Origin of the sequence: Neobacillus massiliamazoniensis (assembly GCF_001048695.1) — a bacterium.
GTDB lineage: Bacteria > Bacillota > Bacilli > Bacillales > Cytobacillaceae > Neobacillus > Neobacillus massiliamazoniensis.
Window position 1 is genome coordinate 919,788 of the sequence record NZ_CVRB01000003.1, and the last position, 57,671, is coordinate 977,458.

Annotated in this window: 47 protein-coding genes and 1 riboswitch (2 of these 48 cut by a window edge); of the genes, 22 read left to right on the forward strand and 25 right to left on the reverse strand. The window is 37.9% G+C overall.

All coding sequences use genetic code 11. The annotated features are described in order from the left end of the window. Positions 1 to 440 carry the 3' portion of an NAD(P)-dependent oxidoreductase gene (locus BN1082_RS17280; protein ID WP_090636245.1) on the forward strand. 181 nt of this gene lie to the left of the window's left edge, so 440 of the gene's 621 nt are visible here — the last part of the coding sequence; the start codon falls outside the window, past its left edge; the stop codon is at positions 438 to 440. A 452-nt stretch (positions 441 to 892) separates the two neighbouring features. On the opposite strand, the gene BN1082_RS17285 is transcribed toward BN1082_RS17280, so the two are convergent. The 11 genes from BN1082_RS17285 to thiT form a co-directional block, all read right to left on the reverse strand. Then, entirely contained in the window at positions 893 to 2,908 is a 2,016-nt protein-coding gene (locus tag BN1082_RS17285; protein ID WP_090636248.1) for an ABC transporter ATP-binding protein, read from the reverse strand. Beyond that, positions 2,905 to 4,662, reverse strand: a complete 1,758-nt coding sequence (locus BN1082_RS17290) for an ABC transporter ATP-binding protein (RefSeq protein WP_090636251.1) — start codon at positions 4,660 to 4,662, stop codon at positions 2,905 to 2,907. Before BN1082_RS17290 ends, BN1082_RS17285 begins: the two co-directional genes overlap by 4 nt. Positions 4,663 to 5,023: 361 nt before the next feature. Continuing rightward, complete coding sequence (locus BN1082_RS17295) at positions 5,024 to 5,236, reverse strand: sigma-Y antisigma factor component (RefSeq protein WP_090636254.1); 213 nt, start codon at positions 5,234 to 5,236, stop codon at positions 5,024 to 5,026. Beyond that, positions 5,233 to 5,580: a YxlC family protein gene (locus BN1082_RS17300; protein WP_090636256.1), complete on the reverse strand. Its 348-nt coding sequence runs from the start codon at positions 5,578 to 5,580 to the stop codon at positions 5,233 to 5,235. The genes BN1082_RS17295 and BN1082_RS17300 overlap by 4 nt, the downstream gene beginning before the upstream one ends. Continuing rightward, positions 5,534 to 6,088, reverse strand: a complete 555-nt coding sequence (gene sigY, locus BN1082_RS17305) for an RNA polymerase sigma factor SigY (RefSeq protein ID WP_090636576.1) — start codon at positions 6,086 to 6,088, stop codon at positions 5,534 to 5,536. The genes BN1082_RS17300 and sigY overlap by 47 nt, the downstream gene beginning before the upstream one ends. 342 nt (positions 6,089 to 6,430) lie before the next feature. Further along, a complete protein-coding gene (locus BN1082_RS17315) occupies positions 6,431 to 8,518 on the reverse strand; it encodes a transglycosylase domain-containing protein (protein WP_090636259.1) in 2,088 nt (695 codons plus the stop codon). Positions 8,519 to 8,889: 371 nt separating this feature from the next. Further along, entirely contained in the window at positions 8,890 to 9,348 is a 459-nt protein-coding gene (locus BN1082_RS17320) for a helix-turn-helix transcriptional regulator (RefSeq protein WP_090636261.1), read from the reverse strand. Positions 9,349 to 9,721: 373 nt separating this feature from the next. Then, positions 9,722 to 9,877 carry a FeoB-associated Cys-rich membrane protein gene (locus BN1082_RS17325; RefSeq protein WP_090636264.1) on the reverse strand — a complete coding sequence of 52 codons (156 nt, stop codon included), beginning with the start codon at positions 9,875 to 9,877 and terminating at the stop codon, positions 9,722 to 9,724. A 23-nt stretch (positions 9,878 to 9,900) separates the two neighbouring features. Then, entirely contained in the window at positions 9,901 to 11,904 is a 2,004-nt protein-coding gene (feoB, locus tag BN1082_RS17330; protein ID WP_090636266.1) for a ferrous iron transport protein B, read from the reverse strand. Beyond that, on the reverse strand, positions 11,904 to 12,128 hold the full coding sequence (locus tag BN1082_RS17335; protein ID WP_090636269.1) for a FeoA family protein: 225 nt from the start codon (positions 12,126 to 12,128) through the stop codon (positions 11,904 to 11,906). The genes feoB and BN1082_RS17335 overlap by 1 nt, the downstream gene beginning before the upstream one ends. Positions 12,129 to 12,677: 549 nt before the next feature. Next, complete coding sequence (thiT, locus tag BN1082_RS17340; RefSeq protein WP_090636272.1) at positions 12,678 to 13,253, reverse strand: energy-coupled thiamine transporter ThiT; 576 nt, start codon at positions 13,251 to 13,253, stop codon at positions 12,678 to 12,680. Positions 13,254 to 13,372: 119 nt separating this feature from the next. Beyond that, positions 13,373 to 13,480, reverse strand: a riboswitch (TPP riboswitch). A 144-nt stretch (positions 13,481 to 13,624) separates the two neighbouring features. Here thiT and BN1082_RS17345 point away from each other — a divergent pair. From BN1082_RS17345 to BN1082_RS17355, 3 genes are all read left to right on the forward strand, one after another. Continuing rightward, positions 13,625 to 14,179 (forward strand): GNAT family N-acetyltransferase, encoded by a 555-nt coding sequence (locus tag BN1082_RS17345; RefSeq protein WP_090636274.1) that lies wholly within the window; start codon positions 13,625 to 13,627, stop codon positions 14,177 to 14,179. Between the two features lie 193 nt (positions 14,180 to 14,372). Beyond that, positions 14,373 to 15,680 (forward strand): hemolysin family protein, encoded by a 1,308-nt coding sequence (locus tag BN1082_RS17350; protein ID WP_090636277.1) that lies wholly within the window; start codon positions 14,373 to 14,375, stop codon positions 15,678 to 15,680. Between the two features lie 388 nt (positions 15,681 to 16,068). Next, entirely contained in the window at positions 16,069 to 17,421 is a 1,353-nt protein-coding gene (locus BN1082_RS17355) for a hemolysin family protein (protein WP_090636280.1), read from the forward strand. 161 nt (positions 17,422 to 17,582) lie between these two features. Here the strand turns inward: BN1082_RS17355 and BN1082_RS17360 are convergent, their stop codons facing one another. From BN1082_RS17360 to BN1082_RS17370, 3 genes are all read right to left on the reverse strand, one after another. Continuing rightward, positions 17,583 to 17,879 (reverse strand): hypothetical protein, encoded by a 297-nt coding sequence (locus tag BN1082_RS17360; RefSeq protein WP_090636283.1) that lies wholly within the window; start codon positions 17,877 to 17,879, stop codon positions 17,583 to 17,585. A gap of 322 nt (positions 17,880 to 18,201) precedes the next feature. Then, positions 18,202 to 18,903, reverse strand: coding sequence for a response regulator transcription factor (locus BN1082_RS17365; RefSeq protein WP_090636285.1), 702 nt, complete (start codon positions 18,901 to 18,903; stop codon positions 18,202 to 18,204). Between the two features lie 169 nt (positions 18,904 to 19,072). After that, positions 19,073 to 19,606 (reverse strand): hypothetical protein, encoded by a 534-nt coding sequence (locus tag BN1082_RS17370; protein WP_090636288.1) that lies wholly within the window; start codon positions 19,604 to 19,606, stop codon positions 19,073 to 19,075. Between the two features lie 338 nt (positions 19,607 to 19,944). Here BN1082_RS17370 and atpB point away from each other — a divergent pair, with 338 nt between their 5' ends. From atpB to BN1082_RS17385, 3 genes are read left to right on the forward strand one after another with little or no spacing between them, the layout of a single operon-like run. Then, positions 19,945 to 20,667 carry a F0F1 ATP synthase subunit A gene (gene atpB, locus BN1082_RS17375; RefSeq protein ID WP_090636289.1) on the forward strand — a complete coding sequence of 241 codons (723 nt, stop codon included), beginning with the start codon at positions 19,945 to 19,947 and terminating at the stop codon, positions 20,665 to 20,667. Positions 20,668 to 20,684: 17 nt separating this feature from the next. Next, the gene (locus tag BN1082_RS17380) at positions 20,685 to 21,080 is read left to right on the forward strand and encodes a F0F1 ATP synthase subunit B (protein WP_176699846.1); all 396 of its coding nucleotides are present in this window, start codon (positions 20,685 to 20,687) and stop codon (positions 21,078 to 21,080) included. A 4-nt stretch (positions 21,081 to 21,084) separates the two neighbouring features. Beyond that, entirely contained in the window at positions 21,085 to 22,056 is a 972-nt protein-coding gene (locus tag BN1082_RS17385; RefSeq protein ID WP_090636293.1) for an AtpZ/AtpI family protein, read from the forward strand. 227 nt (positions 22,057 to 22,283) lie between these two features. Here the strand turns inward: BN1082_RS17385 and BN1082_RS17390 are convergent, their stop codons facing one another. Then, positions 22,284 to 29,891, reverse strand: a complete 7,608-nt coding sequence (locus BN1082_RS17390; protein WP_090636296.1) for an Ig-like domain-containing protein — start codon at positions 29,889 to 29,891, stop codon at positions 22,284 to 22,286. 350 nt (positions 29,892 to 30,241) lie between these two features. On the opposite strand from BN1082_RS17390, the gene BN1082_RS17395 reads away from it, so the two are divergent. From BN1082_RS17395 to BN1082_RS17425, 6 genes are all read left to right on the forward strand, one after another. Further along, positions 30,242 to 31,474 carry a HupE/UreJ family protein gene (locus BN1082_RS17395; protein WP_176699847.1) on the forward strand — a complete coding sequence of 411 codons (1,233 nt, stop codon included), beginning with the start codon at positions 30,242 to 30,244 and terminating at the stop codon, positions 31,472 to 31,474. 23 nt (positions 31,475 to 31,497) lie between these two features. Then, positions 31,498 to 32,541 (forward strand): permease, encoded by a 1,044-nt coding sequence (locus BN1082_RS17400; protein ID WP_245640471.1) that lies wholly within the window; start codon positions 31,498 to 31,500, stop codon positions 32,539 to 32,541. A 229-nt stretch (positions 32,542 to 32,770) separates the two neighbouring features. Then, positions 32,771 to 33,709, forward strand: coding sequence for a TIGR03943 family putative permease subunit (locus BN1082_RS17405; RefSeq protein ID WP_090636301.1), 939 nt, complete (start codon positions 32,771 to 32,773; stop codon positions 33,707 to 33,709). Positions 33,710 to 33,739: 30 nt separating this feature from the next. Beyond that, positions 33,740 to 34,603: a hypothetical protein gene (locus tag BN1082_RS17410; protein WP_090636303.1), complete on the forward strand. Its 864-nt coding sequence runs from the start codon at positions 33,740 to 33,742 to the stop codon at positions 34,601 to 34,603. A gap of 162 nt (positions 34,604 to 34,765) precedes the next feature. Further along, entirely contained in the window at positions 34,766 to 36,022 is a 1,257-nt protein-coding gene (locus tag BN1082_RS17415) for a DUF445 domain-containing protein (protein WP_090636306.1), read from the forward strand. A gap of 189 nt (positions 36,023 to 36,211) precedes the next feature. Further along, entirely contained in the window at positions 36,212 to 36,577 is a 366-nt protein-coding gene (locus BN1082_RS17425; protein ID WP_090636311.1) for a cytochrome-c oxidase, read from the forward strand. A gap of 167 nt (positions 36,578 to 36,744) precedes the next feature. Here the strand turns inward: BN1082_RS17425 and BN1082_RS17430 are convergent, their stop codons facing one another. The 3 genes from BN1082_RS17430 to BN1082_RS17440 form a co-directional block, all read right to left on the reverse strand. Then, entirely contained in the window at positions 36,745 to 37,587 is an 843-nt protein-coding gene (locus tag BN1082_RS17430; RefSeq protein ID WP_090636315.1) for a TIGR03943 family putative permease subunit, read from the reverse strand. 12 nt (positions 37,588 to 37,599) lie between these two features. Further along, positions 37,600 to 38,490, reverse strand: coding sequence for a permease (locus BN1082_RS17435; RefSeq protein WP_090636317.1), 891 nt, complete (start codon positions 38,488 to 38,490; stop codon positions 37,600 to 37,602). 410 nt (positions 38,491 to 38,900) lie between these two features. After that, positions 38,901 to 39,644, reverse strand: coding sequence for a 5'-nucleotidase, lipoprotein e(P4) family (locus BN1082_RS17440; RefSeq protein WP_425412175.1), 744 nt, complete (start codon positions 39,642 to 39,644; stop codon positions 38,901 to 38,903). A gap of 237 nt (positions 39,645 to 39,881) precedes the next feature. Here BN1082_RS17440 and BN1082_RS17445 point away from each other — a divergent pair, with 237 nt between their 5' ends. The 4 genes from BN1082_RS17445 to BN1082_RS17460 all read left to right on the forward strand — a co-directional run bounded on the left by BN1082_RS17445 (position 39,882) and on the right by BN1082_RS17460 (position 43,835). After that, positions 39,882 to 41,120 (forward strand): PucR family transcriptional regulator, encoded by a 1,239-nt coding sequence (locus BN1082_RS17445; RefSeq protein WP_090636322.1) that lies wholly within the window; start codon positions 39,882 to 39,884, stop codon positions 41,118 to 41,120. Between the two features lie 123 nt (positions 41,121 to 41,243). Beyond that, positions 41,244 to 42,377 (forward strand): alanine dehydrogenase, encoded by a 1,134-nt coding sequence (gene ald / locus BN1082_RS17450; RefSeq protein ID WP_090636325.1) that lies wholly within the window; start codon positions 41,244 to 41,246, stop codon positions 42,375 to 42,377. A 248-nt stretch (positions 42,378 to 42,625) separates the two neighbouring features. Further along, positions 42,626 to 43,204 (forward strand): undecaprenyl-diphosphatase, encoded by a 579-nt coding sequence (locus BN1082_RS17455; RefSeq protein WP_090636327.1) that lies wholly within the window; start codon positions 42,626 to 42,628, stop codon positions 43,202 to 43,204. A 160-nt stretch (positions 43,205 to 43,364) separates the two neighbouring features. After that, positions 43,365 to 43,835 carry a DinB family protein gene (locus BN1082_RS17460; RefSeq protein WP_090636329.1) on the forward strand — a complete coding sequence of 157 codons (471 nt, stop codon included), beginning with the start codon at positions 43,365 to 43,367 and terminating at the stop codon, positions 43,833 to 43,835. 164 nt (positions 43,836 to 43,999) lie between these two features. Here the strand turns inward: BN1082_RS17460 and BN1082_RS17465 are convergent, their stop codons facing one another. The 6 genes from BN1082_RS17465 to BN1082_RS17490 form a co-directional block, all read right to left on the reverse strand. Beyond that, positions 44,000 to 45,415, reverse strand: coding sequence for an APC family permease (locus BN1082_RS17465; RefSeq protein ID WP_090636332.1), 1,416 nt, complete (start codon positions 45,413 to 45,415; stop codon positions 44,000 to 44,002). 183 nt (positions 45,416 to 45,598) lie between these two features. Further along, positions 45,599 to 46,357: a gamma-glutamyl-gamma-aminobutyrate hydrolase family protein gene (locus BN1082_RS17470; RefSeq protein ID WP_176699848.1), complete on the reverse strand. Its 759-nt coding sequence runs from the start codon at positions 46,355 to 46,357 to the stop codon at positions 45,599 to 45,601. Beyond that, positions 46,341 to 47,717 (reverse strand): glutamine synthetase family protein, encoded by a 1,377-nt coding sequence (locus tag BN1082_RS17475; protein ID WP_090636335.1) that lies wholly within the window; start codon positions 47,715 to 47,717, stop codon positions 46,341 to 46,343. The genes BN1082_RS17470 and BN1082_RS17475 overlap by 17 nt, the downstream gene beginning before the upstream one ends. Before the next feature lie 115 nt (positions 47,718 to 47,832). Continuing rightward, positions 47,833 to 48,708: a DODA-type extradiol aromatic ring-opening family dioxygenase gene (locus BN1082_RS17480; protein WP_090636338.1), complete on the reverse strand. Its 876-nt coding sequence runs from the start codon at positions 48,706 to 48,708 to the stop codon at positions 47,833 to 47,835. 35 nt (positions 48,709 to 48,743) lie between these two features. After that, the gene (locus BN1082_RS17485) at positions 48,744 to 50,201 is read right to left on the reverse strand and encodes an aldehyde dehydrogenase (protein WP_090636579.1); all 1,458 of its coding nucleotides are present in this window, start codon (positions 50,199 to 50,201) and stop codon (positions 48,744 to 48,746) included. A 15-nt stretch (positions 50,202 to 50,216) separates the two neighbouring features. After that, complete coding sequence (locus tag BN1082_RS17490; RefSeq protein ID WP_090636341.1) at positions 50,217 to 51,692, reverse strand: 4-hydroxyphenylacetate 3-hydroxylase family protein; 1,476 nt, start codon at positions 51,690 to 51,692, stop codon at positions 50,217 to 50,219. 537 nt (positions 51,693 to 52,229) lie between these two features. Here BN1082_RS17490 and BN1082_RS17495 point away from each other — a divergent pair. The 5 genes from BN1082_RS17495 to BN1082_RS17515 all read left to right on the forward strand — a co-directional run bounded on the left by BN1082_RS17495 (position 52,230) and on the right by BN1082_RS17515 (position 56,576). Next, the gene (locus BN1082_RS17495) at positions 52,230 to 53,075 is read left to right on the forward strand and encodes a hypothetical protein (protein WP_090636344.1); all 846 of its coding nucleotides are present in this window, start codon (positions 52,230 to 52,232) and stop codon (positions 53,073 to 53,075) included. Between the two features lie 125 nt (positions 53,076 to 53,200). Further along, complete coding sequence (locus BN1082_RS17500; RefSeq protein WP_090636347.1) at positions 53,201 to 53,698, forward strand: MarR family transcriptional regulator; 498 nt, start codon at positions 53,201 to 53,203, stop codon at positions 53,696 to 53,698. A gap of 632 nt (positions 53,699 to 54,330) precedes the next feature. Then, complete coding sequence (locus BN1082_RS17505; RefSeq protein WP_090636349.1) at positions 54,331 to 55,149, forward strand: acetoacetate decarboxylase family protein; 819 nt, start codon at positions 54,331 to 54,333, stop codon at positions 55,147 to 55,149. 2 nt (positions 55,150 to 55,151) lie between these two features. Beyond that, a complete protein-coding gene (locus BN1082_RS17510) occupies positions 55,152 to 55,964 on the forward strand; it encodes a fumarylacetoacetate hydrolase family protein (protein WP_141650878.1) in 813 nt (270 codons plus the stop codon). A 48-nt stretch (positions 55,965 to 56,012) separates the two neighbouring features. Then, positions 56,013 to 56,576, forward strand: a complete 564-nt coding sequence (locus tag BN1082_RS17515; RefSeq protein ID WP_090636351.1) for an NADPH-dependent FMN reductase — start codon at positions 56,013 to 56,015, stop codon at positions 56,574 to 56,576. Between the two features lie 163 nt (positions 56,577 to 56,739). Here BN1082_RS17515 and BN1082_RS17520 read toward each other — a convergent pair whose 3' ends face one another. Continuing rightward, positions 56,740 to 57,671 carry the 3' portion of a SpoVR family protein gene (locus tag BN1082_RS17520; RefSeq protein WP_090636353.1) on the reverse strand. It continues 481 nt past the right edge of the window, so only the last 932 of its 1,413 coding nucleotides appear in the window; its start codon lies beyond the right edge, outside the window; its stop codon occupies positions 56,740 to 56,742.

A 57,671-nucleotide genomic window follows, 5' to 3' on the forward strand; every position in this document is an offset into this window, starting at 1 on the left:
TGAAAAACTGCGATGTGGTCATCAGTGCATTAAATACTGACGGAACAAGCACACTTACTGAATCAATGCCGATTATCATTAACAGTATGAAAGAGAAAAAAATTACACGGATTATTACAATAGGGACAGCCGGAATCTTACAGGCCAGGTCAGAACCACTTCTATATCGCTTTCAATCCTCTGAATCAAAACGAAAGAGCACGCGTGATGCTGAAGAACATTTAAAGGCGTATTTAACGTTGAAGGAGTCTGGCCTCGAGTGGACGATTGTTTGTCCAACCTATTTGCCACTGGGGGAAAGAATAGGAGTCTATCGTTTTGAAAAAGATTTCCTTCCAGACAATCCCTCTTCTATTTCCTGCTATGATACCGCCGATTTCGCCTATCAGCAGCTTTTTAAGAATGAATTTATTGGCTATCGAGTGGGACTTACATATTAAAAGGTCGTTGATTTGCTTTCTCAACGACCGTTTGACCTCTTTTCTAGCCAAAACGGGCTTTGACCACCTCTCTCAATGACCTTTGGGACTCTTTTTTAATCAAAACGGGCTTTGATCAGCTTTCTCAACGACCTTTTGACCTCTTTTTTATTCAAAACGGGCTTTGACCACCTCTCTCAATGACCTTTGGGACTCTTTTTTAGGCAAAATGGGCTTTGATCAGCTTTCTCAACGACCGTTTGACCTCTTTTTTATTCAAAACGGGCTTTGACCAGCTTTCTCAATGACCTTTAGGACTCTTTTTTAGGCAAAATGGGCTTTGATCTACTTTCTCAACGACCGTCCGACCTCTTTTTTATCCAAAACGGGCGTTGACCACTTTGGAAATAAGAAAAACCCCAGACGAATAATAATCATCTTGGGGTTTAAGTATGAAATATGTGAATTTCTAATTATCCAGCTAAGTCAGTGCTTCCTTGCTGGAGTTGATACATTTGGTAGTATTTACCTTTCAATACCATTAATTCATCGTGCGTTCCCCGCTCGACAATCCTTCCTCTGTCTAACACAAGGATTTGGTCGGCATTTCGAATTGTTGATAAACGATGGGCAATAATAAACGTTGTTCTCCCTTTTTTCAATACGTCCATTGCTTCTTGAATAAGAGCTTCCGTTTCGGTATCGATACTTGATGTTGCTTCGTCAAGGATTAATATCGCCGGATTAAAGGCGAGAGCTCTAGCGAATGATATAATCTGCCGCTGTCCGCTTGAAAGCGTACTGCCTTTTTCAATAACCGGTTCATCATAGCCGTTCTCTAAATTGCGAAAAACTTTCTCTGCCCCAACATCCTTTAATGCCTTCTCCACTTTTTCCCTTGATATGGAAGGATCGTCCAAGCTTACATTGGAAGCTATTGTCCCAGTAAATAAATAGGGATCCTGCAAGACAATCCCCATATGATTTCGAATCGTTTGCCGTGGAATCGTTTCGATATCTCTCCCATCAATCGTTATTTTCCCTTTTCCACTGTCATAAAACCTAAATAGCAAGTTCATAATGGAGCTCTTTCCTGAACCTGTGTGCCCAACAAGGGCTACCGTTTCGCCATGTTTCGCCTCAAAATCGAGATTTTTCAGGATATATTCTCCCTCTTTATATGCAAACGACACATTTTCAAATTTAACATTCCCTTTGAAACGAGTAATTCTTTCGGTGCTGACATTTTCCCCAGGTTCATTCAAAAGCTTAAATACCCTTTCTCCAGCCACGAGAGCCTGCTCCAAATTCGCCAATTGATTGACAATTCCCTGTACTGGCTGGAAAAGTCGGTTGATATAATCAACAAACGCATAGAGCATACCGAGTGAAATGACAGACAAAGGTTGAAGGGATTGACCTCCGAAATACCAAATAAAAGTGACGAAAATGAGATTCCTTAGTACACCAACGAGATTGTGCGAAGTTAACGAATTTAAGCTTAGCAATTTATTTTGGTACGTAAAATATTCATGATTAAGCTTTTCAAAATCCTTCAGAGTATCCTTTTCTTTTTCAAAAGCTTGGATAATGTTCATACCTTGAATGGATTCATTAATCATGGCATTAATATCACTATTGCGAGATCGAATGACTCGGTTGAATTTAGATGCATATTTTCGATAAATAAGAATCCATGCGTAAATCGCAGGCAATAAAAACAAGCAAATGGCAGCCAGCTTTACATTCAAGATGAACAGGGCAATATAAATTCCTATAATATAGATGACACTCGTGAAAAAGGTGGCAAGGACTGTTACATATAACTCGCGAATTGCCTCCGTATCATTGGTAATACGTGCCACCACTTTTCCAGCCGGGAGATTATCAAAATATTGAATGGGCAGCCTCTGAATATGTCCAAAAACATCTTCGCGCATCTTTTGAATAATGCGGTTGGCTGATTTCTGTAAATAAAAACGTTCACCATACTGAAAAAAGGATGATACGACTAATAAACCAAAGTAGATGAATAATAATTGAACAATCCCGGGAATTTCTGGCTGATAAAACCGTAGTAATTCCGCCCCCGTCAAAACTTTTACTTTATATTCAGCTTTGCTCGTGCCATTGGTAACCGTTAAAATCCCGTCATGATAGCTACGTTTCCCATCAAAATCAAGCTTTTTGTCAAGAAAAACAAATTTTGACCCCACTTGAAGGATTCTAACCTGTTTGCCTTTTTGATCCTTTTCAGAAAAATATTTTTCCTGTTGATAATACTTCCCATCATATTCAACCGCCTTTTTTCCGCTTGTTGTTTCATACCAAACGGACTCAATCCCCAAAATATGATGATCAATGATATTTTTGGCAATAAAGGGACCTGCTAAATCAGCCGCAACGGAGATAGCCAGCATGACCAATGCAGCAATGATAATCTTTTTATAAGCTAATGCATACCTTATTAACCGTCTTCCAGTTGTCATGCTGATACCTCCTCTTCCAATGGATTTTCGACCTGCTGACGAAGAAATTGTTCTTTATACCAGCCGTCAATTGCTAAAAGCTGTTCATGCGTACCTTCCTCAACCACTTTTCCTTCATCAAGAACGATGATATGGTCGGCATGCTGAACGGCTGACATTCGGTGTGTGGTAATAATTGTCGTTTTGTCCTGCCTTACTTCACGGATATTTTCAAGAATTCTTTTTTCTGTTTTAGCGTCGACTGCCGACAAAGAATCATCCAGAATAAGAATTTCCGGATCCTTAATGAGAGCACGAGCGATGGAGATCCTCTGCTTTTGTCCCCCGGATAGGGCAACACCCTTTTCCCCGACAAGAGTTCCCAAACCGTCAGGAAGCATTTCCAAATCTTTACGAAACGCCGCTAAATTAATCGCTTCTGCTAACTCTTTGTCTGAAGCATCCATTTTCCCAAATAATATATTTTCCTTTACCGTTCGCGAAAAGAGAACATGATCCTGTGGCACATAACCAATCCAGCCGCGAACCTGCCCCAAGCTTTGCTCATCAATTGGTACGTCTGAAATCGTCAGTACACCAGTTCCTAGCGGGTATTGCCTTAATAGCTGCTTAATCAAGGTTGTTTTCCCGCTCCCCGTTTTACCAACAATCCCTAGTGTTTGCCCCTGTAATAATTGGAAGGTAATATTTTGCAAATTGTTCACTCGCGATGAAGGATAATTAAAAGTGACCTCATTGTAAATAATTTTATTTGCTGCAGGAACCTGAACAGGCTGAAGTGGATTTCCCACTTCCTCAACATATGCAAGCGTTTCATTAACCCGATCAAGCGAAGCATTTCCCCTCTGCATAACATTGATTAATTCGCCAATTGCAAACATTGGCCAAATCAGCATCCCTAAATATACATTAAAAGAAACAAGGCCTCCCAATGTGATTGCTTGATGGAAAACTAAATAGGCACCATAACCAATCCCAATTAGATAACTAATCCCAACAAAAATTTTTATTGTTGGATCAAATAAAGAATCTATTTTTGCTACCTTAATGTTTTTTTGATAGACATCTTCTGTTAATTGGTGAAATCTTGCCATATCGGCTTTTTCTTGAACATAGGCACGAATGACCCTGACACCAGCTATGGACTCGAGGACCCGATCATTTAATTCTCCGAACGCATCCTGTGCTTCCATAAAGCGTTTGTGGATTCTTTTCCCATAAACTTTCATCAAAAAAGCCATGATCGGCAATGGAATGATGGCCGCTAATGTTAATTTCCAACTAATCATAATTCCCATCGTTAATAGAAGTGTCAGCATCCAGACACTAGAATCGACAAGCGTTAAGATTCCAAACCCGGCTGTAATAGAGACCGCCTTTAAATCATTGGTAGCCCGTGCCATTAAGTCACCGGTTCGATTTTTTTCGTAAAAGGCTGGGGTCATTTTTAATAAATGGCTTAAAAAGTTCGATCTAATCTTTCTTTCAATTAAATAAGCTCCTCCAAATAATTGATATTGCCATACATATGATATCCCATAAGATGAGACCATGATTAAAAGTAGGAATCCTACATAACGGAAAATTTTTGTTCCCGTCATCGATCCGAAATGAATATCATCTATTGCCATTCCAATTAATTTAGGTGGCATAACATCTAGTAAACCTACAAGTATTAATAAACTAATTGCGAGTACATATCTTTTCCAGTTTTCTTTAAAAAACCAACTCAACTTTCTTAACACCGCAAACATGGTTGCAATCCCCCTTTTGTATTTACTATCCGCCCTCTAGCTCCCCTTTTTTGAGGGTTAATGCAATTTTCATCAATTGTCTCATGTCCATTTCCTCCTCTATAAAAAATATAAAGAGGGATACTGCGAGTGCAGTATCCCTCCAAAAAAAGAGACAAAAAAACACACGTCACGTAAATAACGTAACCTGTGTTTATTGATCACAAATACATTTAAGAAATAATTACAATAAAACCTTTTTTGGGCTGGTTACGTTTAGATATTCAGTTTTAACGTTTACTTTCATCACAACAATCATTTCGTAACCCTCCTCTTCCTATTTTTTCTTACTTTGTTAGATTATCACCAGATATATTGATTGTCAATTCCCATTTTTCAGATTAATACGTTTGAAAATTTTTCGAACAAAAATCAAGTAAAAAAGCGTTGGCATCGGTGCTTGAATTAACCCAACGATCCCCCATAACCAATAATTATGATTATTCTTTCTTGCATCCAAAAATAAAAAAATACTTTGAGTCATTAATATTAAAACAACGATTACTATTACCATTATAGGTATCTCTTTACTCATTCATTGCTCACCTGCTTAATAAAGCGTACACCCGTATATAATGCCATGAACAACGTTGTGCTAATTTGTAGAATGATAAAAATAACAGGCATATGGTATAGAGAAACAATGATTCCACTTAAAATGACTACGGCCACTAAAGCAAAAATAGCTACATCTCTGATTAATTTTTTCCTGGCATTCTCCTGTTCTGCCAAAACGATTTGTTCAAACCATTGAAGGTCAGGAGTATAGACAGGGAATTGGTCAACCTTGTTCAATCCCTCTTGTAGTTCGCAAATGGCATCTGAGTCTTGTTTACTTAGTTGTTCGCTGTCGAGTAGAATGACTTTCCGTTTCTTCACTTAGTTTCAGCTCCCTTCTAATCGCCATGATTCCATTATGAACTCTTGATTTAACTGTTCCTGATGATATTTTTAGCCAGTCTCCAATCTCCTCATAGGAATATCCATAGTAATGCTTCAAAATGATTAGTATTCTGATATCTTCATGTAATTTTCCAAGTGCACTTAGCATATCGTTCCACTCTTCATTTCTGCTCTCAAAATGCCATTTTAGCTTTCGATAAACCTCTTCGCCTTGCCAATCTTTCTCTCTTTTTTTCTTTCTGCATTGATCTATATAGGTATTGGTCGCAATCGAGATCAACCATGTAGAAAATTTGCTTTGCCCGTTATAAAGCTGAATTTTTTGAACACATTTCGCCATTGTCTCCTGAGCTAAATCCTCTGCTGTATCAGGATTCATTGTAATTTTGATTAAATATTTTACAAGGAATGGATAATGTTCTTTAAACAGCTTCGCAAATGCAATATGGTCCCCCGCTTTGGCACTTTTTATCAAAGCATCCATTCGGCCTTTGTCCTCACTTTCCCCCATCATCCGATTATTTTCTATCTATTTTTAGACGAATAAAAGTGAATTTCGTTCATTAAATTTTTTCAAAAGGCTGTGTTAAACTTGCCTGTTGATTTGCGTTCCAGGCGCTTCGCTTTCCGCGGGCGTTCCGGGGAGCCTCCTCGGCGCTTAGGCGCCTGTGGGGTCTCCCCTGCCCCGTACTCCCGCAGGAGTCTCGCGCCTTCCACTCCAATCAACATAGTTTTAAAAATCAACAATGACCTTTAACACAGCCTTTCAAAAAAGGATGACCCTAGGCAAAGTGTTAGAGCCTTTGTTAAGGGACATCCTCTCTGATCAATCTCCGTTTCCGTCTCCGTTTCCGTCTCCGTTTCCGTTTTCGTCTCCTTTTCCTTTTCCGTTTCCTTTTCCGTTTGACTTCTTCTTCCATTTTTCCAAATCTTTATTCCATTTTTCTTCCCACTTATTTACTTGATTATTAAAGTTACCGAGAATATCATTTTGATTTCCCTGATTCTCATCAATGTTTCTTTGATCAATCAAGCTAGAAATATGAGGAACATGAAAACTTTCAGCAGGGGTGTTTTTTAAGGCACCCTTCATGACATCACGAAAAACATACGCTGCTCCCTCACCACTTGTTGTGGTTAAATAATGAGTCGAATCGGTCTTGTCATAACCAACCCAAATTGCCCCTACTAATTGCGGAGTGTACCCGACAAACCATTGGTCTTTTACTCCATCTACTCCTTGAATTGGAACCTGGGTTGTCCCTGTTTTACCTGCAATCTCCCTGCCAGGTATTTGGGCACCTTTACCAGATCCTTGTTCAACTACCCCAAGCAGCATCGTATTAATATCATCAGTAACTGCCTTCGTTGTAACCCGTATTTTTTTATCCTTCCATTCAGCGACTACCTTTCCATCTGAATCAACAATCTTGCGAATGACATGCGTTTCTGTCCTGTATCCTTTGTTCGGAAAAACCGTATAGGCTTCCGCCATTGTCATCGGGGAAACACCTTTATGCAATCCGCCAAGGGCAATCGCTAAATTATTGTCAGCTTTATCTAACGGAATCCCAAACCTTTTGGCTGCATCAAGACCTTTATTAATCCCAATTTGATTTAAAAGCCATACGGCAGGAACGTTTTTCGAGTCTTTGACAGCATCATACATAGGAACTTCTCCATCATAGCGATGATCGTAATTACTAGGCTGATAGTCTCCGAATTTCATAGGCTCGTCCTTCAACATATCTGTTATTTTCCAGCCATCCTCGAGTGCTGGCGTATAGACAACAATCGGTTTAATGGAAGACCCCGGCTGTGCCTGTAATTGCGAAGCCCGGTTGTATCCTCTAAAGACATGTTCTCCTCTTCCTCCAACAAGTGCCCTCACTCCTCCTGTCTTTGGATCAACTAAAACACCGCCACTTTGGACCAATTGATCTTGTCCTTTAGGGAATAGCGTATCGTTTTGGTACGTTTTTTCCATCGAAGATTGCATGTTCGGATCAAGTTCAGTATAGATTTTATAGCCACCGGTTAATAATTCATCCTGCGATAGGCCGTATTTATTGATGGCTTCATCAATTACTTGATCCACATAATATGGATATTTCCCACGGAACGGATCGTCCCCTTTATCATTAAGACTCACCTTCTCATTTTTGGCCTGATCATATTGCTCCTTTGTAATAAAGCCTTGCTCATTCATATTTTTTAAAACAAGATTACGCCGCTCTACAGCTTTTCCCATATGCTCATATGGATTTAATGCAGATGGTGCTTGGATTAGACCAGCAAGCAAAGCAGATTCACTAATGGTTAAATCCTTCACATCTTTGCCAAAGTACTTGCTGGCCGCTTGTTTAATCCCCCAAGCTCCATCCCCAAAATAAATTTGGTTTAAATACATTTGCAGAATCTCTTGTTTCGAATATTCTCTTTCTATTTTCATCGCTAAAAACATTTCATTTATCTTTCGTTTTAACGTTTTATCAGATGTAAGGAGCGCATTTTTTGCCAGCTGCTGGGTAATCGTACTCCCGCCTTCAGCCTTCCCGCCAGCTTTTAAATCATAGAAAAGCGCTCTTGACGTGCCAATAATATCTACGCCATGATGCTGATAAAACCTGTGATCCTCAATAGCTACGACAGCGTTTTTCATCGAGTTTGGAATCTCCTTGATGGACACACCTTCATTTTTACTCGCAGAAATTTTACTAGCTTCTTTGCCATGCATATCATAAAACACAGTAGCTTGCGGCAAATCGGTCTTTAGTTTTGATATATCAGCATTTTGAAAAAAAACAAGGAATACCCCAAATAATCCAAAAACGATCAGGGCTAATGACAAAGCAATTATTTTTAGCCTTTTTTTCCTATTTTTCAAAACTCTACTGAAAGCTTGTCTTTCCATAGTACCTCCCAAAAAATGACACATATCTTGATGTTCATGCATATAAACTTCGAAAGTACGTCCGAATTTATGTCGGGTGTTTTTCAAACTAAAGGCTGTGTTAAACTTGCCTGTTGATTTGCGCTCAAGTAGCGAGCATCCGCGGGCGTTCCGGAGAGCCTCCTCGGCGCTTAAGCGCCTGTGGGGTATCCCCTACCCCGTACTCTCGCAGGACGTTGAATAAGCTTCCATGAATCCTCACCGCACGAAGGAAATGCGATAGCATTTTCGAGGATCTCGTGCCTTCCGCTCCAATCAACATAGTTTAAAAAATCAACAATGACCTTTAACACAGCCAAAATAAAAAGACGGAAACCCGTCATTTTTATTACTTAGAGATTAGTTTTTGTTAATTCTTTAAACCGTAGCTTCGCAAGCTTTTCATCAAAGCTGCTAAAGATGCGATAATGTTTTTCATCCAGGATGCGAAAATGCTTACTTAAAATATTTTGCTGAAGAATAAAGCCGTTTTTTGTATGAATAGCCTTCCACCAAACACGCCCGCCAAGCGTTTTCATTTTACGATAATCGATTCCTTCACGAGCGACCGTTTCCAATACTTCAAGCGGTTCATTTCCAAATAAAAATTGGACTGTTTCTGTTTCACGAAAAAGTGCAACAATCGATACAACGGTTGCCCAATTGGCAAGAACTCTCCCTTTCTCTATTTGCACAAGGGTTTTCTTTGACACACCAATGATATCTGCCATTTTATCTTGAGTATAACCCGCCTCTGTTCTTATCAACCGAAGCTTGTCAGAAACGATAATGATAATTTCATCTCTGTTCACTTAAATAAGCACTTCCTTCAAATAGCATCTAGTGTAATTTTACACAAGTTTCCCCTAATTTAAAAGCAATAGGTTTTTTATTTAAAGACTCTGTTAAAATTGCCTGTTGATTTCCGCTCCAGTGGCGGTCCGGGGAGCCTCCTCGGCGCTACCTGCGACTGCGGGGCCACCCCTGCCCCGTACTCCCGCAGGACATTGTAATTACATCCTTGAATCCGCCCACGCACGAAGGAAATGCGATAGAATTTCGAGGAGTCGAGCTCCTTCCGCTCCAATCAACATAATGGTTAAATCAACAATGAGCTTTAACATAGCCCTATTTTAAAAAAAGAAAAACTGCTAATCTCTTAGAAATAGCAGTTTTACATTTTACTTACTCGCTTTTGGTGGGAAAACCGCACCCACTATCACATGACTTCTTAAGTTCACAGGCAGCGCATTTTCCTTTTTTTGATTTATTAATAAACCTTACGAGAGCCCAGGTTGCATATCCAAAAATAGCTACACCAATCACAATACTGGCAATCATAATGTTCCACCTCTTTTAAGTAATTAGGAAAGCCCGATAAGCTTGCCTCCTTGGAAGATAATAAATGATAAGATATAGGCGATGGCTAGTGCATAAACAATCGAAAAAGCCGTCCACTTTTTAGAGCCTGTTTCTTTGTAAATAGTTGCAGTTGTTGCTAAGCATGGAATATACAATAGTATGAAAACCATGAAGCTATATGCTGCAAGCGGTGTATAATAATGGGCCAATATGCCTTGAAGACTGGCAGATTGGGGAACAAAATAGATGATATTCATTGTCGAGATAATCGACTCTTTTGCTAAGAAACCAGTAATGAGTGATGCTACCGCTTGCCAAGTACCAAAACCAATTGGTGCAAACAGCGGTGCGATGACATTTCCGATTGCCGCTAAATAGCTGTGATCCATATCTACCTTCAAACCACCTGGTCCCGCATACGATAACAGCCAAATAAACACGGAACCGGCGAAGATGAAGGTACCAGCTTTTCTAACGAAGCCTTTCCCCTTATCCCAAGTGCTCCGCCATAGGGACTGGAATTGCGGAATACGATATGGCGGGAGTTCAATCACGAATAGCGATGTTTCTGATTTTAGTAAGGTTGAAGAAAAAATCTTTGCCAAGATTAAAGCAACAACAATTCCAAGAACATACAAACTAAGTACGATCGGAGCCTTATGACCGGCAAAAAACGCTCCAACAAACAATGCATATACTGGCAGACGCGCTGAACAGGACATTAACGGCGTCAGTAAAATGGTTACAAGGCGTTCTCTTGGTGTTTCAATTGTTCTGGCTGCCATAATACCAGGTACATTGCAACCAAAACCAATCATCATTGGAATAAAGGCTTTCCCGTTTAAACCAACCGATTCCATAATCCGGTCCATTACCAAAGCAACTCGAGCCATATATCCCGAATCCTCTAATAATGAAATAAAGAAGAAAAGAATAAAGATTTGCGGTACAAAAACTAGCACACCGCCAACCCCTGCTACTAAACCATTTATAATTAACGCATGAATAAATTCCGAGGCATGGATTGCCGTTAAAATATTTTCAAAGAGAGCTGTAACAGGGCCTGTTAAAAATGCGTCCAAGGCATCTGATATTGGGGTCCCAAGCCAATCAAATGTCAGTTTAAACATAAAAAACATCAATAACAGGAAAATCGGCATTCCTAGAACTCGATTGGTAACAATGGCGTCAATTTTTTCAGTTAGCGGAATAACCGCATCATTTTTTAGTAAGACATCCGAAATGATTTTTTCAATTACTTCTTTTCGTTTTAAATAAATAAAGCTTGCTAAAGATTTTATGTTGTACTCCTGCTTTAATGTTAATTCAAGATGTGCACAGATATCATTTAGCTTTTCAGAATCAGCCATCTGAGCTAAATAATTTTTCACATATTCGTTTCCTTCTATATATTGAATCGCAAGAAAACGTGTAGATTGTTCCGTAATACCGGCTATTATTTCGGTAATTTCCGAAATAGCCGCCTCCACTTCTTGCCCATAATAAACAAGATTCTTTTTGCTTGGCTGAAGGGATTTTGTCGATATCACATCAACAAGCATATCACAGCCTTTACCACTTCTTGCCACAACAGGAACAACCGGAACTCCAAGTGTTTCAGAAAACTTTTTCACATCTATTTGGATACCACGTTTATTTGCCACATCAATCATATTTAAACCAATAAGTACTGGCTTTTCATATTCTAGCAATTGAAGAGTTAAATGCAAATTGCGTTCCAATTGTGAAGCATCCAATATATTAAGTAAACGATCAACCGATTCATTTAAAAAGAATGAAGTAACAACTCCTTCATCCTTTGAGAGAGGGTTAAGGGTATAAATTCCCGGCAAATCAATTAATCTACCAATATTATTTTTGAAAACTCCTACTTTCTTTTCAACTGTTACACCGCTCCAGTTACCAACATACTCATAGGAACCTGTTAGATTATTGAACAATGAAGTCTTTCCAGTATTCGGATTACCGATAAGAGCGATTTCCATTATATTTTTTCCACCTCAATCTGAACTGCTTCTTTACGGCGAATACCAACACACTGTCCACAGGATTCGATCATGACGGGACCACCAAATGGCATCACGCATTTTACACATACTTCAGAGCCTTCTGTAATCCCTAAATCAAGCAACCTTCTTTGCACAAGGTGACCAACATGAGAAATGTCAATTATTTTTCCTTTTCCTCCCGCTTTCAACAAACCTTGCATGAATATCACCCTTTTGTTTATGTTAATTGAGAATGATTCTCTTTCTATATTAGTATTCTAACATTAAATCATTGAAAATGTAGTATAAATTTTGACAAAACTACGAATTTAAGAAGAATAGTGTCAGTAATGAGGAAATTATACAAGTTGAAGGTCAATAAGTGCACGATAAGGGTATGGAAAGAGGAATCTGAACACATAAAAGTGGCCTAGGTGCATAGAAGATGCCTTCTACGTTCAAGAAAAACGGTCGAAAACAGGAAATCATTCACGTAGACATCTTCTACGTTCACGGGAAGCGGTCGAAAACAGGAAATCGTCCACGTAGACACCTTCTAAGTTCACGAATAGAGGTAAAAAACAGGAGATCGTCCACCTAAGAGAACAGAATAATTCTAAATATGTGATTTCTATTAACAAAACTATAAATAAAATAGAGGATGTCCCTAAATGATTTGACCTCTAGCGTTTCATTCAATATATACAAAGATCAGCTATACATTGTAGATTGAGGTCTTACACTTAGTTTTTGGACATCCTCTTAGGAGATTAAATCATTTTTTTCGGTGCAGCACTAATCACAAGAATGACAACAATGGTACTGAGTATAAAACTTGGAAGCATAAACGTTCCATTATAAAGAAGGGAGTAAACCGCTACTGGCTGGCCCTTTGGAGCATAGGAACCAAAAAATGCAACTCCTGAAATAAAGTGGCTTATATATCGTAGCGCACTTCCTAAAAAAGTACCGAGAACAACATATGACATCCATTTGCCTTTTTTATTTTCATTTACAGCGTTTTTCACTTTAGCAGCAAAGACGCCTGCCAGACCAACTGCAGTAAATGCGAAAAAATAGTCGATAATCCCTTGAACAATGGTATAAATTTGTGAAAATCCAAGAATAAATTGCAATAATCCTAATAAAAAGCCAGATAATACTCCACCTTTAACTCCCCAACGAAAGGCCATGATAAAAATTGGCACCATTGCAATGGAAATGGACCCTCCCTGCGGCCAAATTTTGAATGATAAAATATTGGCGAGGTAATCCAATAAAAACGCTAAAGCTGTAAAGATGGCGACCTCAACGATAAACAAGGTGTTACTTTTCTTTTGGTTCAAAACCGTTTCCCCCTATTTGTTTCTTCTCTAGAAATCGACGAATGCTTCCATGTGAAGCAACATAAGCCGAAAAACAAAAAAGCAATACAGAACGCTATAAGGCTGTCTGCATTGCTTATCTATCCGGCAAACCACATCCCTACGTTAGCGTTAACTAACAGGTTCAAAGGGTCAGAACTTATCATCGTTCACTCTCAGCCTTAAAAGCGGCTCCCCTTGTGGAAGTATTCTTTTTGATATCCAAGACCAATATACTATTGTTTGATTTCTAATACAAGAAGAAGCAACCTCATATTGGGTACATTTTTCGTTTCCCATCTATACAGAGCCTGCATATGCTGTATAAAAAAATGTTTCAGGAGAAGCGATCTATGTTTACTTTAAAGGTTGATGAAGAAATTAAGCTATACTTATTCCAGCCCCACCATGCTATTGAGCTCTTTCAGCTTGTTGAAAAGAATCGTGAGCATTTACGCAGCTGGCTGCCATGGGTAGATGACATGAACTCCCCCAGTCAATTTGAGGCTGTCATTCCTTTGTGGCTGAGACAATTTGCAGAAAATAATGGAATAACAACCGGCATCCTTTATAAAGGTGAACTTGTTGGTTCTATTGCAATTCAGCAGATAGATTGGCATAACAAATCAACAAGCATCGGTTACTATCTCGCAAGAAAAGCCGAAGGTCATGGGGTAATGACACGCTCCGTTAGTGCATTGATAAATTATGCATTTTTCCAATTAGGTTTAAATCGAGTTGAAATTCGCTGCGGCGAGTATAACAAAAAAAGCCGTGCAATTCCGGAGAGATTAAGATTTGTAAAAGAAGGAAAAATTAGAGATGGTGAGGAATTATATGGGCGTTTCCATGACATCATCATTTATGGCATACTGGCTCGCGATTGGAAAGGAATGTATTTCAGGTAGAGCATTTTATCTCCTGGCCTTATACAATCACGTTCACTGCCTTTTGGCAGTTTTTTTTGTTATGATGAAATGGTTAAAAAAATTTTTACAAAATTTCAATGTATCCTTAAAGTAGAATAGGAAATTAGAGGTTATAATGTTAAGAAGAGATTTTTAGTAAGTGAGGTGGCGCCTTACAATTGTAAGGCCAGACATGCTTTGGATGAACGTATTCAGTATTATTATTTTAATTGCCTTTACCGCATTTTTTGTTGCATCTGAATTTGCCATGGTAAAGGTTCGTACAACAAGGATTGATCAATTAATTTTAGAAGGGAACAAGAAAGCAGAAGCAGCGAAAAAGATGTTGGCTAATTTAGATGGCTACCTGTCCGCTACTCAGGTTGGGATTACAATTACATCCTTAATTCTCGGATGGAAGGGAGAGCCGACCATTCGGCAGATGCTAGACCCTATTTTTGCAAGACTGCACTTGCCGATATCGCTTGAACAAATTCTTTCCTTTATTATTGCTTTCCTTATCATTACTTTTTTTAATGTAGTAATTGGAGAATTAGCTCCAAAAACAATTGCCATTCAAAAGGCGGAGGAAATCCTGTTAAATTTTGCACCCGCCCTCCATTTGTTTTATACAGTGATGTACCCGTTCATTTGGGCTCTGAATCGTTCAGCACGTTTTGTAACCGGCCTTTTCGGTTATAAGCCCGTTTCAGATAATGAGATGGTTATGTCTGAGGAGGAACTGAGGATGATTCTTTCCCAAAGCTATGAGAGTGGCGAAATAAATCAATCAGAGTATAGCTATGTCAATCGAATTTTTGAATTTGATAACCGTGTAGCTAAGGAAATTATGGTACCACGTACAGAAGTTATCACGCTTTCAAAAGAGGCAACGATGGACGAGATCATCGAAACCGTGCAAGAAGAAAAATATACCCGCTATCCAGTAATTGATGGTGACAAAGACAATATTTTAGGGATTGTCAATATTAAAGAAGTTTTAACGGATTGTATTCAACAGAAATGCAGTGGAGAAAATCTGCTTAAATCTTATATTAAACCAGTGATCCATGTCATTGAAACCATTCCAATCCAAGAATTATTGGTAAAGCTCCAAAAAAATCGGTCCCATATGGCAATATTATCGGACGAATACGGTGGAACGGCAGGAATTGTAACCGTGGAGGATATTCTAGAAGAAATTGTTGGTGAAATTCGTGATGAATTTGATCTTGATGAATTGCCACTTATTCAGAAAAAAGCCGAAGGTCATTATATCTTAGATGGAAAGGTCCTGATTGGGGAAGTAAATGATCTTTTAGGAACATCTCTTGAATTGGAAGACGTAGATACAATTGCCGGATGGTTTTTAACACAAAAATTTGATGTACATACAGGAGATACAATTGAACAAGAAGGGTATATTTTTAAAATAAATGAAATCGAAGGACATCATATCCTCTACATTGATGTCCAAAAAAAGGAAAAGGATGTCCTATAACAATGTGTCAGATTTCTCAACCTCAATATATTGCTGAACTTTCATAATTAGCGACAATATATCGAATGTTGAATGAGAGATCAGACCCTTTTGGGCATCCTCTTCATATTGTCTAATTTTACGAATATTCCACCTTTTTATCATATAAACCATTCATCTTCCATAAAATGTAGTGTGAAAATGGATACGTTTGACTGCAGAGTTTTAATTCTCTATAATTATTGTTAATATTTATAAATTGTTGAGGTGGTTTAGTGGGGCTACCAGACTGGTAATGAATTAGAAATAAAGTCATTTAAATTACAAGAATTCTATTTTATAAGTAAATTTTTTTATCATACCGGGAGGTGACACCTTACTCGTCTAATAACGAGATAAGGAAACTTATTTGGACATATTTAACGTGGTGACTATAGCCATTTTGATTGCTTTAACTGGTTTTTTTGTTGCTTCAGAATTTGCGATTGTCAAAATTCGCAGTTCAAGAATTGATCAGTTAATCGAAGAAGGAAGTTCGAGTGCTATTTCAGTCAAAAAGGTTATTTCGAATCTGGATGAATATTTATCTGCCTGTCAGCTGGGAATTACCATTACAGCCCTTGGTTTAGGTTGGTTAGGGGAATCGACATTTGAAAGGCTGCTTCGTCCACTTTTCATCGGATTGCACATCCCTGAAAGTATTACCCAGATATTATCTATTGGTTGTGCATTTGCTGCCATTACCTTTTTACACGTTGTAGTTGGAGAGCTTGCACCAAAAACACTTGCTATCCAGAAAGCGGAAGCCATTGCCCTTGTGATGTCCCGACCGCTAATCCTTTTTTATAAGATTATGTACCCTATTATTTGGGTTCTTAATGGGTCAGCGCGTGTTACAGCAAGATTCTTTGGGGTAAAACCGGTTTTGGAAAATGAAATAGCCCATACTGAGGATGAACTTCGAATTATCCTATCTGAAAGCTATAGAAGTGGTGAAATTAACCAATCTGAGTTTAAGTATGTAAATAAAATTTTTGAGTTTGATAATCGAATTGCAAAAGAAGTCATGGTACCAAGAACCGAAATGGTGTCCTTGTCCAAGGATGATACATTAGAAACCTTTCTACAAGTTTTACGTGAAGAAAAGTTCACAAGGTACCCTATTATAGATGGTGACAAAGACCATATCATTGGTCTCGTTAATATAAAAGAAGTGATGACCGATTTAATCGGCAATGAAAACCTTTCAACTAAGACTCTAGAAAACTATACTAGACCCATTATAAGAGTTATAGAAACGATTCCCATCCATGATTTGCTTGTAAAAATGCAAAAAGATCAGGTTCACATGGCGTTACTTATGGATGAATATGGTGGGACATCCGGCCTTGTTACTGCTGAAGATATTCTAGAGGAAATTGTTGGGGAAATTCGTGATGAATTTGATATGGATGAAATCCCGATGATTCGTAAAATTAAGGATAACCACTACATTATTGATGCCAAAGTTTTAGTCAGTGAAGTCAACGATTTGCTTGACATTGTAATTAATGATGAAGATGTTGATACTATTGGCGGATGGTTCCTAACTGAAAACTATGAGGCGAAGGAAGGCGACCTTCTTCATTACGAAAACTTCACCTTTAAAATCCTTGACATGGAAGAGCATCATATTAAATATATCGAAGTAACGAAAAATGCTACGAATGGCGAGGCCATTATTCAGCAGATTGCCATAACAAAATCAGAAGTTCTATCATAAACTAAGAAAAGCTCAAGGCCCCTAGCGACAAATGGACTTCGCTAGGGGCCTTGAGCTTGACAATTCTCGAAGTTGAATTTACTTTCTTTTTATAAAAGCAGACCCTAACCGGTCTGTTTTTTTTCCATCATAAAAAAAATTTATTGTATTTTCGTCCCCTTTCATTTCGTTCTTAATAACATTATTTCCTCTTCGGCTTTTGCTAGCTTAACTAAGTGGGTATCAAGACGACGGTTGATATGTTGAATTTCATTTCTTTGTGTTTCTTCAATACGCTCAAGGGCGTCTTTAATATCAGACAAATCAATTTGATTGACAGCAACCCTATGTTCAATGCTATCTACTTTGACTAATCCCGAAAGTCTTCCTTCAATATTTTCTAAAGTTTTATTTAATTCTTGAATTAGAGTTTTGATATCATTAACATTTTCGGATAATTTCTCAAGTTTTTGTTCCATCGTCAAAACACCCTTTCGTTTTTCTCTTTATTTTAGATTTTAGCATTACTAGCACATTAAATATGTTACAAAATAAGCAACAACGGGGAATTGATCTTATAAATATATGAGAATTTTTTAGCAATAATATAAGCATTTTTTTATTCAATTATAATTGACCGTTATCAGATAACATGTTCATAGGAAATTCCTCTTAAATGTTATACCTTTGATATAAACTTTCTATTCTTAAGTTAATAAAAAATTATACCATTATTTGAAAAGTCTAAAATGATGAAAAAGGTATCCTTCAATTTTTTCAAGGATACCTTTCTTTCATATATCAATAGCTTTCAACCTTTGGATTGGTTTCATCAAATTTATAACCAATACCCCAGATAGTATGTATAAATGGCTGCTCCAACGATCCAATTTTTTTCCTTAACCGCTTTACATGCACATCGACTGTCCGCTCATCGCCATAAAACTGATATCCCCAAACCTTATCAAGCAATTGCTCCCGAGAAAATACCTGTCGATGATTTTGAATAAAGAAGTATAATAAATCAAACTCCTTTGGGGTTAAATTATAAACCTTCTCTCCATTAAAGAAAACCTCTCTAGTTTCCTTGCTAATCTTGAAATGCTCTGTTTCGAGGAAATGTCCTTCGTGACTTTTTAGGTCCTGGTGAAATCTTCTTGAAACAGCTTTAATCCTTGCCATTAATGTAAGCGGACTAAAAGGCTTTGTCACATAATCATCCGCTCCCATTTCTAGCCCTAAAACCTGATCGGATTCACTATCCTTTGCCGTTAATAGGATGATGGGAACATTGCTTATCTCTCTAATTTTCTTACACAAACTTACCCCGTCCATTCCTGGTAGCATCCAATCAATGATGAGCACATCCCATTCCCCACTGCGATAGCGGTCATAGCCCTCCAATCCATTATGGACAAATTCTCCCTTATAACCTTCCTTTATAAAAAACATTTCCAGCATCGAGCAGACACTTTCATTATCCTCTATCACTAAAATATTCATTCTTTCACCGGCCCCTATATTATTCTTAAGACCAATTTACTCAATTTTGCTACAAAAGGCTATATTTTTTTTATTTTGTAATTCCTTTTTAAAAGTTTGTAAAAAAAGAACAAGCCCAGTAAGTTTAAATGGCTTGTTCTTTAATTTATAAAGTGTCATTCTTAAAACTTTAATTCACTTGCTTAGATAAGTCTGGTTTTAATAGTTTCACACTTTCAAATACTTTTCCAAGCTCATCTTGCCCTTTTGTGAAGCTGGCATTAGCCGCATCCATAGAAGGAGAATCCTTTTTCAATTCGTCCGCTTTCATTTGATAGGAAGCTGCAATATCCTTAACTGCCGCTTCTAAGTCAGACTTTTGATCCTTTAATTCTGCAGGAATTTGAATTTTATTCAATTCAGCAGCAACTGCTGCTGAAGCTGTACTAGCTTTTGTCTTCATCTCAGGAGTAATTTTAACCGTTGGATCTGCAGCTGCTTTGGCTGCTTTTGTTTCATATGTATTTAGATCAACATCTCGATCGTTGATTTCCTGACCAAGGTCCATGTAGAACTTTACTAAAGGCTTCTTAACATCTGTTTCTTTAGGAGCAGCTGCCTCTTTGGTCTCTTTGTTGTCTGTTTTGGCTGTATCCTTGCTTGAACAGGCAGATAAACCAATTGCCACAGTTAAAGCAGTCGCCACCATTAAGATTTTCTTCATCATTTTTCCCCCTATTTCTCTATTTTTCTTCCTTATTCTACAACATATACTAAGACGATTGAAGAGCAAAAAGGTTTCAAATAATAAAAATTTTTATATTTAATAGAATTTACCCTATATTTGGTAAACGGTATTAATCTCAAAACAAAGGAACTCATACTATTAATATTTCTCACCATGCTAATTGTCTAATTCTAAAAATTGAGAATAATATGTGAAATATATTACAATGATGTAAGATTATGGTGTATAATAAAATTGAACTAAAACTAATTTTCTATAATATCCAACAAAGAATTTTTCAGGATTCCTACCTACAATGAAAGGGGTTGGACACCATGGAATATTCGAGGCCACAGGTTGTTTTCTTTCATGTAACGTTTGATTTGTCAGTGCTTTTGACTACCACTGTTACTGCTCTTATTGTTTTCCTCTTTGCCTGCCTCTCTACACGTAAAATTTCACTTTCCACAAAAAATAAATGGCAAAATATTATGGAATGGATTGTCGAGTTTGTCCAGGGAATCATGCATACCTCAATGGGTTCAACTAATCATTTATTTATTCTCGCTACGGGGGTTTCTCTACTAATGTACCTACTAATTGGAAATCTATTAGGGGTCCCCCTCGCCATCATTTCAACCGGTGAAAATCCTGTATTATGGTGGAAATCTCCTACGGCAGATGCTCATGTTACCATGACATTAGCCATCATGATTATGGCCTATACACATTTCATCGATGTTCGACTGCATGGTTTCAAACACTATTTTTCAAGCTATTTTAAACCCTTTAAAGCCCTATTTGCTATAAATATTTTAGAGGAATTATCGACTACTTTAACATTAGGACTTCGCTTATTTGGTAATATATTTGCAGGTGAAGTTATGCTTGCTATTCTAGCAAGTGCGGTAAATAAGGGAATTTTAGCAGCTTTTTTTGCTTCAATGCCATTGTTAATCTGGCAAGGTTTCTGTATCTTTATAGGTGTCATTCAGGCTTATATTTTTGTTGCACTCACTATGTTCTATATTGGCCGTAGGTTATCAAATGTAGGGTAGAATAGGAGATGACTACTTTGGGTGACTTTACGATATTGGGCTTACCAATTTCACTTGGAACAATGATTTATCAGGCATTTATTTTTACAGTCCTTACATTACTCTTGAAGAAATTTGCACTAAAGAAACTAGTAAATGTCATTGCTACTAGAAAGAATCATATTGAAAATCAGCTTAAAACAGCGGAAATGTATAAGCATGAAGCTGAAAAAAATCTTGAAGCAAGTAATTTTACTCTTAAAAAAGCTAGAAAGGAAGCTAGAGAGATATTAAGCCACAGTGAAACTGAAGCTGAACGGATTATTAAAGCTGCAAAGGTAGAGGCTAAAAAAATTCTAAAAGAAGCAAAAGAAGATGCATTATTTGTTCGTTCCCAATCATTTGATCCTAAAGGTCATAATAAGGGGGCATAGGATTATGAAACAGACATTTATTAAATACCATGGAAGGGTTACTGAGAATTTAGAATTGAGGATAGAGGATAAATGGATTTATGTTCATTATACAAAAGGAGCAATTGAAAAAACTGCCTGTATTTTAATAAATGAAGAGAAGTCTAAACAGGAGTTACTAGAAGGCTTTTTTAAAGAAAATGGCGTGAATGAAGCAATAAAGAAAGAGGTTGACAAATATTTAATGAAAGAACAAAATACTTCTAACAGAAATTGGATAGAATTTACAAATTTTCTTTTGAGAGCTCTTTCAATGCATCTAGTAGTGGGCATTGCTATTGCTCTTTGTGTTTTGGCTGGTTATAAAATTGGAACCACTTTAGATGTCCGTTATAGTTTTTATCCTGTATTTACATTACTAGGTACATTTTTAGGAATTGGAATTGGCGGATTAACCGGTTTTACAATGATACAGAAATACGTAAAAAGCCCTGAGGAAAACAAAAAAGAAAAAGAGTTTCCAAGACATACTTCGAAAAATGATCAACAGGAGGTGAAACAACATCCAGTTATTGACCTCACAATCGACCAAGTACGGAAAGCGATTAGAGAGTTTTCCGATAATTTGCCAAAGGGTGTTTACCGGACTATTCTTGTTCAGGAAGACAATAGCATCGATTTCAAGCAACTAGCTCATATTCTGAAGGGTGTTCCTTCAAAAAAATTTTACATGTCAAAAGAAACATATGATTTATTCGAGGAAAATGAAAAGAAAATTCCTGTTGAAATGGATATGGTTCAAAAAGCCGTCGATCAATATGTTAAGGAACATAAGGAATATCCGATGCTAAAATTTGATCCACATCAGAGAGTAAATTATTACCAATTAATTCACAGTCATTATCTTTCCGCTCACCCGGAAGTCCAATTTTATATTACCGACTTAGATGGACTAGTTACCCATATAAAACCGAGAAAAAAATTAGGAAACTCTTAAAAAGAGATGAATTTATATCTAGCGCTATACTTGAATTTCGTCCATTATAAAAAAATGCATACAGGTCAGCAGATAAAATGAAAAGAACTAATAACCAAAATAATTTAGAATGCAATGGACAGGCAAGTATTAGAAAAAGCCATTATTTGAGACACTCAAATAATGGCTTTTTTATTAAAATAAAAGAATATTACTTTTTATTTCATGACTCCATTACTATTCACGTATTACCAAACTCCGTTTGATAATACCCATGCATTCGTCAACATTTCACCGTTCGCACCAACATAATCCCACTTGCCATTGGTTTGTACCCATGATTTTGTTAACATTTCACCATTGGCGCCAACATAGTACCATTTGTCTTTGGTCTGTACCCATGCATTGACAAGCATTTTCCCATTAGTTCCAAGGTAATACCAGTTGCCTGAAGTTTGTACCCATGCATTTATTAGCATAGCATTGTTGGTACCATAGTAATACCAGTCGCCATTTATTAATTTCCAGCCTTGTGTAAATGAAACTTTAACTTCAGTAGTTTGACTTACATTTCCTGCTGCATCGGTAGCTGTAACGACTATGATAGTTCCGCCAGCTTGTTTTGCTATAGTGATCATAAAGTTTCCAGCTTTATTAGCAGTTGTTTTGCCAATTTCTTTACCATTTACAAACGCTTTAACGGTTGAACCGGCTTCTGCTGTTCCTTTAATTTTAACGTCATTATCTGCTACGCCATTGACGATTGGTGCTAGAGGTGGAGTTCCATCAAGGACAACAATTTCTGTTTTATCGCTTACGTTACCAGCCTTGTCAGCTGCAAAGAATTGTATCTTCACACCTGCTTTTTGTTTTGTAATTTGAATAGCGAAATTACCTAACGCGTCAGCAGTGGTACGGCCAATTTCTTGAGTACCTACCATCGCAATAATTGTTGCGCCTGCTTCTGCTTTACCCTTAATCACTGTATCAGCATCTGATACAGGATTTACTACTGGTGCTGCTGGTGGTGTTACATCAAGAACAGTTATTTCTAAAGGATCACTAGTAATTCCTGCCGCATTAGTTGCGGTAACAGAAATCTTTGTTCCTGCCGCCTGTTTTGCAATCTTCATTTCGAATTTGCCGTCAACACCTGCAGTGGTACGGCCAATTTCTTTAGTGCCTACCATCGCAATAACTGTTGAGCCTACTTCTGCTTTACCCTTAATCACTGTATCGGCATCTGATACAAGACTTACTATTGGTGCTGCTGGTGGTGTCACATCTTTTACGGTTACTTCTGTTGCCGTACTTTCGTTACCAGCCGCATCTGTTGCTGTAACTGAAATTTTCGTTCCAGCGGCTTGCTTAGCAATCGTGATGATAAAGGTACCATCCGTATTGGCTGTTGTCCGGCCGATTTCTTTCCCTTCAACCTTGGCTACAACTGTTGAACCAGCTTCTGCTGTTCCTTTTATGACTGTATCAGCATCGCCAACACTGTTTACTACTGGTGCTTCCGGTGGTGTCACATCTTTTACAAAAACTTCTGTTGCCGTACTTACATTTCCAACAGCATCTGTTGCTGTGACAGAAATCTTCGTTCCAGCCGTTTGTTTCAGAATTGTAATGGTGAATTTGCCATCTGCTCCAGCAGTTGCATGACCAATTTCTGTTCCATTCACCTGTGCAACTACTGTTGAGCCAGCTTCCGCTGTACCGGTAATGACTAAATCTTTATCTGAAACCGGATTAACAACTGGTGCGTTTGGTTCAGCAGTGTGGGTACCAATCAATTCAGTTGTATTTCTAACACGAATACGATTCCCATCAGTAAATTTCCCTGCAAGACCTACCGCTTCTAACGTGTCACCAATCTTAAGATTTGGAACTGGACCGCTCTGATTCACCACGTATCCATCTGTAAATACTAAAGTTGGCCCTGATCCATCATCAATAATATAGGAGTTATCATCATATTTTGAAACGACTTTACCTTTTACCTTAATTAACTGACCTTGATTCTCTTCAGCATTAGAATCCAGTGTACTTACAGCCTTCGGTTCAATTGGTGTTCCGGTTCCAAGTTTGACAATACTATCGGCAAAGTTACCAAACTCTAATTCAAAGTTATTTTCAAATACTTTGATATGACCGTAAACGCGAATTTTATCTCCAACCTGTAAACTTCCTGCTGGCACATCATTAAAGGCCATGATTCCACCAGTACTATCTTGAATATAGGCTGCATCAAAGAAGGAAGTAGCTGTTACCGTTCCCTCAACAACGGCATTGGTTCCTTCAGTTAACTTACGTGCGTCTCCAATCGGCTTAACAACTGGTTCGAGATGCGATAACCAGTTCACTACATTTACTGCAAATGGATCATTACCTTTTGGATTATATGTTTGATCCATTTGTTTATCATTGAAGATATTCATACCTGATACAAATATTCTTCCAGTCCCCACCTGTTCAGTGGCGATAACCGGAATGATCGATCCGCCAGTCACGTTTTCTAAAGGAGGACCATTTTTACCATTTGATGTCTGAACATTGTATGGAACTGTATCAGATTTCACACTGGTTGTATCTTGGAATGTTGATTCATTTCCACTAACAAGTACATTTACAGAATCACTATTCGTTAATGGAACTTTATTCCCTGCCTCATCTTTCTTTGCAAGACTTGAACCACTGTAGTATTCAATTGTTGGAACAAAATCTGTTAACGTAGTGTTTTTAAATGGTGTTGGATGTAACCTTACAGAGAAATTAGATGTTGATGGTGTACCCCAGAAGTTACCATCATGGGTTTCATCAAACACACCATCATTGTTCACAAGAATGCTTGAACCAACACCAGATAAAATACCATTTAGGTTTTGGTTCGAACTACCAAAATTACTCTTTTCTGTCATTAATAATGAGCCGCCGTTCTTCACAAATTTATCAATGACTGAAATTTCACTAGTTGAATAAGCAGAAGCTGGATGAGTAATCACTAACACACTGACATTTTTTAACGCATCATCAGTAAGTGCTGTTGCGTTTTCGGCGATTGTATATCCCTGCTGCTTCATTAAGGTAGTGAAAAGTTTGAAGTTGTCTTTGTATGTGCCAGTATCTTGTTTTGTATTTTCATTGTTATGAGACCCATCAAGCATGATGACTTTATTTAATGGTGCCTTAATAGTAAATGATTGTGTATATTGATTGTTACCAAGATCATGTCCATCAGCAGCCGATAATACGACAATAATATTATGGGTGCCTGCTACTGGGCTGGTCCATGTTACGCTTGCTTGAGCTGATGTGTTAGCCGGTAGCGAATCAATTTGCGCATCTCCAATAAAATGTTTAGCATCAACACTATCATAATAGAAGTGTGCAGTTAATTGCTTCACGTCTACTGTTCCTTGATTACTAACTCCGGCAATTAGATTGGCAGATAAGCCGCCCACAATTGCACCATCAGGTGTGCTTACATCACTTACTTTAACAGCAAGATCTTTAGGTTGAGACCAGATAGGTGCAGAATAAATTTGGTCGCCATCTTTTTGCGTGACTTTCACGACAAACCATTGTTGGCCGCCTGCTACGGTAATACTTGGATGCCAATTAAAAGATGTTGAATCAGTTGTTGGTACGTATTTGTCGACCACCGTACCATGATTCGTAATTAACTCAACTTTAGCGATATTATCGTTTGATGGAGTTTTAATATAACTATACTCAGGATCTGATGCTTGTTCTAACACAGGATCACTGCCAGTAATATTAAAATCTAACGTATTCGTGTCAACTGTTGATCCCATATAGAAACCGCTAGCCGATACATCTAGCTTAAAGTTAGGATCTTCAGACATATAGACACGCATATTTTTCATCGCATCAAGAAGCGATTCCTGAGATAAATCCTTCGCGACGATAACGGTACGTTTTTTCGTTTGTCCCCATGTAGCATCATGGTTATCTTCACCATATGTTGGTGCAACATGCCATCCTAAATCGAGGGCACTATAATATTTATCCTCCGCATTTGCATATGAATACTTTCCTGATCCATTCCCTACTTCAATCATCGTGAATAGCCTGTCTAGGTTTTTATTATATGGAATAAAATTATCAAACGCATTGGCAGACATTTTTGGATGGTTGAACTGGGCGGCAATATTATCATATGTTAGCACCCAACTATAATATTTTTGAAGGTTTTGATAAGCTCCACCGTCGACAACTCGGTCAATGAAGTTATCTGTCCCAAATACATTGGAATGGCCCCATGTTGTCGAAGTCATTTCGAATGCAGGGAAGACAACAAAGCTTCCATCCTTCGTATATTGCTTAGCGAGATTCTTCGTTAATTGCCAATCAGGACCACCAGTTCTTTCTTTCATTCCACCATGATCGACCGTATCTTTATTAACAAGACTTGAATCAATGTCATGAGAATGGTCTGAGAAGGCAAAGAAATCGTAATGATATTTTTGTGCTGCTTTTAAGGCATCCTCAGGGTTTCCAGTAGCATCATGAGAAATATTTGTGTGGTTATGTGTCGTACCACGATAATGATTTCCACCTGTAAATCTTTGTGCAACCGTGAATTTCCAAGTAAAGGTAGATGGATTTCCTAATTTATCCTTAGCAGAAACAGTTACAGCGTGTTCCCCTTCAGTTAATTCATTGTCTTTTGTCAGATCCAACTTAATTTGCGATTCGCTAATTACTGCATTTGAAGTGTAATCCTTACCATCAATGGAAATTGTCGCTGAAGAAGCGTTCACTCCATTTGGATCGTTCATATCAACTGAAATAGTTGGATGTCTTGAATCAATATGGTCTCCCTCAATTGGTGACATTTTAGAAAACGCAGGACCATCTTTATCTTCTACCACATCAACGGATATAGGGTTTGCAGCAGAACCTACTGATTTTGTATCATCACTGTTGATAGCTTCAATATAATAGAGAAATTTCCCTTGAGGAACGTTTGCCTGTTGAATTTTCCCATTATAATTTTTCTTATCTGCAGTGGTCATGTTGATTGATTGATAGGATGCATCATTTTGCCCTCTGTAATAAATCTTTACAGAGTCAGCATTTTTAGCAGTTGCCGTGAAAGCAACATCTACCCCGATATATGCTTTTGTTAATGGTGTATGATTTAATACTAATTGACCTTTTACATCACTACTACTTCTTGGCAATAAGAAATAACCAGCAGTAAAAGGTGCTGCTTTTTTATATTGATTGACTATACCAGTGAAGGTATAAGTTGCACCTTGTTCAATATTACTGATATCTCCTTGAAGACGAACGTTGGCTAAATTTCCGGCATCATCACTAACAGTAATATCATAAATTGGACCGGTCGATGGAATGTTCGTAACTTTTCCAGTAAAAGTTACTAATTTACTTTCTTTCGTTTCATTAAGAGAGCTAATAGAAATCTTTTCTGGTGTAGGTAGAAGATCATTTCCACCAAATCTGATTGCAGTTGGAATAAACTGTGTCATCCCTGCAGTAAATACAACATTTCCATCAATGCTATATTTATTTCCTGCTTTAATGGCGACAGATGGATCCAAATTGTTTACCACATTAATCGCACCAGTTGCATCTTGAATATAGAAATTTGTTTTTACATCGCCTGAAGGCATATTATCCGTTGTTGCTACACCTTCAATAGTTGTTTGATAGCCAATTGTAAACGGCAGTTCATTGGCATCATTTTTGCGCAATTCACTTATTGGTGTAACAGCACCAGTAGTGCCTGCCGCATTAATTCTTGCATAACTACTTTCTTTCGGAGTAGGTTGCGATGAATCTGTATGCGTCAAGTAAACTACCGAACTATTAGTTGTATCAGTAAAGCTCAAGGTAAATGAACCGTCTGGAGCTGCAGTTGCAGTTTGTTTATTAGCTAATGTACCAGAATTCTCTAAATAAGCTTTTACAGTTGAAGATCCAGGAACAGAACCAGCTTGTCCAACAATCGTAGAGGTACCATTTGCTTTTGTAAAACTTATTTTTGATGCATCAGGTGTAAGCATAAATGCTGAATTATGAACCACCATTTCATCAGAATAGTTAGCACCTGTTGGTTTATTCATCACAAAATCTTTTGAAGGATCTTTTGTAAACCAGCCATTGCCCATTCCATATGCTGTACGAGGATCTGAGCCGATATTTGTTTTACGTTGGATTGTACCTCCGCCAATAGTAGAATCGGAGATTGGACTTCCCCAATATAAAGGGTTTTTGAAAGTAGCTGTGCCGTTTGTATATGCTAATAAATCAATCGCATCAGGGTCATCCACACCTGTTACCGCTGTTTTCTTCTTGGCAAGAACGATTGCACCGCCTGTTGAACCACTTGGATTTAACGTAGTCGTAGCATCAGGTTTCACTGGAAGGTCTTGACCAGTTGTTCCTGCAGCAGCAGCAATAAGGAAATAACCATGCGCTTTAATGACACCTGATAATGACTGTCCAGCACCAAAACTCATTGTAGAAGCTGAGGTATATGCAATGGACCATCCAGACAAATCAATATCTTTATTGGTGTTATTGTAAAGCTCGAAGAATTTTGTTTTGTAAAAAGCACCGCTGTTCCCACCGTTAACGTAAATTTGACTAAATACTACGTCTCCTGGTGAAATTACAGAAGGATTTTGGGTAGAACCGCTGTAATTGACAGCAACCTTGTCGCTTGGGTCTTTTCCAGCTTCTTGTGCTGTTAGGTTTATTACTGATTTTGATAGAGGGTTTGCAAATGTTAAGGTAAATGACCCATCTGCGCTAGCAGCTGTAGTAGCTACAACAGTGTTATCATCAAAGTAGAGTTTAACTGTTGCATTATTTGCTACCGCGCCTGCAGAACCAGTGACACTTGTATAGGTTGCATAAGTTATCTTAGAAGCAACAGGAGCTGGTGTTTTTTGAATAACAGTTCCTGAATAGTTCACCGCAACTTTATCACTTGGATCTTTACTCGTTTCTTGTGCTATAACATAAACAACTTGTTTTGATTGCGGGTTGGAAATGGTTGCGGTAAATGAACCATCTTGAGCAGCAGTTGCAGACCCCAAAGAATTGTTGCTATCATCATAAATGTTCACTTGTGCATTAGGGGCAACCGCACCCGGATCACCAACAACGCTTGTCATCGATGAATAGGATATTTTTGTTGCATCAGGTGATGCTGTTTTTGAAAGTACAGGTCCACCAGTAGTCTGACCCATGAAAACGATATCTGCAATTTGGCTTGTTCCGCCAGCAGCGACTGAACCACCATTTATCGATGAATTTGAACTATTTAGCCATCTTACATAAATTAGATCTTTATCAGCTGCCTCACTTGGTAATGCTACATTCGTTAAAACACCACTAGTCCAGTTATTAGCAACAGTGATCGTTCCATTGAGAACATCAGACCAATTGCTATTATCTAAACTGTATTGCAGCTTAAAATCTTTAGGTCCAGTGTTGGAACCTCTCTGCTTTGATGACACATTAATAGTTTGAAAACCTTTTGTAGATAATGAGACTTGCCAATAGGCCGGACCATTTGTCCAAGTGGTAGAAGTAGGAACAGTAATACCTGTTGTAGGACCTCCGGCATATCCAGTCATTGATGCACCTGAGATGGACAATGCCTTATCAAGGTTTGCCGGTACACCATCTGTTGCTACTAATTTTTTCGTAGTGTCAGTTGTACTAAAATCCCATTTAGCTAATGTAACAGGATTTGAATCTGCTTTTGCAAAATTAGGACTAATCAGTGAAAAAAGCATGAGCACAGTTAGAAATAGGCTAATGTATTTTTTATGCTTGTTGATCGTTCTGTGCACTAAAAAACCCCTCCTATAGATTTCTTTGAAAACCCTTTCATAAAGACTTAGATAATGACAATAACAATGGTAATTAGACCCTATTATTCCTCTATTACCCCTTTCTAGTAAATTACTACTTGCTTGATAATATTATTACAATTTTAGGGATTATTCTACAATATTCTACATAATTTACTAATTCTTAATTTTGAATTTACATTAATTATGTTATATTTATCGTGATTCTATAAATAGGAGAATGTCCCAAAACAAAGTGTCAGACACCTCAACACAAGTGAGAAGTCAGACCCTTTCAAGACATGAAAAGCAAACAAATAAACTTTTACAATTACGCCCGGAGGTTTCAAATGAGGAGAGTTTTCTTTGATAAAGCAGTTGAATTTTTATATACATATGGCCGTCGTTCTATTATCCTCCTAACTATATCTTTCGTTCTATTACTTACTATGAACCAAAAAGCCCAAGCTCATGCCTATAGTGCAAGTTATACAACAATAAATTTATTAAAATCTCAAACAATCATGACTTTTGCATTAGATGAAGTTTCAGTAATAGAATTAACAGATGGCGATGTTAATAGGAATGGGATGTTAGATCCCGACGAATTCGAAGCAATCAAGGATAAAATTGCATCAATCATAAAGAAAAATGTCGTTTTAAAAATCGATGGTGTGCCACAAGAATGGTCCAAATTAGATAAAATAGAGCTAAACAGAAAAGGAGATGCAACCCAACTAATTCTTAATGTTGAATATCCTGCCATTCAATCCTCTCAATCTATTTCATTCTCTGACAATTTATATGTAAATAGTCATTCTAGTACGACCTATGTAGACTTATTAAAAGTCTACTATGGCAAAGAAACTAGCACATCCGCGCTTTCAGATAAAAATCGTACATGGTCAATGATTCTAAGCGACAGTGAATATACAGCCTTAAGTACTGATCCAAATAGTTCTCAGCCATTAACAAAACAGTCATCACAACCAAACCCGAAAACAAATCAGCATTCAACCGCTACTAAGCAACCTGGAAATTCAACAAATGACTGGGTTTCATTTCTGAAGCTTGGAATGAATCATATTCTAACAGGCTACGATCATTTACTATTTTTGCTTTCCCTTCTTATTGCTAGACAAAGTTTTAAACAATTTGTAAAAGTAATTACCGCTTTTACTATTGCTCATAGTATTACTTTAACATTGACTGTTTTGGGTGTGATTTCTGTCCCTTCCTATATTGTTGAACCTGCGATTGCAATGAGTATTTGCTATGTTGCCCTAGAAAATATTTTTCGTAAAAAAATCAGTCATCGCTGGGTGCTCACTTTTCTTTTCGGTCTAATTCACGGTATGGGGTTCGCTGATTTATTAACCTCGATGCATATCCCTAAGAGTGAATTAGCAATCGATTTAGCAAGTTTTAATATCGGTATTGAAATCATACAGCTAATAATCGTTGCTTTGTTATTGCCAGTTCTAACCTTTTTACATCGTTGGAAACATTCGAGATACGCTATTATCACGATTTCGACCATTGCATTTCTATTAGGTGGATTTTGGCTGATTGAGCGAATTTAAACATATATAAGGAGAGAAATCCCTTGAGGAATACTGCCATTCAGAAAGGTTCTAGTATCGGTTCAAACAAGCACTTTTTTGTCATTATTGCCTTAGTAATTGTCCTATTATTATATCTTGCTTCCACAGTGGGGATTGGTTCTCTCGTAACCAGCCCAAAGTTACAAGTGTTTAAGATGATGTTTATTAGTATCATCATTGAGGCTTTGCCATTTATTCTTATCGGAGTACTTGTCTCGGCCATCCTTCAAGTCTTTGTGACAGATGACATGATCCAAAAATTCATTCCTAAAAATCCAATATTAGGAATAATCACAGCAAGTGTGCTCGGGATCATCTTTCCGATTTGTGAGTGTGGGATGGTACCCGCGATTCGTAAATTAGTAAAAAAAGGAATGCCCTTATATGTAGCAACTACATTTATTTTGGTTGGACCGATCCTAAACCCAATTGTGTTTCTATCAACAATAACCGCCTTTCGTAATCAACCTAACGTTGCCTATAGTCGTATGGGGTTAGCATTTGTAATTGCGCTTATCGTGGGTCTCATCGTTTATAAATTTGTGAAATCTAATCAATTAAGAGATGAACTGAGCCCATTAAATAAACAAAGTCATCACCATGAGCACGAGCATCATCCTACAAGTTCAGAAAAACCAAAAAATAATAAATTTATCGAAGTAATGGGGCACACTGTCAGTGAATTTTTTGATATGGGGAAATACTTATTATTTGGATCTATTTTAGTCGCTTTAATTCAAGTATTTGTTTCGCAAAGCAGCCTAGTTGCATTAGGAAAAACTGGACCGCTATCCAATTTAGTCATGATGGGACTCGGATTTATTTTATCTCTTTGTTCAACATCGGATGCCTTTGTCGCTCAATCATTACAGACCATTTTCTCAAAGAGCTCCTTGGTTGGATTTATGGTATTTGGACCAATGGTCAATTTAAAAGGGATTCTCATGATGCTTGCTGTATTTAAAACAAAATTTGTCATCATGCTTTGTTCCCTTGTTTTCATTTTTGTATTTGTCGGGACACTCGTTTTACAATTGATGATTTAATCATTCTGTCTGATCAAAAGGCTGTGTTAAACTTGCCTGTTGATTTGCGCTCAAGAAGCGAGCATCCGCGGGCGTTCCGGGGAGCCTCCTCGGCGCTTAAGCGCCTGTGGGGTCTCCCCTGCCCCGTACTCCCGCAGGAGTCTCGCGCCTTCCGCTCCAATCAACATAGTTTCAAAAATCAACAATGACCTTTAACACAGCCTATCAAAAAAGTAAGGTAGTGATTTGATTGAGCAATACAATTCGTTCCGTGAATGTCCATCATTTTTTAAAAGCAGCCATCCTTCTTGGTTTTTCAATCTATATTTTATTACTAACCTTTACAGGTGATATTCTACAATTTATCGTCCCGCAGCTTGTGATTTATGTGAAAATTGCAGGTGTATTTTTGATTATTGTCGCAGCATTTCAATTTTATATTGCTTTTCTATCATTAAAAAAACCGGTTATCATTTGTGAATGCGGCCATGGCCATGAACAAGATGGAGAAAGTGTTCTCGGTCACGACCATCATCATCTTTTAAAAAAATCATTAGGCAAAGACATTTTTATCTATAGTTTATTTCTATTACCACTTGCTCTCGGTTTCTTGCTACCTAATCACACTCTGTCTAGTTCGCTGGTAAATACGAGAGGAATGAATTTAAACGGATTAACAGCACAACATGCATCAAAAGGAGCTGCTGTTGAAGTGGTTGGAAATGAAGATCCTAAACTTAAAGAAATGTTTAAAGCTGATGTGTATAATCGGGATTATGCAAAGCTTGGAATGATGATTTATAAAGAAGATGTTATTGAAATGAAAGACAAGTGGTTCATTGAAAAATTGCAATCAATGAATACATTTGTTGATAATTTTCAAAATAAAAAAATTAAAATAAAAGGTTTTATCTACCGTGAATCTGGCTTATCTGCCAATCAATTTATCATTGCCAGAATGGGCATGACCCATTGTATTAATGATATTTCACCGTTTGGAATTATAGCTGAAACAGCTAATTCAAGCCAATATGCAAATGATTCTTGGGTCACTCTAACAGGAACAATCGGTAAAACTACATTTAATGGTCAAACAGTCATTAAAATCAATGTTGAAAAATCAGAACCGGCTGTGGCTCCAAGTGTTCCATATGTTTATCCAGATTGGAATTTTGGTTCTAAATTGTAGTTTTAACATAAATCGGTATGAGGTGTTTTCATGTTACTTAAGGTCGGCAGTATCTTATTAGTACTTCTTATTACAGGCTATTATATTTACCACTTTTATCTAAATAAAGAGAAGTACTTGGGGTTGATTAGCAAAATTACGTCTTTCTTATTTGGAATATCCGCAGCAGCCTTAGGATTTTCATTCATACTAACATCAAATTATAATCTTTTTTTTACGATGGTAATTGGTTTACTTTTCGCCATTTCATGTGGATTCACTGTAAAAAAAATATTCCAAATTGAAAAATGGATGAATCAATCTTTATCCTCTCTTCTCGGATACCTAGTCGGTGCCTTTATCGGATATATGACGTTTATTTCAACTAAACCTTTTCTAATCGTAGACGTCCTCTATATTGTAATCATCTACCTAATGTTGATGTACTCTGATAAAAAGGCAGCGGAAACCTTTCAAAAGAAAAGCACGAAAAAGAAGGGAAAACAAAAGCCTGCTTCTAATGCCCCTTCAATTTTATTAGCAGCAACACTTCTTATATTCGTAGTTGCTCTTTCTATAAATGTGAAAAGCATAAAAGCTGGAATTATTGGTCAGCCGCAAAACCAAACTGCTACACAGGATGAACAGAATGACCTGCAAAACGCAAGCATTCATGTTACTCCATCAGGATTTAATCCAAAAAACACGACTCTTAAAGCTAAAACAATGCTTAAAGTTATTTTTGATGTAGATCAACATGTCGGGAACAATGTAAAATTAATCTCCACCGACTTAAATCTGAGCGTGAATCTAAAAAAAGGAGAAAATATTGTTCTTTTAGACAATCCTTTAAAAGGCCTATACCAAATCAAGATAGAACCGGGAAACTTCACCGGAACATTAACTGTGAAATAGCAATAAAGACGAATAAAGGAGTGCCATCCAAGTGATTGATGCTCCTTTTTCGTCTCTTTTTTATCACTCAATCCCGCTAATCAGCATTCCACCATTGCTTTTTTTTCAAAAATATTGAGATAATAGCTTAATGAAATTTTTTTAAAACGAGGGATTCAAAAGATGTCAAAAAGCACGAATAAAACACAAAATATAGCGACGATTTCACTTGCGATCATGGCAATTGGATTTGTTGCTACCGTACCATTGCAACATTCATTTTGGGGAGCACTTCTTCAAGGTGGGTTCGAGGCCGGTTTAGTCGGGGGATTGGCTGACTGGTTTGCTGTTACTGCTCTATTTCGTCATCCAATGGGTGTACCCATCCCCCATACAGCACTATTACCAAAAAACCGTGAGAGAATCACTGCTTCTATCATTTCAATGCTGGAAAATAATTGGCTGACAAAAGAAAGCATTCGGAAAAAAATAACTGCCTTCCAGTTTACTGAAAAACTGTTTGCTCTTGCAGACAAAGAAATACATTCACCTGCCATTCAAAAAAATAGTATTTATCTTATCAAACACTTAATCGATAAGGTAGATATAGAAAAAATTGCTCCATTCGTTGAAAAAGAATTAAAATCCCGTTTGAGCGATTGGAATATTAAAAATGTTCTTCCAGGCTTAATTGACCAGATTGCCAAACGAAAATACGACGAAAAAACACTTGATTATATCTTGAAGGAAATTGATGAATGGTCTCAAAAAGATGATACAAAAACTAAACTTGGGAGGATGGCGCTCGAAGCTATTGAAAATGTTAAAGCAGATGGCTTTATGCAATTTGCGTTAAAATCATTCACCAATCTTGTTAACGAGGAAAGATTAGGGAATATCATACAAAGTCTCATCCAAAAAGCGGTAAACAGCTACCAAGACCCTTTCAACCTAAATAGGCAAACATTGCTGTTCCACATTCATAAAAAGCTAGAAAACTTGAAAACGGATGAAAAGCTTTATGAAGAAATAAATGCTTTAAAAGCACAGCTGATTTCTGATTGGAAACCGAATGAACAAATCGTTAACGTCCTTCAGCAGTTGAAAGATAAAGCTATTGATATGGTAGAACAGCCTTTCTTTTTCGCAGTATATGTGGAACCACTTTTAAGAAATGGACTCGATGGATTGAAAAACGATGAAAAGAAAGTTGTTGCTATGGAAACATGGCTTAAGAAGCAAGTAATCGATTTTGTTGAAAAAAATCATTCGAAAATCGGAAAACTTGTAGCGGAAAATCTAGAAAAGCTAGATAATGAGACACTTATTCAAATGCTTGAAACGAACATTGGTAAGGACTTACAATGGATTCGTGTGAATGGAGCAGTTTGTGGCTTTTTTATTGGACTTTTATTAGTCGGTATTCGATCATTTTTTTAATAATTCTTTTTAAAAAGCTATTTTGAATATATTTCAAAATAGCTTTTTTTATTTGAAGTTCCCCTGTTTTCCCGCTTTTAAGCAAAAAAATATTTTCCTTGTCCTTAAAAAGGATCCGTTCTTTTTTAAAATAGTGCTTCATATTTAGTACTGTAGTCACTATTTTTCAATGAAAAAGGAGGCTGTGGAATGGGAATCAAATTTATAAAAATCTCTGTTGTTTATTTTGTCATTGGAGTTTTGATTGGGATGTATATGTCGATGGCCGAGAAATTCACATTTACACCGGTTCATGTCCATATTAATTTGTTAGGTTGGATGTCAATGGCATTAGCGGGGTTGATTTATGTAGCATTTCCAGCTGCCGCTGGGACGACAATGGCAAAGGTTCATTTTTGGCTCCATAACATTGGTCTTCCCATCATGATGATTGCACTTGCCTTTCTCGTATCAGGTGCCGAGAATGCGACTCCTGCAGTGGCTGTTGGTAGTACATTAGTGGTATTAGGTGTAATCATCTTTGCAATAAATATCATAAAGAATGTCAAAGGATAGTATTCTTTATTAGGGTTTATAATACAATATTGGACTAATTATTTTATTCCATTTTAAAGGGCTATCTTGATAATCAAGATAGCCCTAATTTCATGTTTGCTTAAGCAAATGTCACCTTTGACCAAGCACTTCTAGCTCCAACGCCTAAGGGCTCGGTTCATTTCTTTTTAGTATGATCTGTAGACGTATTGGTCGGCTGGCGCAGAGGTTTTAGACCATTTATCAACTTGCACATAAGGGATAGTCGTTTTAAATGGCTGATAATACATTGTCGATATTTTCCCTTTCACCGTAATCCACTCGTCATTCTTTAGATTTACCCCAGAAGGCATATCAACAAGCATACCAAAAACGCCGGCATCCGCGATACAATGAATGACACCAAATCGGAGAATGAGCAGTTGATTTTTGTCAGGGTTATCAGGGTCATGAAAAACAAATCCTTTGAATTCAAGCTCCCGACCATCGAATTCCCCTGGAAAATTATAAATGGTTTCCATTCCATCTAAAAAGTCCTTATCGTTTAATGTAATCGAGTTTTGATTAATATATTTTTTCTTAGATTTATTAATAAAGGCCTCATAATCGTCTTTTCCGTAATAAATACTTGTATCAGGACGAAGGAATTCCTGCTGGAAATAAGGGTCCTTCGTGTCATAGATTGGAAAATGAAATCCTTTTGATTTAACAATATTAGAATCAAGCGTCGCAATCGGAAAAAATAAGCCTGAAACAATCGGAAAAAGAAAAATAGGATAAACGACAAGCTTTTTATACCACTTATCTTCCTTGGAGTGATTGTGGCCACAATGATCATGGTCACAAGCAGCTTCTTTAGGATCATCCTTTGCCAACATACATATCTGAACAATAGTCAAAACTGCCAAGGCATAGCCAGCAGCAGCCGATAGATATGAATATTTCATATTGATATATTTAGAAATATCACCAGTAAGATGCAGTTTAAAAAGTAAATAAGTGAAGCCAATTAAAATGATACTTCTGATCATGGTCCCACCTCCTTAAAAAAACAACGAGTACACTAACACACAAACAAATATACTTGAAACAATCATCAATACTAAGCGCTTTTTAAAGGTTGACAGCATCATCATTAAATTCTTGATGTCAACCATTGGTCCGAAAATTAAAAAGGCTAAAAGCGCCCCAGTCGAAAATGTAGTTCTAAATGATGAAGCAATAAAGGCATCTGCTTCTGAACATAAAGAAAGAATAAATGATAAAGCCATCATTACTATAGATGACCCAGCCTTACCATGGCCAATCGAAACAAGAGTAGCTGTTTTCACATACGTTTGCACAGCTGCTGCGATAAAGGAACCAATGACTAAATATTTCCCCATAGAGAAAAATTCATCAACAGCATGCTCCAGTGTTTGCCAAATTTTCTTCATGAATGGTGTTTTTTCATGTGAATGATGATGATGAATGTGGAAATTTTCATTAAATGGATTGCCTTTAAAACGATAGGCGATAAAAATACCTACGATGTTCGCAACAAACAAAGCGCCCATTGCCCGAAAAATCGCCATTTTCCAATCGCTTCCGAATGCAATAAAGGTTGCAAATAAAACCACCGGATTGATAATCGGTGCCGTTAACATAAAAGCGATACCGGCTGAAATAGGCACACCCTTCGCAACAAGCCTGCTGACAATCGGGACAATCCCGCATTCACATGATGGAAATAATATGCCAATAAAACTAGCAAAAATAACAGCAAGGATTTTGTTCTTAGGCATAATTTTTGCAATCATTTCTTCGGTCACAAATATTTGAATGATTCCCGAGATTAGAACTCCAAGAGTCACAAATGGCAAGGCTTCAATTAATATCGAAATAAAAATGGTATTCATCTCTAAAAATCTTTGCGGTAATGATATACCAAACATAGTTGTCCTCCTATATAACCTGAACTCTCGGAGTCTACTATACTCCCAATTGATGTATTTCGTCCAACGAAAAATATGGAATTCATTAAATTCTAATATAAAACCACGACAAGTATAGGCAAAAACAAAAGGTCAGTCCCTCTTCAAGAGAGTTTAGACCCTTTAGAGACAACATCAGATATCAATAAGAATAACAAAACAAAGAGGCTGTCCCAAAATGTGACAGGCCCCACTATATATACAAAGTTCATAATAATTTTTCCACAATGTTGATTGGAGCGGAAGGCGCTCGACTCCTGCGGAGTACGGGGCCGGGGAGCCACTAGAGCGGAAATCAACAGACAAGTTTAACAGACCATTAAAAAAAGGAGTGCCTCCAAAAAGTTATACTTTTGGGACACCCTCTTTATTCATGGTTGATAAGGCTTTAAATTTTCTTTTCGCTGCTTCGCTTTTTCTTCATTGCTTTTATTATAGTCGTAATTGTAGATAGCTCCTTCCCAGTCACCATACATTGGATTTGGAAAGACGATCAGTTTTTTACCAAACTCCTCTCTATGATTGTCGACTGCTTGTATCCTGTCTGTTACAGATAATTGGTCAAAGCCACTAAAATCACTTAAATTGTCTCCAAACAATAAGAGAATATCATGGGTTTTAGCCACCTGCTGTCTTCGGACTTCCTTACTTTTTTCCCCTGGCTGACGTAATAATACATGGTTTTCATCTGCTTGAGGTGCACCGACCAACTGTAAATTTTTTATTGTTGCCTCTTTCTGATTCTCCTTGCGATTCGATATGTAGTATAGGTCAACACCCTTTGCATAGGCGTATTGGAGAAATTCAACAGCACCTGGCAGTGCTTTAGTTTGTGCTAAAGGAAACCACTCGTCCCAGTTATAGTCTTTCCCTGTGACAACACTCCATGCCTGATATGGACTATTATCCAAAATCGTCTCGTCAATATCTAAAACAACCGCTGGCTTCAAGCCTTTCATTTGCTTTTTTTTCAACAGTTCATTCAACCTCATTTTACCAATGGAATATCCTTGGTAATATAATGCTTTTGCTTCTCCACTAGATTGAAACCAGAGAACAGACATTGTATTTTGTTCTTGCAGATGAGAAGGAGGTTTGGTTAAATTTTGCGCCATTACATTTATACTATAAAGTGAAAAAAAGAAAGAGATCATCATAAAAAATGACAAATATTTTTTCATTATATAAAGCCTCCTTTTTCTTACAAGGCTAGTATGTGAAAAAACATGCTAATGAATTATGGAAATTTTTTCATTTGTGATTTAACACGTAAACTTTCGATTTTTCTTTCCACTTTTTTCGTTTAAAATAATACTTGAACGATTGGTACTTTTAATACGGAGGGAAAATACTTGGATTTACTACAAAACGATCCTTTTAAGGCACCATTTGAAAGTTTAGATGAGTTTGCAGATTTCATCAGTGAAGTATTACAATGCCCGATTACCATTGAAGATGCAAATCACCGACTCATAGCATATAGCACTCACGATGAAAGAACGGATCCTGCTAGAATTTCGACTATCATCGGCCGCAGAGTACCGGAAAAAGTCATTAATCAATTGTGGAAAGAAGGAACGATCCCCACCCTATTAAGGTCAAGCGAACCTGTCCGTGTAAAAAGCATGAACGAAATAGGATTAAGTAATCGAGTCGCTATTTCAATTTGGAAACAAGAAGAAGTAATAGGCTTCATTTGGGCAATAGAAATTGATAAATCGCTAACAGAAAAGGATTTCATCCTGTTAAAAAAAGCTGCGGACGCAGCTAAAAATAAGCTTTTACAGCTACAGACGCGGAAAAATAAAAAGGAAGAGCGATTACAAGAATTCTTTTGGAAGTTGCTGACCGGACACCTAAAGCTAAATGATGAAATTATCGAGCACTTCCATGATCTGAAAATTACGCCTGCCTTATCCTTTGCAGTCCTAGTTTTCAAATTTCAAGAAAATATAACAAGCAAAAATGAACAAAACATCATCTATCTATTGAAAACAAACCAACGATTAAAAATTATGCTTTACACTATTGATTATAATCAGCTAATTTTACTTGTCGCTGTCAACAATATCGATTACCCTTTTCAGGAACTTGAGCATTTCACGAAAACATTTATTTTAAAAATGAGCGATCGATATGGTATAGACCAAATCACCCCAGTGTACAGTACTATATATGAAGATTATCAAAAAATCAGAGTGGCTTATCATGAAGCATTGACCGTTTTATCGATAAAAAGAAAATTCCCGTTTGAAACGGAGCATATTTATAGCTATCAGAAGCTTGGGATTTATCAGCTTTTTGATTTGGTTTTAGATAGTAGAAAAGGCGAAGAATACAGCAATCATACATTAAAAAATCTCCATGAATACGATAAAAAGCATAATAGTAACCTTGTGGAAACGCTTGAGGTATTTCTTAACAAAGATACCAATATAAATGATGCTGCAAAGGAATTAAATATTCATGCTAATACACTAAATTATCGACTTAAGCGGATTGCAGAAGTTGGAGAAGTTGATTTAAAGGACCCAAGTCAAAAGATGCTATTATTCTTAGATTTAAAGTTGGAAAAATATCAAAGAAACTAGATGTTTTGTGAAAATCACCAAAAATGAACGAAATCTTTCTCTTTTCTTCACAATGAAAATAAATAAAAAACAATTTATACTGATTCCATAGTATTTATTATTGTGTGAAGGGGAGAATTTGAAATGTATATCGGTGTCCCAAAAGAAATTAAAAATAATGAAAATAGGGTTGCTTTAACACCATCTGGGGTTGTTTCGTTCTTAAATGTTGGTCATACTGTATATGTGGAAAAAGACGCCGGAATTGGAAGCGGTTTCACAAATGAAGATTATGCTAAAGCGGGCGCTTATATCATTGATGATGCAGAAAAATTATGGACTCAATCCGAAATGATTATGAAAGTAAAAGAGCCTCTTGCAAGCGAATACAAGTTTTTCCGACCAGGATTAATATTATTTACTTACTTGCATCTTGCTGCAGAGCCTGCATTAACACAAGCTCTTAAAGAAAACGGAGTTATTGCCATTGCTTATGAAACAGTATCTGTTGACAAACATCTTCCATTGCTTACACCAATGAGTGAAGTGGCGGGAAGAATGGCGACACAAATCGGTGCACAATTCCTACAAAAGAACAATGGCGGACAAGGGATCCTTCTCGCTGGTGTACCGGGTGTTAACCGTGGAAAAGTCACCATTATTGGAGGAGGAATTGTTGGAACCAACGCTGCGAAAATGGCGATTGGTTTAGGTGCCGATGTAACCATTATTGACTTAAGCGCTGACCGTCTTCGTCAATTAGATGATATTTTTGGCAATCAAATAAAAACTTTAATGTCCAATCCGATGAATATTGCTGAGGCTGTGGCAGAAGCTGATCTTCTAATTGGTGCAGTTTTAATCCCTGGTGCAAAAGCTCCTAAGCTTGTAAAGGAAGAAATGGTTAAATCGATGAAGCCAGGATCGGTGATCGTCGATGTTGCTATCGACCAGGGTGGAATTGTTGAAACATGTGATCATGTTACAACACATGACAATCCGACCTTTGTAAAACACGGAGTGATTCACTATTCAGTTGCGAATATGCCTGGTGCCGTTCCTAGAACTTCTACTATCGCATTAACAAATGTTACCGTTCCATTCGCATTGCAGATTGCAAATAAGGGAGTTTATAAGGCCATTGCCGAAAATAAAGCATTAATGCTAGGGGTAAACGTAGCAAATGGCGCAATCACTTATGAAGCAGTTGCGAAGGATCTTGGTTATGAATATGTAACAGTTGAAAATGCATTACAGAAAGAACTGCAAGCCATTTAATCCATGTAAAAAGGAATCCTCCCGATATTCTCGGGGGGATTTTTTAGTATACAATTTTGTCTTGATCTTTAAGATAAATAATTCAAGCTTGTTAAAAAAGACCTATAATAGGAAAAAAAAATAGCTTTTAAAATTTAGAAGGCTTCATTATAATAGGGAATGTTGTAACTATGATTTTATAAAAACCTATACTATAATCATATAAGCAAACATAACTGATATTACACCCTTAAGAAAGAAGGATATTAATGAATTATCAATTATTTCAGGATATTAATAATTTAGCTGGCCACCACTCCTTTTTAGACAGATTAATGGTCTTCACCTCCTCGAAAGCTTTTATTATTTACGCTTTAGCTTTACTTTTAATGTGGGTTTTTGGAAAAGAAAAAATAAAATACACAGTGGTATTTGCAGTTATAACTACTGCCATTGGGCTGATTATTAATTTTATTCTTGGTCATATTTATAATGAACCGCGTCCGTTTGTAACCCATAAAGTTCATCTTTTAATTAAACATGCGGCAGATGCCTCATTCCCAAGTGACCATTCAACCTTTGCATTTTCAATAGCACTTGCTGTCCTATTTAGAAATCGTATCATTGGTTTTTGGATGCTCTTGTTCGCGATCTTAGTAGGAATTTCCCGTGTTTATGTAGGTAACCATTATCCATTTGATGTCGTAGGAAGCTTTGTAGTGTCGGTATTAGCAAGTTTATTTGTTTATAAGTTTAGTTCGATTTTTGAACCAATTTGCCGTCTAATCATTGCTATTTACAACAAGATTCCATTTGTTCCTAAAAATGATCGAAGCTTTTCAAAATAATACCTTCTAATTCAATATGAAGAAAATGAAGTGGCTGTTCCAAAAAAGAGTATTGTCATACTTTTTTGGGACAGCCTTTTAATGTTGCATTTTCTCTTTTTTGCATTATAGCTAACCACAAGGTTAACTATAATAAAAACAAAATAACGGAGGTACAATAATGGATAAAGTCTTTGAACAACTACATTTTTTTCGTGGATTCACTTTAAGTAACATACAAAAACTAAAAAAAGAACATGCTGACATACAACCAGTTGGCTTTAGCAACACACTTCGCTGGAACTATGCCCATATTTTAACTGCTTATGACGGATTAGTGTTTCAACTTTCTGGAAAAGGAAGCAAGCTAGACCCTAAATACATGGAATTATTTAGTCAAGGTACAAGACCAAGTGAGTGGAAAATTGAAGCTCCATCTCTTGAGGAAATTACTGCAGAGCTTGAAAAACAAGGGAAATTAATCATTGAGACTTTCCAAAATTCGCTCGATGAAAAGTTGATTCAACCAAAAGAAATTGGTGGAGCGTTTAAACTTGAAACAGTACGCGATTCAATCATATTCTGTATCTGGCATGAAGGATTACATCAAGGGGTTATCAATGGGTTAACGCGAGTTGTTACTACTATATAATTTGCTCCTAGTGAGATCCTACAAATTAAGTTTTAACCAACAATTAACCCGTAAAGAGATATTCCATTTACGGGTTTTGAATTTAATATTGAGTTTCATAAACAATTGGTCTCCGCAATATCTGTCTCTTTTTCTTGTTCATAAATCCTGCAAATATAAATTGGTTAAAAAGAGCCCTCTTTGAATACATCCACAGATTTCGTAAATCCTCTACTAGAAAAAGATAAATAGATTATGCCGAGTCCGAGCCAAGAAAAACCAACGATATGCCCAATGGTCTCCATTCCCCACAAAATATAACCGCACACACTTAAACCAATAAGAGGGAATAATACATAGGATACAATCCCTAACCCAGAACGAATTTTTCGCTTCAAGAAGAATTCGGAAAATACAGATAAATTAACGCAAATAAAACCGACTAAAGCCCCAAAGACAATGATTAAAAAGAGGGTATTTAAATCAATGAGAACAGCCCCGATATAACCAATAACTGCCATAAAAAGAATACTATAAACTGGTGTTTTAAATTTCGGGTGAATGTATGCAAAAAATCCCGGTAAAAAACGATCCCGTCCCATTCCATAGAGTAATCTGCTTGCTGCTGCTTGACCAGCTAAGGCTGTTGAAATACCAGATATAGCAATGACAAGAGTTAACACTGTCGCTAAACCGCTTCCACCAATTTTTGTAGCAATTTCGAAAAAGGCAGTATCCGTCGATTTAAACGAAGTAAAATCAGGTGAAACCATCGTAGCAAAATATACCTGTGCAATATAAAAGACTGCACAAATTACGCACGCAAAAATACCTGAACGACCCACCATTTTCCCTGTTACATTGGAATCCTCTGCCATGGTGGTCACTGCATCAAACCCAAGATAAGACAGAACTGCAATTGAAGCCCCAGCAAGTAAAGAATGCATCGAAAAAGTATGAGGATTATAAATAGCTTTCATAGAGAATACCGTTCCTACCCCATCCCCATGAAGCAAGGCCTTTATGGCAAATCCAACAAAACAGACGATGCTTAATAGCATGATTGCTGTCATGGCTAAATTCACCCTCGATGTGGTTTGCGCACCTAAGTAATTGAATAACGTTACTGGAAGTACAAAGATGAGAAGCATTAACCAAAGTGGTATAGAGGGAAACAATTCCATTGTAAATACTGCACTTAGTTTATAAAGGAGCATGGGAATTAATATATAATCCAATAGAATAGACCATCCAGCTAAGAACCCCAGGTAGGGGTGAAGTGCTCGAGATGTAAAGCTGTATGTCGACCCAGCAATCGGGTATGCTTCAGCCATCTTTCCATAACAAAAAGCGGTAAAAATCATGGCAAGCAGGCCCAATAGATAGGCTAAAACTGCGTGTCCCCGAGACACTTGACTGAGAGAACCAAAAAGTGTTTGAGCCGAAACAGGGGCCATAAAAACCATCCCGAATATGACTAAATCCCGTGTTTTTAGTACCCTTTTTAATTCTTGTTTATATCCGAAAGATTCTGTACTAGTATTACTCCTATTAGATTCACCAGTATTTTCTAATTGGGAATCAATATGATTATCGAGCATAGACCTGCCTCCATTGATCCAAATTATCGACCCAATTTTCAACAAACACTTTTCACTTCAGTATAAAGCTTCATTTCGTATTTTCCTGAAGACGGTTCTACCCAATTTCCATTTATCAACACATTATTTGATTTTTCAGAAATTTTTGGACAGATGATAAAATGTTGGTTACTACTTCCATGTTTATACCTTCTTTTTCGTTAGATGGTCTATGCTCTGGATAAAATAACGGAATAGTTCTTGTTCTTGAGGACTCTTCATTTTCTCCGGATGCCATTGAACACCTAATGCAAACCAAGAGGTCTCTGATTCAACAGCCTCAATTATACCATCTTCACTCCATCCCACTGGTCTGAATCCCTTCCCCACACTTTGGACACACTGATGATGAATGGTGTTTACGATGTGGTGGGTACTTCTATAAATTTGTGCAAACATACAATCTTCGGAAAAGTCTACAACGTGACGTTGATTTAAAATCTCTTCCGCACTCCCTTTAGTTTTTGGATGGTTAGGGAACTTCTCATGCAAATCTTGCAGCATCTTACCGCCAAAAGCCACTTGCAACAGTTGTAATCCACGGCAAATCCCCAATGTTGGTAGATTCCGTTTTGCTGCCTCGTGAATCAGCGCAATTTCAAAACGGTCTGTTTCCACGTTCACATCATAAGACTGTCCTGTATCAACTTCCCCATAAACAAGAGGACTGATGTCCCCCCCTCCTGAAACAATTAATCCATCTAATAAATCCACGTAATCTTGGATCAAATCAATGGATGTTTGCGGAATTAAAACTGGAATTCCTCCAGCCAACCATACAGATTTCGCGTAATCCGGATCCAGCGTAAACAAATCAGTCTTCTCTCCTAAAAAGGTCGGAAGATCTCTGCGCCATGAACTGATACCAATTTTGGGCCGATTTCCATTAAAGATGGTAGACATATTCATTAAACTCCCAGTCTGTGACATATCTTCGAAAACGCTCTGCCTCAACTCGTTTCATGGCCGTAAAAGCATTCACCATCGGTTCCCCAATTAACTCACAAAGTCTTTCATCTTGGAGTAAATTAGAAATACTTTCTTCAAGGCTTTTAGGCAGGCAGGTTAAGAGGTTATCTTCAAGAGAAACATCTCCGGATACAGGAATCGGCGGCTCTAATTGTCTAACAATTCCATCATAACCAGCCAATAGACAAACGGCGGATATTAAGTAAGGATTGGCTGATGCATCTCCTGCCCGAATCTCCAAACGGCTTCCGGAACGCCTATCCGCAGGAATACGGACAAAAGCCGTCCGGTTATCATAGCCCCATGAAGCAGATAAAGGAACCAAACTATCCGGAACCAAACGTTTATAGGCATTCACGGTAGGGGCCAAAAAGGCCATGAGAGCTGGTGCATGGTGAAGGATACCCGCCAAAAACTGTTTAGATAGCCGGCTTAAGCCATCCGATTCGTTCGGACCATAAAAAGCATTTCCATTATCATTATTCAAACTAATATGAATGTGAAACCCGGACCCTGCATCATGATTAAACGGCTTACCCATAAAGGTGGCGTGCAATCCTTGACAAGCAGCTACTTCCTTTACCATGTTTTTAAATCGAAATGCTCGGTCAGACGATTCTACCGCTTCTCCATGCAGCATGTTAACTTCAAACTGTCCAGCGCCAAATTCATGATTCGCTGCCGTTAAACCTAGATTAAGGACTTTTCCGGCACTTAGAAACTTATGCATCATACCCAATTCATCCGAACGGTGTCCTACCGTATAAACCATCGAAGAATGATTGCTATATCGTTCCCAACCATCACCCGTTTTCTTGAGTAGATAGAACTCTAATTCATGGGCAAAAACCGTTTTTAGCTGCCATTCCTTCTCAAACAAATCCACTGCACGTTTTAAAAATTGCCTTGGTGAGATGTCAATGATGTCACCGTTGTCATCATACAGATCGACCAAACATTGAACTGTATGGGGTTCCCATGGGACTGTTACGACAGTAGACAAATCGGGAATCCCCCGCATATCTGGATATCCACGGTCAGGTGCCATGCCAGGAGCATTGAGCGGATTTCCTGCCAATCCATCCACCAAGTTCGCTACACAAAAAGTCTGCCCATCCTCAACTACACTCTTGAAAAATTCAAGCGGTATATCCTTTCCACGGGGATAGCCATGGATATCACTGTAAGTGAGCCGAACAAATTTGACATCGTCTTTTTCTAGACGGCGGATTAATTCCTCAACCGTTTCTGCTTGCTTTATTTTCGGATCCATAACCACTTCATTGTTTGACATATGACACCCCCTATTTTAAGAGATTACTATGTTGCTATTTTTAAAGTTTACGATTGATTATTTTAAGCAGGCTGATAATCTCAACATATCAGCCATGCTTTTATTATTACAATTTTTAAGCCCAGCCTTTTTCAGGTTTATCAAACCAAATATGAACCTGTCCCGTACCGACAGAGGCTTCATATTCAGAAAGCTGTACACCACGAGACGTACATTGACTTCCGCCTAATGCACTTGCCATCATCAGATAATGACCAAATCTTCCTTCAGGAGCATGTTTACGATATTCCGGCATTAATTCAATAACTTCCTTATGCTTTCCTTCAGATAATAATTGAATGACCTTTTCGTCCATCGCTCTGGCTTCCTGTGTAAATACATGACTTAAATCTGCTGATTCATGCTGACGGATTACACTTAATGGCCAGAATCTATGGGATAGACCGCCAGAACCCAATAGTACGACTCTTCGATTACTTTTATCTATAGCTTCACGCAACACTTGGCCAAACTTTAAGAAATCATCCGGCTCCCCGGTTTGGGCACAACTAACGGAAAGGATCTTTTCCCCTCTGTGCAGGTAATGAACCAAATTTACAGTGCCATAGTGGACGTCAAGATACGGATTTCGACTGACATGAACCCATGTATCCTCCTTTCCTTCTGCCACTTCTTCAATTAAATTCGCAAGTTCAGGATCACCATCGTAATCATAAGGTATATCACACAAACTGCGAGGTAACTCATCGGATGTATGGAACCCTTTATAGTGGGCACGTCCGTCTACCACTGTTTCAAAAGTGGTATGCCAATGTGTATCAAAAATAACAATGGTATCAGGTTTTAGCTTATCCAAGATTTCCGAACGAAGTTGGTACATACCCGTCACCACAGTAAAATCTTTACCATTATTGAGTTCTAATCGTACCTCCTTAGGTAACATAATAGTTGGAACGTGTGATATTATTCCTGCCCCAATTATTTCCCCCATAAATAACGCCTCCTAAATTACGGTTTAGTTTTAAATTATTGAAAAGAACCATTTCGCTTGGATAATGTTTTAACATCGCAGAAGAATTCAAAACTCCAATTACCGCCTTCGCGACCGATTCCTGATTTTTTACTGCCGCCAAATGGTGCAGACAGGTCCCTGGCGAAGAAGGTATTCACCCAAACCGTCCCTGCATTCACAGCATGACCAACCCTTTCAGCACGTTGTTCGTCTCCGGTAAAGATTGTTGCCGCTAACCCATACTCGGTATTATTGGCCATCTCAATCGCTTCCTCTTCCGTTTTAAACGTTTGGAAAGTGAGTACAGGGCCAAATACTTCCTTTTTCAGGATTTCTGCATCATTCGGGATATTAACGAATAAGGTCGGTTCAAAATACAATCCACCAAGTTTTTCCGAAACGAATCCACCGTAAGCCAATTCGGCACCTGTTGCCTTGGTTCCTTCCACAAACCCTTGAACGCGCTCCAAATGTTCACGAGTTATCAATGGTCCTACCTGCGTTTCCGGTTTTCTTGGATCTCCCAGTACAATTTTTGATGCTTCTGTCTTTAAACGTTCTAAAAATTTCTCCGCAATCGATTCTTCTACCAAGATTCTTGTACCCGCTAAACAAACTTGTCCTGCGTTATCGTATTGGCCAATGGCTGTTCGTAAAGCAGATTCAAAATCGCAGTCCGCAAAGATAATTAATGGGGATTTCCCACCCAATTCAAGACTTACTGGAACAATTCGATCCGCCGCCGCCTTGCCTATGATACGACCGGTCTCCTCTGATCCTGTGAAGGAAATACGATTGACATCTGAATGATTTGTTAATGCTGCCCCTGCCTGTTCCCCAATTCCTTGGACAACGTTTAGGACTCCCGGAGGAATTCCCGCTTCCTCGGCAAAATCTGCTAACAGAGAGCAAGTAAACGGAGCCCATTCAGGTGGCTTAATGACCACCGTATTTCCCGCTGCCAAGGCTGGCCCCACTTTCCATGTGGTAAGCATGAACGGTGCATTCCATGGCGTAATTAACCCCGATACACCGGATGGTTCATAATGAACACTGTATCGGACACCATTGGATTCCCAAATCTCGCCTTTTAATTGCTCTGCCCATTCGGCAAAAAATCGGATATTATGCGCTCCTCTTTTCATCACACGGAGTCGACTCGATTCAAATAAGGAACCATTGTTTGTCGTTTCTACAATCGCTAACTTTTCGATATTAGCTTCAATTATATTAGCTAATTTTTTCAAATAATTACCTCGTCCTTTTGGGCCAAGAGCAGCCCATGCAGGGAAGGCATTCTTTGCTGCTTGGACAGCCAAATCCACTTCGTGTTGAGAGCCGGCAGCGACCTCACCTAGCACTGACTCATCAATCGGGCTAATAACTTGGAAGGTAGATTCAGAGCTTACGCGCTTTCCTCCAATATAATGGTTCGGAGATACCTCAACACCTGCAACACGTATTCTCTCCATGGATTGTGTAATCATTTACCTCACCTCTACCTTACTTTTGAAATCATTCTTAACCGGTTCGTCCAAAAACTGGTTAATGAGATTGATAGAATGTGTTTTATCAGCAATCTTGTAGTTTAATGCAGTCATCCGGAAGGAGTCACTTAGATAGAAACGCTCATACAAATCAAGGCGTCCCGCTAATTCAGATCCAATAAAATCCCAGCCCAACCGGAATAAACGAATTCGTTTTTCCGCATCTGCATTCCGAGCTTGATAATATTTCTTAATATCTGAACTTAAAGGGCCCTCAAGGTCTGCAAAGCTTGGTGTTAACATAAAACCGCCACCACCAATTAATTTCAATAATTCCGTTGCTCTCGGGATGAATTTCGGCATAAGGCCCCTTAGTGCTAAAAGAGGACGATCATCTGGTGCCCAAATGCCTTTATTCCTTACTTCAAAGGCCCCTTCTTCGGCTGCAACAACCGCAGAACGTGTAATCTCGAGCATATTCCAAATCTCACCCAATTTTTCCTGGACATGATCAAATGCATTAACTCCAGTCATATCGGCAATCATATGACCAAGACCAAATGCGAATTCAAGCTTAGTTAAAGCTCGATTCATCGCTTGGAAGATGATGTAATTTCTCCAGTAACCCTCACCGATGACCTCGGAATAACCGACTGTATCTCCATCCATAAACACACGATCCTTAGGAACCTTCACATCATCAAAGATAACGACAGCATCCATTTCATCAAAACGTGAAGATAATGGATAGTCATAGTTACTTCGATCCTTGCTGTAGGAATCGCGACAAATAAATTTCAATCCTGGCGTATTCATAGGAATGGAAAAACAAATGGCATATTTCTTATCCTGTAAACGAATATCACTTCCCGGATATACCGCTAATTCGTCCGCATATGGGGCAAGGGTAGCAAGCATTCTTGCGCCACGAACAATGATAGCATCATCCGTTTCACCTACTTTATGAAGAGAGACCTCTCCACCCCCTTGCTCCGCCTCAGATACAGAACGGTCCACTTGCGGATTGATTATGGAGTGAGTCAGAATCAGATCATTATCTCGGATATATTTTTGATAATTTACTAGATTTTGTGCTCCTTGTTCGTTGCCTCGCCTTGCCCATACATCTGCATGCCCGGCAAAACAAGCAAAAGTGGTGTTCATATAATCTGGGCTGCGCCCCATTAAACCAGCGGATACTTCAGCCCACTTTTTCATAGCTATGCGGATCCGTTTAATGTCTTCTTTGCTTTTAGGAATAAGGTGAGTAATTCCCACTTTTTCACCAGTATCCGGAGAATCATACAACATGATTTCCGGGAATTCGTGTTGTAAATCAAACAACTTGGCCATGGTTTCCGCAGCACCTTTTAGTTTCGGATGTGTAGTAACATCCGTTATCCGCTCACCCTCAAGCCAAATTTCGCGCCCATCTTTTAATCCTTCAAGAAACTGTTTTCCTGTTCTCGCAGCCATAATTCGCCTCCAAATATCATTATTAATTGTAAAATAATTGAAAAGTATCAGAAAACGCTTTCAAGAATTGCCTTATTTTTTCAATTTCTCATTTTAACTTATCTAATTTTTCTGAAACAAATGATAGCTATCGTTTGATATCTTAAGATTATCTTGGATTATTTTTGTTGTCAAGGTATTAAATGTCAAAAGATTAAAAATATTTTGGTGGTAAAAGTCCTGACAATATCATTTCAAAGTCTTTGTATTCAAAAGAACATGGGGTAAAATACCGAAAATATATGGTTCATCATGAACTTATTCTTTTTTTAAGTGATCGAAACTATAGATTTTCCAAAATTTTATATTGCCAAATTCATTAGATATGATACGATTTAAACATATAGTTAGATTGATACGATTACACCTTAATTTTTCACTCTAATCTATACATTTATAGAAGAAATTCATTAGTTAACTAAAAAATGTGACCTATAGCTAGGTATAGATTTTTTTAGATTTAAAATAAAAAAAGTCTTGTGACTGGAGGGTATACCTATGAAGATAATAAGGATTTCTTATCCGACTAATTCGTCCACCGATTACCCAGCCACTTCTCTCGCCATCGGGTATTTTGATGGTGTTCATCGAGGGCATCAAGTGGTCATTCAGAATGCCATTAAACAAGCCAAAACATTAGGCATCCTATCCAGTGTTATGACCTTTGATCCTCATCCAAAGTCCGTTTTAGGGAGTAGGGAACATACGTCCTTTATTACTCCGCTGCCTGACAAATTGCAGATCTTCGAAAAAATGGGAGTGGATTTAGTTTATGTGGTTTCATTCAATCGGGATTTCTCTCAAGTTTCTCCAATTGACTTTGTTGAACGACTCTTGGTTTCATTACAGATTAAATATATAACCGTTGGTTTTGATTTCTCGTTTGGTTTTCGCGGTCTTGGAAAAGCTCATGACTTGAAACTTCTAGCCAAAAGCCGTTTTCAAGTTCAAGTGATTACTTCCGTCAACTCGCAAGTAGAGAAAATTTCTAGTACGAATATTCGTAATGCCCTTCAAATGGGGAATATTGAGAAAGCCAATTATTATTTAGGTAGAAGATATTCTATACAGGGACTCTTTCACTCAGAGCATAACCATTTTTTCGTAACTCCCCCATCCATAATGCCGGCGTTGGGTGAATATTTAGTGGAAGTGAAGATCCATGATCAGTGGGTTTACGGTACACTTTACATTAATCATGAGGATAAAAAGTTGCCGTTTTCCTTATATTTGATTGATCCTCCAACCTCTTTGCCAGAATGCCTTGAAATTCAATTTATCTGTCTAGCATCTAATGATGTTTCTCAACTAGGGGAAAATCCGGTTGTAAAAAAAAGTATATAATGTTTATGTAGATATTAATTGATTTCAAAATTATCCCCCCATTTATTACTATTTTATCAATTTCTATGTTAAATTATTTAATATCTAACTATTACCACAGGTAAAACCACGGAGGTTCTTTGAACATGTTAGAAAATGAACTGCTACCAGAAGAATTGGATATTTTAAATCGTTTAACCAACTATCCCCTTGATTTTCAGGCCATGACGGTGGTGACGAACCTTTACAGAGCAGCTCAACTTCTACGGGCTGAGATGGAACGTGAAGTGCTATCACCATATAAACTCTCTTGGACTGGATTTTCTTTACTGTATAATCTTTGGATTTGGGGAGCAATGGAGACAAGGAAATTGTCGAAATCGATGGGCGTAACCGTTGCTACAGTAAGCAGCATCTCTAATACATTAGAACGAAAAGAACTTTGTGGCCGAGAAGTAGATCCCAGAGATCGACGATTAGTCCTACTACATTTAACCGAAAAGGGAAAAGAAGTAATCGAAGAATTATATCCGAAATTTAATCAAGGTGAAAAGGATTTCGTTAGCGTATTAAACTCTGATGAACAAAAATTTCTCACCCAATTATTAAGGAGATTATGTAAACGTATAGAAATAAAAGAATGAGATTAAATCCTGTTTCCCCGTCTCAATGCTAAAAAGCTTGCAAAACACTCCTTCCTTTTTATTGCCTTGTAACTTGTAACTTTATTTTCACCACTGAGGAATTTGGAAATAAACGCATGTATAAAGGATTAATTTAAATATAGATTTAGTTCCGGTTCACTTACTACCAGCAATCCAATATAAATAAAAAAATAACCTACAAAAAACAGTAGGTTATTTTTTTATTTTTAGGCTGTGTTAAACTTGGCTGTTGATTGCGCTCAAGAAGCGAGCATCCGCGGGCGTTCCGTGGAGCCTCCTCGGCGCTTAGCGCCTGTGGGGTCTCCATTGCCCCGCACTCCCGCAGGAAGTTGAATCAGCATCCTTGAATCAACACCGCACGAAGGAAATGCGATAGCATTTTCGAGGATTTAGCGCTTTGCGCTCCAATCAACATAGGTTCAAAATCAACAATGCCCTTTAGCATAGCCTATTTTATTGCTGTAATTTGTTGCTGCTACATTGGTAAGAAAATTCTAATTATACAAAAACATTTGATACGAAACGTTTGATATGATATGATTATTGCACACATATTTACTGTGTAAACCATTTAATATCCAATAATCATTATTGAAAGGATTGAATGTTTTATGGCTAAGTTGAATGGATACTCCTTACCTTTGTCTCCTGAAGGAAAAGCGAATCTTTTACCCGCTCCTCCCTGGCATTATTCCGGTGATATGTTACTCGTTGAATATCGTACCGACCCCGATGCTGTTATTGCCTTATTGCCTGATGAATTAGAACCTGCCGATGATCCAGGTGCGGTTTCGGTAATTTTCGCGGATTGGCAATCCTGTACGGATCATGGTGAAGAATGGTTAGATCCTTACCATTCCCAATATAAAGAAGCTATGGTGTATGTTGGCGCCAAATATAAAGGGCAGCCAATTTGTCGGTGTGTGTATATCTGGGTAGATAAGGATTTTGCTATGCTGCGTGGTTGGGTTCAAGGATTCCCTAAAAAACATGGAGATATTTGGATGTCACGTCCTGTTACTGTTGGAAAAGCTGGTCCTCGCCTTGCACCTGGTGGGAAATTTGGAGCGACGTTGTCAGTGGGTGGCAGGCGGTTAATTGAAGCAAGAGTTAATTTGACCGACCTTTCTGAAAAGGGTCCCCAAGTCAATAACCCGCCTCAATTTAATAGTCGTCATTTTCCAAGATGGGATAGTCTTGAGCCGGCTCTTTATGAAATGGTAACTGTAAAAGGAGTCGATAAAGAATGCAGCCCTATTTGGGAAGGACATGCGGATATCAAAGTTTACGATTCGCCATTTGAAGAATTAAGAGCATTAGAGCCTAAGGAAATCATTGGAGGCTACTATCATTCCTTTGGGTATACCATGATTGGCGGAGAAGTTGTCGAACAACATAAACATTTAATATCAGCAAATAAGGGGGAATAAGCATGCAAATCGTACGAGTAAAACGTGGAGAACAAATTGTAAGGGGTTACCTTGATAGAGAGCTACTCATTCTTGATAACGGGGAAAAAGTTCTTCCATCTGATGCTCAATTTCTCCCTCCTGTTGAACCAACTAAAATCATTGCTATGCATTTAAATTTTCCAAGCCGCGTTGAAGCTTTTGGTGCAAAAAAACCACGTTGGCCTTCTTATTTCATGAAACCCCTGACATCTCTCGCGAGTCATCAAGCTGCCGTGGCAAGACCACGCAATACAAAATACCTCAATTATGAAGGTGAAATTGCTTTAATTATTGGGAAGAAAGCTAAAAACGTTTCCCGGGAGGAAGCTTGGAACTATATTGCTGGCTACAGCCCTGTCATCGATTATGGTCTCCATGACTTCCGCACTTCTGATGCAGGGTCGATGCTGCGTGTCAAAGGACAGGATGGTTTTTGCCCAATTGGGCCAACCTTAATTCCAGCTCATGAAGTAGATCCTCATAACCTTACTCTAAGAACCTATGTTAATGGAAAGGTTGTTCAGGAGGACAATACCAGTACGTTACAATTTCCTTTTAATGAAATTGTTGCTGATTTAGCCCGGCTAATTACTTTAGAGCCAGGTGATGTGATTTTAACAGGTACCCCTGCTAATTCACGCCCGGTTCAACCAGGGGATGTCGTAGAAGTGGAAATTGAAGGCTATCCACGTTTGACAACAACGGTTGTGGAAAGTGAAGTTGACTTTGCCGATTTTGGTGCTCAACCTGAGGATTCTGATAATGCAAGAAATACTGCATTTGAGATTGAATAGGAACTAGACATTTAGATTAATTCTCAAGAATAGGAGATGAATGATAGAATGAAGCTTCTTGGAATTTCCGGTACCCTCCTTGGGGCTAAAACGGCCATATTGGTAGATGCGGTTCTCAATGGAGTGAAGAATAATAATCCTGATGTAGAGGTGGAACTTTTAGATTTGCGTGGGTATGATCTCCAGTTTTGCGATGGCAGAGATCCTTCAACATATAATGAAGATACACGAAAAATCATTGAGGCTGTTTCTCAGGCTGATTTCTATCTAATTGGGACTCCAATATTCAATGGTTCCATACCAGCTCCTTTAAAAAATGTATTTGATATCGTGCCACCTTCAGTTTTTCGAAACAAGGTTATGGGTTTTGTCGCTAATGGCGGAACCTATCAGCATTATCTTGTTGTAGAAAATCAATTGAAACCTATTGCCGGGTATTTCCGGGCATTTGTGGCTCCAAGCTATGTATATGCTCATAATGATCACTTTAATCGAGAAAATGAAATAGTTGATACAGAAGTACTAGACCGGATTCACCATTTAGCACAGGAAATGGTTTATATGCAAAATGCATTAAAGAATCATTCACATGATCTATTTAAAATTCATTAACATGTTTGCTATTCCTTATAAGCCTACAAAAAAGCGGGTGTCCCAAAAGTATAACTTTTAGGGGCACCCCTTTTTTTTAATGGTCTGTGAAACTTGTCTGTTGATTTCCGCTCAAGAAGCTCGCTTTCCGCGGGCGGTACGGGGAGCCTCTTTAAAAATTTGTTTATAGATATTTCCGATGGAGTCCTTTGCCATCATAAGAAAACAACATAGTTCTTTCTTCAATCAAGGTTTCCATATGAACCGGTCTTCCCCACAGCTGGTGAATATAGGGTAACACCTTCTCCAAATATTTCACATCCAGTTCTACACCTTCAAACCAATGTTTTAAATATAATTCACCATTTTTTAAATAGTCACCATCCATGACAGTGATATATGGAAAACCGCCATTTACACGCATATTTACCAGTTGATCACGGACATGCTCCCACTGCTTATCAACAATTTTATAATCCCTGCCTTGCTTTTGAAAAAGATACAAATCCTCTCTCATGATAAGTTCTTTTGTTAAATAATTTCGCAGGAACGAAATATCAGACTCGATTTCCCTGACCTCAAAGATTTTTTCCCTTCCAGATTCAGGTTGGACTCCTCTTCGTTTCATTTCTTCAGTGGGATTGTTAAAGCGTTCTTCAATATCTTCAAAAATCTTTATTCCGAGGTAGTATGGATTAATACCTGTTTTTGATGGCTGCACAACACCGGCATTCAATTTAGCAAATTCAATGGCTTCATCACTTGTTAAATCCATTTCCCTTAATATCCTCTGGTGCCAGTAGGAAGCCCAGCCTTCATTCATGATTTTTGTTTCCAGCTGCGGCCAGAAATACAGCATTTCTTCCCGCATCATGGTCAGAATGTCGCGTTGCCAATCAGATAGCTCCCTGCTATATGATTCAATAAATAACAATAAATCTTTCTCTGGCTTTGGTGGAAATTTCTTTTTTCGAGTTTTTTTATCAACCACTTTATCTTTTTCATCGAGCTTCCACAAATCATCATATGGAGAAACGTTGTGATGTTCCTCATCATCCTCTTCTTCGTCTTCGTTGGACCAAGACAGCTTCGGCCTCATAAGCGATGGATCGATAT

Excerpts from the sequence above, each read along its gene's own strand:
- BN1082_RS17515 (WP_090636351.1), top strand. The coding sequence starts at position 56,013 with ATGAAGCTTCTTGGAATTTCCGGTACCCTCCTTGGGGCTAAAACGGCC.
- BN1082_RS17315 (WP_090636259.1), bottom strand. The coding sequence starts at position 8,518 with ATGGAAAGACAAGCTTTCAGTAGAGTTTTGAAAAATAGGAAAAAAAGG.
- ald (WP_090636325.1), top strand. The coding sequence starts at position 41,244 with ATGTATATCGGTGTCCCAAAAGAAATTAAAAATAATGAAAATAGGGTT.
- BN1082_RS17440 (WP_425412175.1), bottom strand. The coding sequence starts at position 39,644 with ATGGCGCAAAATTTAACCAAACCTCCTTCTCATCTGCAAGAACAAAAT.
- BN1082_RS17415 (WP_090636306.1), top strand. The coding sequence starts at position 34,766 with ATGTCAAAAAGCACGAATAAAACACAAAATATAGCGACGATTTCACTT.
- BN1082_RS17480 (WP_090636338.1), bottom strand. The coding sequence starts at position 48,708 with ATGGGGGAAATAATTGGGGCAGGAATAATATCACACGTTCCAACTATT.
- BN1082_RS17290 (WP_090636251.1), bottom strand. The coding sequence starts at position 4,662 with ATGTTTGCGGTGTTAAGAAAGTTGAGTTGGTTTTTTAAAGAAAACTGG.
- BN1082_RS17345 (WP_090636274.1), top strand. The coding sequence starts at position 13,625 with ATGTTTACTTTAAAGGTTGATGAAGAAATTAAGCTATACTTATTCCAG.
- BN1082_RS17360 (WP_090636283.1), bottom strand. The coding sequence starts at position 17,879 with ATGGAACAAAAACTTGAGAAATTATCCGAAAATGTTAATGATATCAAA.
- BN1082_RS17460 (WP_090636329.1), top strand. The coding sequence starts at position 43,365 with ATGGATAAAGTCTTTGAACAACTACATTTTTTTCGTGGATTCACTTTA.
- BN1082_RS17505 (WP_090636349.1), top strand. The coding sequence starts at position 54,331 with ATGGCTAAGTTGAATGGATACTCCTTACCTTTGTCTCCTGAAGGAAAA.
- BN1082_RS17485 (WP_090636579.1), bottom strand. The coding sequence starts at position 50,201 with ATGGAGAGAATACGTGTTGCAGGTGTTGAGGTATCTCCGAACCATTAT.
- BN1082_RS17350 (WP_090636277.1), top strand. The coding sequence starts at position 14,373 with ATGCTTTGGATGAACGTATTCAGTATTATTATTTTAATTGCCTTTACC.
- BN1082_RS17465 (WP_090636332.1), bottom strand. The coding sequence starts at position 45,415 with ATGCTCGATAATCATATTGATTCCCAATTAGAAAATACTGGTGAATCT.
- BN1082_RS17500 (WP_090636347.1), top strand. The coding sequence starts at position 53,201 with ATGTTAGAAAATGAACTGCTACCAGAAGAATTGGATATTTTAAATCGT.
- BN1082_RS17425 (WP_090636311.1), top strand. The coding sequence starts at position 36,212 with ATGGGAATCAAATTTATAAAAATCTCTGTTGTTTATTTTGTCATTGGA.
- BN1082_RS17370 (WP_090636288.1), bottom strand. The coding sequence starts at position 19,606 with ATGAAGAAAATCTTAATGGTGGCGACTGCTTTAACTGTGGCAATTGGT.
- feoB (WP_090636266.1), bottom strand. The coding sequence starts at position 11,904 with ATGGAAATCGCTCTTATCGGTAATCCGAATACTGGAAAGACTTCATTG.
- sigY (WP_090636576.1), bottom strand. The coding sequence starts at position 6,088 with ATGGATGCTTTGATAAAAAGTGCCAAAGCGGGGGACCATATTGCATTT.
- BN1082_RS17510 (WP_141650878.1), top strand. The coding sequence starts at position 55,152 with ATGCAAATCGTACGAGTAAAACGTGGAGAACAAATTGTAAGGGGTTAC.
- BN1082_RS17470 (WP_176699848.1), bottom strand. The coding sequence starts at position 46,357 with ATGTCTACCATCTTTAATGGAAATCGGCCCAAAATTGGTATCAGTTCA.
- BN1082_RS17365 (WP_090636285.1), bottom strand. The coding sequence starts at position 18,903 with ATGAATATTTTAGTGATAGAGGATAATGAAAGTGTCTGCTCGATGCTG.
- BN1082_RS17435 (WP_090636317.1), bottom strand. The coding sequence starts at position 38,490 with ATGTTTGGTATATCATTACCGCAAAGATTTTTAGAGATGAATACCATT.
- BN1082_RS17285 (WP_090636248.1), bottom strand. The coding sequence starts at position 2,908 with ATGACAACTGGAAGACGGTTAATAAGGTATGCATTAGCTTATAAAAAG.
- BN1082_RS17475 (WP_090636335.1), bottom strand. The coding sequence starts at position 47,717 with ATGTCAAACAATGAAGTGGTTATGGATCCGAAAATAAAGCAAGCAGAA.
- BN1082_RS17385 (WP_090636293.1), top strand. The coding sequence starts at position 21,085 with ATGAAACAGACATTTATTAAATACCATGGAAGGGTTACTGAGAATTTA.
- BN1082_RS17495 (WP_090636344.1), top strand. The coding sequence starts at position 52,230 with ATGAAGATAATAAGGATTTCTTATCCGACTAATTCGTCCACCGATTAC.
- BN1082_RS17325 (WP_090636264.1), bottom strand. The coding sequence starts at position 9,877 with ATGATTGCCAGTATTGTGATTGGTGTAGCTATTTTTGGATATGCAACC.
- atpB (WP_090636289.1), top strand. The coding sequence starts at position 19,945 with ATGGAATATTCGAGGCCACAGGTTGTTTTCTTTCATGTAACGTTTGAT.
- BN1082_RS17295 (WP_090636254.1), bottom strand. The coding sequence starts at position 5,236 with ATGAGTAAAGAGATACCTATAATGGTAATAGTAATCGTTGTTTTAATA.
- BN1082_RS17430 (WP_090636315.1), bottom strand. The coding sequence starts at position 37,587 with ATGATCAGAAGTATCATTTTAATTGGCTTCACTTATTTACTTTTTAAA.
- BN1082_RS17395 (WP_176699847.1), top strand. The coding sequence starts at position 30,242 with ATGAGGAGAGTTTTCTTTGATAAAGCAGTTGAATTTTTATATACATAT.
- BN1082_RS17410 (WP_090636303.1), top strand. The coding sequence starts at position 33,740 with ATGTTACTTAAGGTCGGCAGTATCTTATTAGTACTTCTTATTACAGGC.
- BN1082_RS17335 (WP_090636269.1), bottom strand. The coding sequence starts at position 12,128 with ATGCAAGGTTTGTTGAAAGCGGGAGGAAAAGGAAAAATAATTGACATT.
- BN1082_RS17455 (WP_090636327.1), top strand. The coding sequence starts at position 42,626 with ATGAATTATCAATTATTTCAGGATATTAATAATTTAGCTGGCCACCAC.
- BN1082_RS17490 (WP_090636341.1), bottom strand. The coding sequence starts at position 51,692 with ATGGCTGCGAGAACAGGAAAACAGTTTCTTGAAGGATTAAAAGATGGG.